Here is a 51373-nt window from a genome sequence, read left to right on the forward strand (position 1 = left end):
GGAATTCTTTCTTTTTAGGCTAACTAATATTTATGCCTAATTTTTATCGCTCCACAGGTTTTCGACTTGATCCATAAGCTATTTAAAACAGAACCTAATTACATTTCCCTGCTTTTAAATTTACTCCAAAAAAAAAGCCTCTCAAAATTGAGAGGCTTTTGTTGGTCTACAAGGACAAATATCTTATCACACCATTAAACCCCAAAACCTTTCAATTCCCTACAAAATATAGGACTAAGACAAACTATATTAAAAAATACATTTCATTTCACATCAATAAATTGCATATTATAACATACTTTTACCACGTGAATTGCCACGTAAATTATTAAGCTTATTTTTTAGCCCATGACCAATCCAAAGCACACTTTTACTCTAGAATCTACACCAAATAAAAATGGCGAACATCTAATCTATTTCAATATGTCCTACGGACTAAGAGAAGATAATTTAAAAAACGGAAAATATAAATATCTGCCATTGAAACTATCAACTGGTTTTTCCATCGAAAAAAAATACTGGGACAATGATGATTATTGCAGTAACGCAACGTATGTGAGAAAAAAAGGATTAGCCTTAAATAATGCACTCGACAAAATTAAAAACACTAGCACTAAACAGTTAGAGATTTTCGAAAATGAGCATGACAGATTACCAACTAATAGCGAATTAAAAGACATTATTCAAGCTAAACTTGGTATGAAAAAAAATACGTCGAAAGACATTAGTATCGCCAAATATATTGCGGAAACTGTTACAACAAGAACTTCAGCTGAAATTACATCTACAGAAAGATGGTCAGAAGCCACAGGAAAACAGTATACAAATCTGGAAAACCAAATTAAAAAGTACGAAACAAAATCAAATCCAATAACAATACTATCATTTGCTAAATTAACTGGTGAAATTTTCGAAGATTTCTTCAAAACAATTAACGACCTTAAAAAGGTCGAAACTGGCGAATACTATGCTCATAATACAATCGCCAAAGCAAACAAACATTTCAGAGCAATTCTCGCTGCTGCGAATCAAGACAATATCAAAATTGGATTTAATCATAGCCACAAAAAATATGAAATAAAGAAAAGAGAAATAAGAAATGAAATAGTTTTAACGATCGAGCAACTCACAACTATTATCGAAACAGATGTAAGTTCCTCAAAAGAATTTACCCATGCCAGAAATTATATCATACAGTCTTGCTTTACTGGATTAAGGATTGGCGACATGGTGTTTTTATATCAGTTAGAACCGACAAACCTGAAACATAACTCCAAAAACTATTTCTGCATCACAACACAAATTAGAAAAAACAAAGAAAACAAAGATGACCTCACTACCGTCATTCCTATACTCGCCCCACTTAAAGATTTCCTGCAGAAGAATGAAAACGTTTTTTCTAAATTTCCGGCGCAGGTAAACATTAGGAAAGACATCACAAAGTATCTTAAATACTTAAAATTTGAAAACCTTGTAGATGTTAAAAAATATTACTACACAATTAAAAAAGCTGTTGTAACCAAAGAAAGGCTATGCGATGTATTCACCCCACATAATTGTCGAAGTACATTTGTCACCAATCTAAAAGAGCTTGGTGTTCTTGATACTGATATAGAACCAATTACACATCCAAAGAATAAGTCCACATCAATCGTTCAAACGTATGATAAGACAACAATGCTGAGTAAAGCAGTTAACTTAATTAACGTGCTAGATACTAAAGACTGTGCTTTATATAAATATTAGTACCTTTTACTTAAACTTATTTGAAGTACTGATCCAATTTACCTTAATAACAACCTGAAGCGATACAACTTTAAATCCTCAAATATGTCATTTCACAAGCTTTACATTTCCGTCTGGTTTGATCTATATCCGCAACGCTAAATCTATTTTCTGATTTTTCAAAAATATCTAATCCTCTACCTAGTGTGATTTTCCAACCGTTATCAGCCATTATATTTCTGTCGTGAATATTTTCAAAACGATACGTTAGATGTATCCCTATTTCTTGAACACTTTCTTGAATTTCTTCTAAATAAGTGGTGCTATCATCCATGTATTCTTCTGAATTCCAGGTGATAATTTCAAGATCAATTTCCTGCTCTATTTCCTTGTTATTACTCAACATCACGCAAAATTCTAATAAATTCTTAAACTGGTACGGCAAGCGGATATAAGGATCTTGAATGATAATTTTCATGGCACCTTTTAGGTAAGAAGCAAATAAACTTTTGTATGAAATTCCAGTTTGATTATCTTTTATTATGTACTGGTGGGGCGTTAATTTTAATTTTTCTTCAACAATATTTTTTTTAACAATATCTGAACTTTCAACCATTGATTCCTCATTAACTTCTAGTTGTTTAGTCTCAATTTCTGTTTGATAGTTTAATTTTTCTAGTGTTTCTGGACTAACCTTTACACCGTTTGATTTAATAGTATACTCAAAACTAACCGGTTCTGTTCGGAACGTTTCATCAATAATATATAGCTGATCTTTTACTCTTTTACGCCCTTCAACAGCAAAGTCTAGTAATTCCAGTAATTCTGTTTCAGTGATTTCTTTATTAGGATAAATCAACTTCATCAATCCTGAAAAAGTTTTGCGAATTGATGTCTTGTCTCTTTGTGATAACGAACCATCCAAATCAACATATTGATCAAGAATACCACTATAATCAGACTTACGCAATTCCTTTAGAATCTCTGCCATGTAATCAACTATGAACCCAAATTCAGTTGAAAACACCGAGTTCTTTAATATTCTAACTTCCCATCCTGGGATATATATGTGCATACGATCTAAAAATGCACCTTTAATGTATCCGTCTGGAATGGACTCAAATAAATGCGTGTTTTTCAACATGTATGGAACAGTATGCTTTGTGTTACCAACATAAGCTAGTGAAGCTGTTGCTTGATACGTCTCTTTTCCTCGATTAAACGACTGATTCGCCATGTAATTTTGAAGGATTTTCACCAAATCACCATCCACTTTTTTCGAACCTTTGTCTTGTTCGAATTCATCTAACGCAATAACATCCCAATACCCTACAAGTCCTATTTTATTACCTGTATTGTTCACAAATAATCTTGCCTTTGACACATCACCACCCGAAACCAAAACACCATGAGGGGAAAGTTCTGAAAAAATATGACTCTTACCTGTTCCTTTTGGTCCTAGCTCAATGAAATTGTAATTATTTTCGGTATGGGTTATTAACCTAGATAATTGAATTAATTTACCTCTTCGGTTAAAGAATTCTGGATTTAACCCAATACTGTGCATCAACAAATCTATCCACTCTTCGCTGCTGAAATTAGATCTTGCATCCATGTACTCCGGAACACTAATGTTCGACACTTGAATTGGCTTTAAATCTTCGATTTGCCATCGCACTTTAATGTCCTCTTCGTGTGAATATCCCATATTAATTATGCACCAGACACCACCACCACTCAATAATTTCTGGTTTTGCATCACCAAATTATCCGAAATCGGTACATTTCGAATTCCAAGATTGGCTAATTCTGCTTCATAGATGTTCGCTCGATCGTTTAGGGATACATTTACCTTATCAATGATTTTATAATTCTGCTTATCACGAATATTAGCCTTGACCACCTCTGCTTCACTTCTATGAACATAATTATTCTTAATAATGTCTTTGACTTTTTCTATTCCATCCTCAATAATAGCCTGATCATCAACCGCACAGTATTGCCCTAGTAAATACTCTAAAACATAGGTTGGCACCACTGCATTCCCTTTAATTTTTGAAGTAAGATCTTTTCGAACTACTTTGCCTTCGAAGTATTGTAAAATTTTATTCTTTAATTCCATCTTCATATTAGTTTAGAAATCCATCCCCATCAAAGTGCTGATTGTAATTAAGTCATTTACAATTGGATTCAGTTTGTTTTTATCTTTATTTTCAAAAACTTTCAGGTAACAAAATGTCGCTTTCGATCCTTGAGTCGTAAGCGTTAAAATTGTTTCATAAACACGCTCTTTTGGATTAGTGGCAATTGAATTTAGATTCAAAGGAACTTCCAGTGAAAGTAATTCACCCTTATCGTTATACAACCCTACAGTAACTTCTGAACCTTTTATCTCATTTGATACTGGTTCATTTTGTAATAGAATTATTTTGATGCTACCACTGGTGATTTTACTTATATTATCAATCCTCTTGTAGGTTACTGTTTGATTCGCATCTTTCTTTTTTTGACGGTACAGCTTCAGAACCGGTGTTATCAATTCCTGAATACTTGCCCCACCATGTACAAATTGAATACCTATATTACCTTGTTTACGGTATCTATTAATCGCTCTAGGAATCGCAATTTTTAAATCCGTATCAATGTTAGTGGTGTTTTTCATGTCAAAAACATAACCATCGGTTTTACCTTCAAAATTATCAGCTATCACAAAACGAGAATTGTCTTTTGTATATCCTTTTGCTTTCGGTAGTGCTTCTCTGTCACTTTCTTTTAAAGCGTTATGGTTGTAGAGGAATCCATGATCAGAAGTCACTAAAATGTGGGATACATCCCAACTGCCACTAATCTTCTTGATCAATCTTTTTATTTGGTCAATAGCTTTGTGTGTTTCTTCTAGTGTCTCATGTTCAGTTCGTCTTTTATCCCCAATTGCATCCATCCAATCGTGGTAAACGTATACCAACTTATTCTTAACAAATAAATCTTTACCTGACTCTGTGTTTAATTTTATAATTTCAGCATAGTCAATTGTACAGCTCTCTGGAACCACTTCTTGTAAAATAGATTGGCGAGACTGGCTAGCTGTTGGCTTACCATTTATTTTAAAAATTAAATCTTGTTCCCCTTTTTCCACCGTAATCCCTTTGTTTGGCAATAAGTTAGACATTCCCAAATTCGTATAGGATGGAATCGAAGCCAAACAAGGTTGGATTGATAAATTGTTCTTACTATCTGCAAGTAAATCATTATACAGTTCTTGACCTAGCTCATAACGAAAAGCATCAGAAATAATCACTGCCATTTTGTAATCGGCTTGATCGATGTTGTCTTGATAAAAATTGAACTGTTTATTGCAATTTATTTTATGAAAATCGAATTTATTTTCGTGTAACAGCTTTTGCCACTCACTATTATACTCAATCAAAAATCGGTCGTACTTATTATTCAGTGTTTCGTAAACGGGCAACACAATTGCTTCAAATTGATCCAATTGATCTCTCATGGAATCAAAGGCAATAACCGCTTTTCGATAGTTAAAATCTACTTTGTACAGCTCTACAGTGTATTCTTTGATATAATCATCAGCAGTATTGAAACGAAATGACTTATAATTCTCAAGAATGCTGTACATCGAAGCCACATAGTATAGAAATCCAATTTGATTTTTGCTCAATGCCGAAATGTTCTCTTCCTTTTTCCAGCGGATGCACTCCTCTTTTGTCTTTAAAGCATTTGTAACCACTTCTGAATATAACAGTTCCAACACTTTATTAATCATTTCTTCCGAATAGTAACCGTATTCCGAATCGATACCGTACCATTTCAATATTGAAAGTGTATTAATATCGCTTCCTAATGTACTAAAGATCACATCGATTGATTTATTTACCACTAGATTTTCCTGCCAGGATTCATAAAACTTGACTAACTTATAATTGATCGCTGCGGTGGTAATTCTTAATTCACTGTAGGTATCTAAAGCATTCGTTCGAGTAATATTACCTATTAATACGTTGTATTTTAACTTGGTAACCCAATTGGTAGCTGATTCAACAGACAAAGCCACTTCTTTAGTATCCAATAAAGTATTAAACCATTTCAACACCATATTATCTAGATCTAATGCTCTAAATTGATCATTGATTTTGTTGAATTTACTTTCATCCGATACAAATGTTAACCATTTGTACATGCACACAGACTTATCTTCAACGGTGTTAAACTCTAGTACAATCGATATTAAGCCTTTCTTCAAAGGGTCAACATCAAAATATTCGGGATCTAATATTCCAGCTAATTTTTTCTGATTTGCTTTTGTTTTTAACAACTTAAAATATTTGCTTACTAAACCAGAATGGTATTCTTTTAAGTTATAATCCGCTAAGAATTCTGAAACTTCATCCAGTTTCAGTTCCAAATTGGCTTGAAGTAAATCCAGTAATGGATATTTTTTTACCTTATTGCCCTCTGGCTTCGCAAAAGAATGGTATAGGAATATCTTTTCAGATTTCCATTCCATTTCCAGCTTATATTTCAGTTCAAAGTAATTTTGATTAACTTCTACAACTCTTATTCCTGCAACTTCAATAGCAGCCAATTCCTCTTTCTTTGAACCATCGGTATCAAAATAAAAGAGTTTGTCCTTACCACTTTCTGTAAATTTCTGAATTACTTTATCTGCGAACATTACTGTTGTTTTATAGAATTAAATGTGCCTTACCAATTTGCTCTTTAATGCTTTTTTCCACATTAACTTCTTCTGCAAATTCATACCATTTTTTTACTGTCTCACTAATCTGATTCACTATCACGGTAGCCTTCTTAATATTCATTGCCTTGGCTACTGCTAATAAATCGTCCAAAGTGATGTCCTTTCTTTTACCGTTAATACTCAAGTTGTGTTGACTTACCCACTCACTATCCGGACGGTATGCAAAACAAATATCATAAGCTGGTGTTAGTTCCCAACGTTCATTTTGAATTAATCTAAAAGCAAAGTTTTTGGTGTGATCATCACAATTTCTGGCTATTACATTAAACACCATCCTTCTGTATAACTGCTCTGCTTGCGGATAAGGCAATTGCAATAAACGCATGGTTTGAAATAGTTGCTCGTAACTATAACTTGTGATTTGCTTAAAATCATAATGTTGCATGGCACACAAGGTCTGAATATGATGTTTAACATCTCCATCCTCCCTATCGAATCGTTTGGTCATAAAATGAGCTCTGCCATTTTCTTCCATCAAGCGGCATTCCATCATATCAATTCCGCAAGCTTTCGCCATCAGGTAATAGCTCATTTCGACTCTTCCATAACCCGTACTTTCACCAAACTGTTTGTCGCTCACCGTATCCAGCTTAATCAGCCAATGCTCAAAGCCTTTTGGTGCCGTTGTTTGTCCAGACTTCACTTGACCCGTCTTTTCGTTGTAAGCAATGATCGCTTTAGGTCGAGCACCACCTGCTGATGTTCCTACTTTTAGAATATCCAGCATTGCTTGCTCCTCGTCTTCGTTCAAATTGGCTTCAAAACCTTCCCGTTTATTGAGGATCTTTTGAGATATACCAATTAAACTATCAATTTCAATATCAAATGCTTTTTTAGAAGCTTTCAATTGTGTTGGTTCAAACTCTAAAGCACCCATTCCACGTGTTCCAATAAAACAAAGTAGCTCTACGGGATTCATACTATTTTCTGGACGACCTTTTTTCGCTAACCAACTATTTATTAATTGATTACCATAGTCATCAGGTAATACATCGGCAAGTAAACCAGGTAAACCTCTAAAAGTCTGTACTGTTCTAAGCTCAGGAAATGAAAAAATACGTTTATTACTAGTAGCAATTGGCATTTTAATTGGTGCCAAATCCCAGTTTTTAGCTATAAACTTAGGCTCATACTCAAAACTGGCTAACTCTGTATCTGAATTCCATGCTACTGCACCCACGGTTTCGCCCCATAATTTTACAAATGCTGTTTTGATCATTTACCAGTCTGATTTACTTGTGTCGTCGTTATTTTTAGTGCTGGCGCGTTGCCTTTTTTGTTGATCCATTTTTGCTAATTCTAACGGACTAACTTCATGAGTCACTTTAAAAGTTTCGAAAAGGTGCAAAATACCTAATACCCTCATGATCTGAATAAGGGAAAGCATCGAAATAGCTTCACCATTCTCTATTTGACTCAAAGTCGACCTGTTTACACCCGCTTCTTCTGCTATTTGCGATTGCGTTTTATTATTCTGCAAACGTTGCTCTTTTATAAAAGCACCAATTTGAGCAACAATTGCTTTATCACTCATAGCGATCCATTCCATGTTGTTATTTTCCATCATTATTGGCATAAATTACAGTCAGTGCGGGTATTTCCCAACAAATATACTTAAAAAAACAACACTACATTGTGTTTGTTGTAAAAATCCATCACTAACCGCTTTTAAACGTGTTAATGATGTATTTTACCAACAAAATAGAGATTGCTATCCCTTTTTACAAGAGTATTATCCCTTAAATCTTCGCTACTGCCCCTTCAAACTTTTCATAGTTCACCGTTACACCATCATCTAGATCAAATGTAATTTCGTTCAGTGCCAATGCTTTCAAGGTTTCGTTGTAATCTCTACATTCTAGCTCCCAAATACGTAATTTATCTAGGCGTTTTAGGTCTGATTTGGACAAACTACTTTCGTTCGCGACAGCATTTTCAATTTCTTGTTTGATCCACTCCTGGTGTGAGTGCAAATAGTTACGTTGTATTTTACTGATAGTGTATTTATCCATGCGGTGCATGTACACTAAAACTTTAAAAGCTGACGCTTGTGGCTTCTTTGGGTTAGAACAAAACAACCAATAAATAGGTTTCTTTTTGTACATACTCGTGTGATACCCCCACAACTTTTCCGTCAACCATTTGTCTAAATCTGTACCTAAACATTCATTGATGAAGTTTAAATTTTCAGTGAGTGTTGCTTCGCCCCACAAATCGTGTACCAATTCTTTGATACGCACAAAAGCATCATCTGGGAAAGCACATTCGCTCCCCATTAAAGGTACAATAGCATCTTCATCAATAGTAACGGTGCGTTTTACACCTTGCAATACTACTTCATAAGAACCTAATTCATCCTCGGTTGGTTGGGGGTGTGCAATGTGTAAACCGGGTTTATCTAGGCGGTAACGCCCCATAAAAACACCAATGGCAAAACTTATAAACTGACTGATTACTTCGTCTTTTTTTATTGGCAACACCACTGCATTTTTACCTTCTGACCTAAAAACTGACTCTAATTGCTCTAAATCTTTACCATTTAGTTCTTCTTGTAAGATGGTAATATCTTTTAAAGACACTTCTGGCGATAACTCATCCTGCAAACCATAAATTTCTATAAAAATACGATTGAGTTCTTCTTCATTTTCATGTAATTGAAAGAATTCATTAGTTACATCATCTTGCCATTTTTGGTAAGCATCTTTTAAAAAACCTCTTTCGTTTAGTAGTGGTGATTGTTCAAAATCCCATGAATTTTCTCTAGCGTCCCAATCTTTTTTTGAAATATTTGAACAATGTATACTTATTTTTTTGAAATCATCATTGAAGCCTATTTGCTTTATGTAAGGTATATTTCTAAAGTTTCCTGATTGAAAATGTAAGGTCGGATTTAGTAGTCTAGCTATATCATTTGCAAATTTTGTATTTAATATTCCTAATACTGAAAATAAAGAAATTTCATTTTTTGGAAAAGAAGAAGGACCAGAAGCATCGAATAAAAATCCTTCATTATAATATCTAGCTCCTAATTGACCCGAAGTTACGTCAGACCAGCTAACACATTCCTTAAAATAGAATTCCTCTCCTCTGGTACAAGAATTTTTTTCTAATCTAATAAGTTGTCCATTATTTTCCCAATTTATCACGCAATTATTATTTCCATACCACTTTCTAAATGAACCGCCTTTTATATATGGTTTCCATTTATCTTTTTTGGCGATTTCAATTTCATGCCATAATCTAACATATATTTCATTTTTTCCTGTTTGAACACCATTACTAGAATTGAATTCATCACCAACTTTTCTCTCTTTATCAAACAAGTTAACGATTTTATCACTTACCCAATACCCTATTGGACTACCAGGAATTTTTTCAAAATTATCTTGTGCTATACTAGGATAAAAAAGCCTTTGTCCATTTTCTGTACCTTCCTTTGGTATTTCAGTTATACCATCATCACCACGATATAAATTGAAATCGTATTTATAATTTACATTACCATTTGCATATAAAAACAGCTTTTCAATATCTTCAAAATGGATATGCTGGAAATTACGTTCGTGCAATCTGAAATAATTACCGAAAGTATTTTCCTTTTGTTCTTTTTTCATGGTAAATGCTACTGATCCAAAGTCAATACCAAAAATACCACGTCCCATATGTAACAAACTTTCAAAATGGTAGTTACCAATATAGCTTACTCTTAGCTTTTCAAAAGAAGAAAGAAACAACCATGAGGGTAAATTTATTAAGGCAAAACGAGAATTATCAAGTGTCATATATGGTATGATTTCCATAAACACTGTCATTAAATCTGACTTAGTTTCAGGATATTCCTTACTAATATAATCTTTCAATTGAGAATTCATATTTACCTGAGTCATATATGGTGGGTTTGCAACTACTGCTGTGTACTTTTTAGTAACCACCAACAACACTGCGACAAATGGTTTTAAGTTGTTCCACAAATCTAGTTGCAAAATATCCAAAGTTCCAGCTTGGTATTGGTCATTCCAGCTTGTATATTGATCCGTAATAAAAGTATAAGCCTCTGATGATAAATCAAATTTTAATGCTACTCCAATATTTTTCCCTTCATTAAGCAGTAGTAAGGCATCTTTTAGTTCTGCCACAAAAGCAGCACCTTGGGTGGTTAAAAAGTTTTGTAATTCTTCAATTTGAAAGTGGTGTGCTTCGGGAAAACTATAAATGTGTGGCAATAACAATATTCCGTTTTCGGTGATATTCAGCACTTCGGGATAAAACTCAGCAGCTTTTAGCAATACCGCAAAACGAGCCAATTGCATCGCTCGATCATCTATGTCCAAACCGTAAATATTGTTTTGTAAAATGCTTATAACAGCGTTTTTAGCAGTATAACCTTGCTCACGGTACATCTTGAACAACAAATCAAATCCAGTTACCAAAATATGTCCACTTCCTGCGGCTGGATCCACTATTGTTAACTCTTCCAACGAGGATAAAATGTAGCTTGCAGTTTGTTCTTCTGCTGTATTTTCATTCTCTACAAAATACTTCATTTCTGATTTTAAAGCAGAATTAGTATCATAATCCAAGTATATTTTTCCCACGGTATTTTCAACCATATATTTAACAATCCATTTGGGTGTAAATATTTGGGTTGCCGCTGGAATATCTTCTAACCTAGCTTTGATATTAGATTTGAATCCTTTATAAACTTCATCTTTTTTATCAGCAATATAGAATTGGTACAACCATCCAATCAATTCAGCTTCTTTATATTCCGTAGCGGTAATAACATCACTGTTCAGTAAATCTATAAATCCATTGCGCTGTAATAAATTAGTAGGAAGCAAGATTTCAGTATAATCATCAATTCGTCCAAACACGTCGTGTAATAGCACATTATTGTTACACAAACGTGTTAATAACAAGCCTAAAGCTTGCTCTTCTTGTTCGTCCATCAAATACTGCTGCAACAAGCTGATGTATTTTTGTTGTTTCAGTTGGTGGTTTCCACGTTTGGCATTTTGAACAATATGTGGCGTTTTAATTCCATCGACATGCGCTAATGTAGCCGGAACATACCCTCTTTTTTCTAAAATGTTGATAGCCATCAACCTATTGAACCACGTATAAGCAGCTTCTTCAATAGTATCTTGAACGCTTTGCTTGTCCGTTAGTTTACTTTTCAGCTTTTGCCATTTGGCGGGAACACTATCATCATTAAAAACTTCAGTACGAAAAATATATCCACCGGTGGTAGATTCTAGATTTTCAGTGCAATTTCCTTGATCATCAAAACCCCAATACAAAAGGCGTTGTTTAACGCCTTCCATTAATAGTAATCGTGCTTGTTTGGCAAACGATTTTATGTTATTTGTATTCATATCTTATTTAGTTCAAGAATATTTTTTGATTTTTAGCTAGTTTCACCATTAAGCGCTCTCTCAGCTTTTTGATATAATCTTCCAATTGCTCGGCGTTTTCAATAGTTGTGGGTGGCATTTCATTTGCCACACTAATAGTAACACTCTGCTGATAGGTTGCACCAGTTTTTTTAGCTTCTGATTTTGCTTTAAAATCTTCTAAAACCTTAAAGTTTTCCGATCTAAAGTCATTGATTTTAAGGATATAAATTTCCAATTGATTCAAACTTTTCTCTTTATGAATTCTATTGATATAGCTATCGTCAGTCGTTAAATTAGACTCTGTAACCCCTAGATTATGTTTATGGTTGCTGATTTCAGAAAATACCGTCTCATACATTTTAACAGCTTGTGTACGTAACTCTTTAATTTTAGAATCTAAAGCGTCATGAATCTCTTTGTATGCTTTTTTCATTTGGGGCAAACTTTCCCAGGGTTCCATGTCTGACTGCACGTACTCAATCAATTTTTGAGCAGACACTTGTTGCACTTCATCCAACGAATTGAAATTGGACTTGTTATTACCAATGAATTCTTTGATTTGCTCATAGGTTTTGAAGTTATGCTGCGTAAATTCCACAACATCCGTGTACAAATCACGATCTGCTTTCAGCATCGTTTTATTTTGACCTACCAATGCCAAAACTTGTTCTTGATCACGAGCAGTGAATAATTCCGTTAATCCCTTGTGGAATTTTTTAATATGTGTACCAAAAGGATAAATTTCATATTCTTCCTTTATCTTATTTACTTCAAGTAATTTGGTACCTAATTTTAGCCTTAATTGATCCACAGCTTCTTTCAAATCAGAAGATGTGACAATTATAGTTTCTGCAAATATTTCATGGTTTACCGCGTGAATAAATCCGTTAATTTCTTCTTGTGAATGTGCTTTCTGATTGAGAATTAAAATAGAATCTCGTTCACGGCTATTCAGACCTTTATCAATAAATTGAACCAAATCAATACTATCGTTTTTCCACTCAAATCGTTTTACCCCTTTTTGAGCAATCTTTAATAATATATCTAAAATAGCCAGGTCTTTCCAACCGTATGGTGTTCTTTCAAAGTGTTTAATTACATCATCAACACTTGGATTCTCGCCCATTAAAGCCATTTTATTCACCAACTCTTCTTCTGCAATATCTAAGCCTGTATTAGCCTTTATTTGCTTTGATTTAGCGTTAGCAATCAGCGTGGCGTTTGAAGTAGCATAGGCATTACTCAGGTCGTGCTTGCTATAAGTCACTTCTAAATGTCTTATTATCATTGCTTCCAAACGAGCCGCAATGGTAGCACCTTTCAGTTCATCCGCTGTAACCACTTGTTGGTTTGATATGATGCTTGTGTTCAAAAACTTTTGCTCAAATCGAAACTTAATTTCATTTAAAACTATAACATTTGTATTTCTGAAATTGTTTAGTGTTTCCACGCGTGTACCCGTAGCATTCGCTGAGTTATTAGCAATGAATTTTTGCGTGCGTGCATATTCCAAAAACTTACTTTTCAGCTCATTATCCCTATTGAACCAATCACCAATGGCAATCACCAAATCATTTGCAGGACTGTTGATTGCTAATTGTTGTAAATCAGCAACATCAAACACTGAAAATCTAATTTTAAAATCACCATTTCTGATAATTTCCTTGTCATCAATACCCAACGCAGCTTTAAAGTTTCTGTTTCCAAAAAAGTTAATATCAGGCTTTGGCTTAATGATTTTATCTATAATGTCTTTGTAGAAGTAATCAAAACGATCTTCGCTATTGATGCTAGTCGATTTAATCAATTGTGCAACATCAATCTCATCATCTTTTAAGAAGCGGTACTTACCTTCACTAACCTGAATGATGTTTTTCTGAACTAATAATTCCAGTATAGCAGTAACATCCTTCTGAACTTCTAGCTTTGGTGTATCTACTGCTTTCATCAGTAATAAAGCTAAATTTTCAACATTAGCCGGAAAATTCACTCGATGACTTTCACCTAAATTGGAAATCATGAATAAAACATTCACAACACGACGGGCAAATTCGTTATCTTTCACTTCATTGATGTGGTAGGCACGATCCAAGATACTTCGCGCTACAAAAGTCAGGTTTTTATCAAATTGGTCATTGAAGAACAGATCAAAAGGAACAAAATATCCTACTTCCTCATCCTTACATTTCTCTGCTGTAAAGTGGGTGATGCCTAAGATGGAACGTTCGGTGTTCTTCACCCCCTGTCCCACGTAACCTACATTACTAAAGGATTCGAATACATCCGAAATTAGACGAAATTGGTAAGGAACGAATGGATATGTCAGCGTAAAATCTTCTTTGTCTTTGTAATTTTCATATAAGTCATGATCAAATACAAATTGATTGTCCACCGCACCCTTGTTCTTTTTATAATACTCAGAAAGCGTACCGATACCATCAGCTTTCTTTTCTAATACTCTCTTTTTGGTGATGTACGTGGCATCTTGACTTTCCAGAGAAATAATCGTTTCAAATCGACCAAGAATTTTACCGAAATCACCCGTTTTAGTATCTGTGTTGTCGATCAAATTGGATAGATCCTGCTGTGCCGTGCAAACTATCCATATTTTCGTTCCGATATTAGTACCTATTTCTTCTACTATGGTCTGTAAATTGAGTAAAAGTGCTGTATTAGACCCAATGTACTGAGATACTTCGTCCAACAGGAAGATCATTCGGTAGTTATCAGGTTTCTCTTTTAGGAAATCTTGAAACTCTTCGATTAAGAAATCTATAGTATAGTCTTGTTCCTTGTCTTTAATAGCATTTTTTAATGATTCTACGTCAAATTCGGGATTACAACCACAGGCAATATCAAGCACTTTAGTCAGTGATGATTTGACGAATCTTTGAATGTTAATACCTGACCATTCTTCGTTAAACTGTTCTTTAATTTTTTGTTTAAATATCTCAAAGCACCCTTTTTTGTCCAGTAATTTTTCCAAATACAAGGCTAGTGCGATGTTGGAACTGTTATAACCTCTAAAATGATTCAGTTGGTTCAACAGTACTCTGGTGATGCGATCTTTAGCATCCTTATTCCCTGATACTGCATCTATATTAAACATTATTTCTTCAATCTCTAATGCGTTCAATTTCTTCTGCAATAGTGATAGCAGATTAGGATTTGGTTCCTCTAAAGCACCTAGATTTTTGGCACCTTCAATGAAATTAACAAATGCTTTTTCTCTGTATTTTTTATTTAGACAATAAAACAAATACTTAATAAAGTGAGACTTTCCACTACCGTAGTATCCACTGATCCATACACCCGTTTTACCTTCTTTCTTATTGGCAACGGAATCCAGGAATTTGTAGACATTTTTAGTAATACCAGGGGTAAAGACATATTCTTCAATCTCTTGATTGATGAAATAGTCTTCCATTTCACTCACCACAACAGCAGGATTAATTCTTCGTGTAATTTCTTTGTCGTAAAGTTCTTTAATTGCTATCATAGTACTATTCTGTTGCTAAGTATTTGTTTAAGTGATTCGCTCGGTATAAATTATCGTCATTTAGTAACCCGAACATATTGTAATTGTTGTGTTCGTAATTCCCCGGATAAAAGATGATTATCTTAAATTCTTTGATTAGTTGTTCTGTGTTTTTTAGGAAGTCGGAAACTCGTAAATAGGGGTATGCACTACCAAAACCATGTAAAACGAGGTATACCTTTTTGTTATCATCATTGTTGGCGAAGTGCGCTTTTACCTTGTTTTCAAAATTGGTGTAAAAATTACCATCATTAATTTCTTCAAGAATCCAATCCAAAGCTTCATCCGAATCTTCTTTTTCTTTTTCCAAAATTAAATCAAAAAGTGTACTCCCGGAAAATACTTCACCTTTCAAGAAATGAATCATTTCTTCATACATGTTGATCACAAGGCAATTCAGATAATTGTTTGGTCGTTCCAATTTTTCAATTAGAAAGGCAATTTCCTTCCTCATCTCATATTCCAATTCGGGCTTATACGTATAGATGTAAGCAGGGAAAAACAAGTTACCGGTCCGTGGTGCCTGAAAACCACGGTCAGCCATTAAATCATACAATTTATTGCTATCAAACATCATTATATCTCTTGTTTTTCTATGTCATTAAGTAGTGCCACATCCATAAACCAATAATCACCCACTAGGTTACATTCTTTTAGAATCGTAGTGTCAACATCTATTTTTTGTAACTTATTTTTAATGACCATTCCTAAATCAATTAGCATTTTGATCACCACTTGTCCACATTTGTAAATTGATTTTTCAGTAATCTTTTCCAGTTCAGGATGGTGGTCCATCTTACGATGCAAGAAGTTAGTAAAGTCAGAGACAGCTAAATCAGTATCCAAATTTTGCCATTTATTCAAAACTACTTCCAACATAAAATGTTTGATTATTGGATACGTCTTACATATTGCATAAAATAAGATCACGTTTTTAGTGAATTTGTTTGCTGTTGTAAAGCGATCAATTAGTGTAGGGTTATTTAGAGCACGTAACCTCTTTTCTATTTCACTTTTCAATCGTTTCTTGGAACTCTCAGCATTCACGGGAATGACGGTGTAGTTAACCGTTTCTTTTCCCACTATGAAATCTTCAATATTGATTATAGAACCAATTATTGCTTCTGTTTCGCGAGTAAGTAGTGCACCAGCGGTAAAAGCTGTACTGTATTTAATTTTATCGTCGATCATATTAGTTAATAATGCTATTATTTTCCACCAATAGATCTTTCGCCTCTACTCGCAATAGTATTGCGATTTTATATAACTGTTCAATAGTAGGTTGTCTTCTATTCTGTGCGTACGAGTTAACCATATTGTAACTTTTGCCTAAATTTTCGGCTAACCAAGTCTGGGTCAGTCCTTTTTTCTCTAACTCTACCTTTATTCTATTCATTTGAAAAATTTATGGTTTAAAAGTAGAATTTTATACTGTATATAACAAAATATGAGATAGTCTTTTTTGATTAATTATTCATTTAGCTTAACCGCTCCGGTCACCATTTGTCACCTTCTATTATTAATGATCATTAAAATTTAACGTTTCAATTCTAAACTTTTACACCCTTTCTGTCTATAAGCTGTATAAAATTAGCTTATGAAACTACATTTAAACACAAATATCAATTATAGTATTAGAAGTGTTAAAGATCAATTAGAATTAACAAACCAGAATAGAAAGACCGTCAACGATGATCAAGTATTAGATCAGATTAAATTAAATTATAATTTAAATAATACATATAACCTCATTTATGATGTATTATTAAATAGAACTAGTTACACATGTAAAACACCATGTACAGCGGGCATTAAGTGTCAAAACAGCAGCACTATACCAACAGCAATATGTGCTCAAAATACGCTGTTTTTCAACCAATCGAGTCATATTTATATTCCAAATAAAGTTTTACATGTCCTACAAAAATATGTTTCCAAATTTCAATTGAGAAAAGTAGATGCCGATTTAAACGTAGCTATTGAATATTGTTTGCTTTTTTTAATGCAATTAGATTCAACATCCTACACCAATGATAATCAAAACGACGATGTATGGAAATCACTCAATGCTGCATACCTGCGTGAATTCTTCACCACTGATCCACTATGCTATAAAAAGATAACAGATGTAATGTCAACACCCACTTCAAAAGGAACAATAATCGAATGTGATGGCATATATATTAGGGGAACAAAAAACTACCATTACAGATTAGCTGACAACTATAGAGGGAAAGGCTATTCATCTTATAAACTACAAACCACAAAGGCAAAAGTCCTTTTACAAAACTGCCATCAAAAAAAATGGCACAATACAAAAAACAATATCATTTGTCAAAACTTAATTAAGTTTTATCAATTAGTAACATTACCCACTTTAATTGAGATTGACGATGAAGCTGATAGACTAATTTCAATGAAATATAAAAACAAAAAAGGCAAAATTCTAAAAAGACTAAACAAGCATAGTAAATCATATTTTAAAGATTCAAGCAAATATTCTTTTGTCGAAGATGCAGTAAAAATATTTGAAAGACTGATTGTAAATGGTATTATGATTCCTATACCTGGTGGTGCAGCTAGTGGGGGACGAGTGGTCGATTGCTTTACGCTTATGCCCTCCTGGATTAGAAACTTGGTTAAAGTAAATGGTAAAAAAATAAGCGAGTGTGATTACAGTTGCTTACATCCCAATTTAGCAATATCAATATACGGCGGTAATTCTCAATATGTAACACATACGAAAATAGCTAATTCGATTGATATTGACGAACATAAAGTAAAAGTAGAACATTTAGCCTTCTTTAATATGGAAGTGTGGCAAATGAAACAATCACCATTATATAATTATTACAAAAGATTTGAAAACTGGATGTTGACTAATATTATTAACGAAAAACAAGCTGACAATCATAAACACAAAATAACCTCACACCGATTATTTAGACTAGAAGTTGACATCATGACAGAAGTCATTCGAATTTTGAACAGGGAATATATATATGTAGGATACGTTTATGATGCCATATTTTTCGATCCCACACATGCCGAGAGAGTAAAAGAAGTAATGGATACCGTTGTCATCAAACTAGGTGTGTATACCACTGCAAAACTATCAAAATAGCAAAACCCCTTTCAGACAACAAAGAACAACCCCTTAGCCCCTATAAAGATATTTTCAAAATATTACTGGTACAGATACGCATTGCGGCGTACCTTAGCCCTTCATTATAAGGCATATGAAGAAAAGAAAGATCATAACAAAAGAACAAGTGCGGTATATCATTAAAAGATATCGCATACTCATAGATAATTTTACGATAAATGACGATGGCCTAATCGACGTAAAAGGTAACGTCAAGATTTGCGACGGTAAATTGCAAAAACTTCCGTTAAGATTTAGAAATGTGAGCGGCAATTTTCATTGTAATTCTAACTGTCTAAAGACCCTAATAGGCTCACCCCAATGGGTCGGCGGTAGTTTCAATTGCAGTGATAACGACCTTTATACTTTAAAACATGGTCCAGTAATAGTAAGAGGAACCTACCGTTGTAGCGAAAACAACCTTATCACACTAAAAGGGTGTGCGATAGAAGTAGGTCGTGACTTATTATGCAATAATAATAATCTAGTAAATTTAGTAGGAAGTCCAGATAAAATACATGGATATTTCAACTGTAAGCTGAATAAATTAAGGTCATTGGAAGGTTCCCCAAAAGAGATGTTTGGGCGATTTCATGTTTCTTATAATCGCCTCAATGATTTTTCAGGCGCACCGCAGAATATGCGTTGCGAAATATACGCCACATCTAATTTTTTAAACAATTTAAAAGGTTTACCGATCGATTATGAAGGGCAGCTATTTATCGACGCTAGTACAAAATCCCTGAACACCGGAGAGATAGATTATAACAAAATGAAAGTGCAGCTGAGAATAATAAACAAATTTGGACACAATTTTATACCAAAGCAAATATTGGATAACTACGCCCATATAAATTTGATTATGAAGTACCAACGCTACTATGATATATGGACAATTGATGACGCGCTTGATGAGCCCAATTTCGATATGTTCATCGAAGATATAGAAGACGGGTTGTTATAAAAAGCAGTTAAGATTATTCCATTTAAAAATATTAATAAACTTCATCTTATCATAGGTTTAGGACTACGATACGACGGGGAATCGCACACAATCTGGCATTTACTAAAATTTTAGGCAATTGTGTTTTTTTAAATAATATACAAAATTGTACGAATTTGATATAAAATGTATTACTTGGCTATCCGACCTTAAGAAAAATCAGTTACTATATAAGGAAAATAATGAAAGAGGCCATAGCCCCTTTAATTATTGTTAATATACATTCGGAAACTAACTTTTTACAATACTATCTATTAATTTCTTCCTCAATATCTGTGTTTCATTCAATAGTGTATGTACAGCCTTTACAATTGAAATTTTATTGTAAGCGGCAGAACTCGTCCCAAAATAATTATTGTCCCAATCAAAGGTATCATCATCGTCAACGTAATTATCTTGATAATAATTAGCCAACGAACTTACCATAAAGCACTCTGGCGACACATATATCTCGACAACAATATAATTTTCCATATCTAACTTCGTTTCATTATCGTCGTTGTGATCACTATAAACATCAGTAAATAAAACACAGGTATTATTTAATTGGTCCAGGTAGTACATGTAACGCAAATCACAATGTATACCATCTTCCAGCGGGACGCTATTTGCATAACAATTTAGAACATACTTAGACATACTTTTTTTAGATACAACCACACCGTCAGTGAACAGCGTATCGTAAAAATCCACCTTATCTTTCTCTAGTTTCTTAACCTGCAAATCAATATTGACCTTCCTAACACTTAATGCCTGCTTCTTTTTGATCGTATGACCAATTCCATTTGTTTTCATATTTTTTACGTTTATTTATATGTTATATAAAAAAGTTTATAAAAAGTTTTAAATTATTTAAAAAAAAATCCAAATTGTCTTTAAAACCAACGATAACAATATGATTTATAGCAAACTTATCTAATAATTTAAAAATAAAGCTAAAAAAAAATAAACTTTACAATCACGAAATGATATAAGTAATGTAACAGCATTAAAGTTGATTGCATTAAAAAAACAATTATGGAATACGGTGAATATGTTAGTAGGAAGGAAGCAATGTTAATACTTGGAATAAAAAGTGAAACCACAATGATTAAATATGAGAAAAAAGGTAAAATTAAAGCTCACAGACCGTTAAGTAACAGAACCAGATACAAAGTTTGCGATCTACTAAAATTACAAAACAAGGGATAGCACTATGAGCTATCCCTTTTGCTTCCATTACCAAATTCAAAATATCAAAAATGTATATAATTAGGGCATACCTCAAAATGATATATATTATCAAGCATAATACATCGGTTTTTCATGTATGTTTTTGCCAGTCTAAAAACATACACTATATTAGCAGAAAATAGACAAGATTATGGCAAAAGTTAAGTACAACAGAATTTCAGGTGAAGAACAAAATAGCAGCCGCCAAGAAATGAATGCAAAAGATTTTGCAAAACTGTATCTTGATAAAATTTCTGGCTCAACCAAATTTAGGGAACGCAAAGAAGCCAAAAAGCTTTTACATGATATCGAAATTGGTTTCGCATCCGAGATTCATATTACATCAATAGATCGTCTCGGTCGCGACATAATTGATATACTTACAATGGTTGAATTCTTCAATGAAAAATCAATTAATTTATTTGTAGAGAACATAGGTATGTTTTCACTAATCGAAAATAAGCCGAATCCAAGCTTTAAAATGATAATAAGTGTTCTAGGGAACGTTGCGGAAATGGAGCGTTTAAATATGCTCGAAAGGCAGAGAAACGGCATTCAAGCAAGAAAAGCACTAGGGCTATACTCAGGTAGACTTTATGGTACTTCTATGACTAATGAAGAAATTTTGAAAAAATATAAAACAGTGGTAAAAGAACTGAAAAATGGAGAATCCCTAAGAAGAGCTGCTAAGATTGGTGGCTGTAGTCTGGGGACAGCGCAAAAGGTTCAAAAGTTAATCAGCAACTGATATTTAAATAGTAAAAAAAGAAGGCGAAATTTAATGATTTCACCTTCTTTTAGCAAGCACTCAAACCTGCATTTATTTGTGTTATTAGGACAGCCTGACAATTCTCTTAATCATCATCGTCATTGATTATATTACCGTCAGGTGTGATCCAATCACCACCCATTAAATAAACTGCACAATCACAGTTTAAACTATATCTATCATTATAAAATGCTAAAAATACATCATCACAATCTTCTTCCAGCCATAATTTCCCTCTGTAATCAATCGGAAATAGCTCGTCATACTTTTTTTGTTCGTTTTTTGTCATAAGTGTTAAATTAAAAATTTATATTTTTAGTTGCTCGACTATCAATGCCGAGCTCCTAACACTTATATAAAAGATTGACGTATTAGTTTAGTATTTTTTAAAATTTATTGTAGTTCCGGTATTTTATGAAGGTTAAAATCCGATGAAATCAAAAAAGCAAAAGAAAAATATTTAACCAAAACAATCCTATATGCCGAGATTTAGAAGATGATAACAACGTACCACAAAATAAGCACTTGCAGATTATGAATTCCTTAGTAAATTCTGTATCAACTTTCATAAAATATCAGGATAAGTACCAAATCGAAAAAATCTAATTCTATATATAAAAAAAGTCCCCAAAAAAATATTTTGAGGACTCTTGTAAAGAGGCTTAATTAATTACTGCATTTTCAATATTATAAATTTTTTCTGGATAACTACTCATACTACTAAAACCAGTAAAAGTTCCTTTTATATTAACTAAATCAATAAATCCCATCCTATACTCAGGCTCTAGACCGCCCCCATCTACTTTGTATTCAAAAACTCGAGACGATTCGTTAGCTAAATACATTTTTAGTTTTTTGACAGATTTTGGATCTGCTAAAGTAATGTTCAGTCCCACTGAATAAGTTCTTTTATAATCTTCATTATAGTTAATTTCAAGTTTATCATAATATTGTGTGACAAAAGCCCCGCCACCTGGTGGACGGTTATTATATGGGATTGCCATATTTTTTTGTTTATCATAACAAACACCACTTATACTAACCTCATTACCTGAAATAAAATAAGATACTATACCAATGTCTTTCAGTTCGATTACTTTATCAAGATTTTCGGATTCAAAAAAATTGTCGCCTTTTAACTTTTCAGCAAAAGAATAGGAATCATAAATTAAATTAGAGTCTGAATCTACATTTTCTTCAACAATGTTAGTTACGCTATTTGTAACTTCTAATTCTGGGTGTTTTTCGGCTTCCCCATTTTCACTTTTTTTGTTTTCGCAGTTAGTTAGCGACATTACCACTATTGCAGAAAAAATCAAATTTGATGTAATTCTTTTCATATTTTAATAATTTTAATTGTTCAAACCAAAACTATGCACTTTAATAATGAATAGTTTACGGCTTTCCACAATTTGATCAAAAAACTCTTAAAATATTTATTCTAATTCATCACTTTAGTTTTAAAAGACTGTCGGTATAATATTTTACCGATAGTTATATATAATCACAAAGCTTAAAGTACAGCACATACTTAAATACTGCGCCCTATTTTAATGTGCAAAAATTAAGCAAAAAAAATCCCTGTCTTTTTCAACAGGGACTTTTTTGATATACTGATTGAATATAAGAGGTAGATTATTTAAATTAGATTTAAAACGTGACTATACAAGGAAACATGTCTACCATTTCATATCATTTCATATCACAAAATTACTACGTGAATTACTACGCTAAAATAAAAAAACCCCGTAAACATTGCGTTTAGGGGGTTTTTTGTTGGTCTACAAGGACTCGAACCTTGAACGACTGCACCAAAAACAGTTGTGTTACCATTACACCATAGACCATCGTTGCTGCTAAGCGAGTGCAAATTTATAATAAAATTCAGCTTGCGCAAACTTTTTTGAACTTTTTATTAAAAAAAAATGCAAAAAAAATTGACCAGCATCTTTGTCATCTTCAAAATTACTAAAAACCAACATGTTACCAAAAAAAATAGTTTGACAGAAATTTTCGATAATCTTTCCTACCTTAAATAAAAAAACATTTTCTTTGTAACTTAAATATAACTAAATTTCAATACATGAATAAGGCGCCATTCAATTTCAATAAATGGAATACGATTATAGGTTGGTTTACATTTGTAATCGCATTAATAACTTATACCCTTACAGTTGAACCCACCATGAGTTTTTGGGATTGCGGAGAATATATTGCTACTGCAGCAAAACTTCAAGTTGGCCACCCGCCCGGAGCACCTTTGTTTCAAATGATTGGTGCGTTCTTTGCCATGTTTGCGTCAGATAACGAACATATCGCCTTAATGGTTAATATGACTTCTGTTGTCTCTAGCGCCTTCACTATATTATTTTTGTTTTGGTCTTCATCGATGATTTTGAAAAAATTAATTTCAAGAATAGAAGAGCCAAATCAAAAAGAGAACGAAACAACTCAATTAAACACAAGTAATGCTATTGTAATTTTAGGCGGCTCTTTTGTTGGAGCTCTATCCTATACTTTTTCTGATAGCTTTTGGTTCAATGCGGTAGAAGCCGAAGTTTACGCTATGGCTTCCTTGTTTATTTCCCTTCTTTTTTGGTTAGGTTTACGCTGGGAACAAGACATGGATTCACCTAGAGGAAATCGATGGTTATTGATTATTTCACTAGTAATTGGGTTGTCATTTGGAGTTCACTTTATGGCTCTGTTAACGATCCCTTCAATTGGACTACTGTACTTCTTTAAGCATTACAAAACAGTAACCGTTAAAAACTTCATCGTTGCTAATGTTGTCGTTATCTCAATACTGCTATTTATTTTCAAATTACTACTACCGCTAACCATGTCTTTCTTTGCAGGAACAGAAGTTTTCACAGTTAATTCACTTGGAATGCCTTTTGACTCTGGAACCATTCTAGTTACTGTCATTCTTACAGCGGCATTTTATTTTGGTTTAAAATACACTAAAAACAAAGGCCTTGTTACTTACAACACTTTAATCCTTTGTATATTATTTGTTTTAATTGGGTTTTCAACCTGGACAATGTTACCTGTTCGTGCTAATGCCAACGTAAACATTAATGAAAACAAACCTTCTGATGCGCGCGAGGTACTCGCTTATTACAATAGAGAGCAATATGGCTCTAACCCCTTGTTCTACGGCCCTCAGTACACTGAAGCTTTTGCTGGTTTAGATAAGAACAACCCGTATCTTGATAAGGCTCCTAACTATGAGAGAAACTATAAAACTGGAAAATATGAGATTGTAAATAATTTCAAAAATGCCGTGCAAAATCTTAACGACGAGCACAAAACTATTTTACCTCGAATGTGGAGCACAGATCATATAGCTAATTATATGAACTTTACAGACGCTCCCAAATTCGAATTAAACCCTAATTATCCTTATGAAGATGATTTAGCTAAATACGGAGTTGACGCAAGCCAATTATCCGAAGAAGATTACAATAGAGCTATTGGACAGTTAAAAAATGAAATTCGAAAAACAGTTTCCGAATTTAGAACTGCTTACGCACAAAAACAGATTGACAATGATGGTTATGTGAAATTCCTGAAAAGCTACGGTGATTACTTAATCATAGAGAAACCATCCACGGTAGACAATTTAAGTTTTATGTTTGAATATCAGTTTGGATACATGTACGTAAGATACTTGATGTGGAACTTTGTAGGACGTCAAAATGATATCCAGGGAAGATACGACAGTCAAGATGGAAACTGGATTAGTGGAATAAAATTCATGGATGAATTACACTTGGGTTCACAAGATAATTTACCAGAGGATGTCCTTAACAATAAAGGACGTAACACCTATTATTTCCTTCCATTTCTTCTAGGACTTATAGGACTTATGTATCATGCTACTAAGGATCGAAAAAGTTTCTATGTATTATTGACTTTATTCTTATTCACAGGTATTGCCTTAAAAATTTACCTGAATGAAAGACCGTTTGAACCAAGAGAGCGTGATTATGCCTTAGTGGGATCTTTTTATGTTTTTGCAATTTGGATCGGGTTTGGAGTTTACGCATTGTACGAAAGCGCCCAAAAATACCTAGCTCCAAAAATAGCAGGTCCAATAATTATTGCAGCCAGCATATTAGCAGCTCCAGTTCTTATGGCATCTCAAAACTGGGATGACCATGACCGCTCCGGCAAGTACACTGCAACTGCAATGGCAAAAGCCTATCTGAACTCATGTGACCCTAACGCTATTCTATTTACCATAGGTGACAACGACACTTTCCCGTTGTGGTACGCACAAGAAATAGAGCATGTAAGGACTGATATTAAGATTGTAAATACTAGTCTTTTCATGACCGATTGGTATATCGACCAAATGAAAACAAAAACATACGAAGCTGAGCCATTACCAATCTCTTTTACACACGATCAGTATGTAGGAGACAAATTGGATTATGTAGCATACATTCCAAAAACAGAAAGCAGATGGGAGATAAAAGACTTAATGACTTTTATTAAAAATCCAAAATCCACCGTTGGTTTGCAAAACGGACAAACAATTCATTTTTACCCAACGAATAAAATTAGAATCCCTGTCGACAAAAATGCTATCATAGAAAACAAGGTTGTTTCACCTAAATACTATGATTCTATTGTTCCTTACATTGATATTGACATCAAAGGGAACGCCTTGTATAAAAACCGACTAATGATGCTTGACATTGTAGCCAATAATAATTGGAAAAGACCTATTTTCTTCAGCCCTGGTGCTTTTGATGATGAAGACTATCTTTGGATGAAAGACTTCCTTCAACTTGATGGAATGGTCTATAAATTAGTTCCCGTAAAAACTGCAATATCGAAAGATGGCAGTCCATTAGACATGGGACAAATTGATTCTGAAAAGATGTATGCCAATGTAATGAAATGGGATTGGGGTAATAGCGACAGCAACAAAATATACCACGATCCTGAAACTAGAAGAGAAAGCATCACTTACAGAACAAATCTTGCACGATTGATGGATCAATTGATTACTGAAAAAAAATTAGATAAGGCAAAAAACATTATCAATTTAGCTTTGACAAAAATGCCTTTGGATAAATTTGGGTATTATTCTTTAGTGGAGCCTTTTACAAAAGGATACTACCAAGTAGGTGAAAAAGCCAAAGCACAAGATCTATTAGAGAAATTGATTGCAAAATACAAAGACAATCTTAATTACTACAGTAAATTAAAGTCATCAGAACAATCGAGTTTAGCTATTGATATCATCACAGATCTTGAACGTTACAGAAGTTTACTACAGGTTATGGAAGAAAATGGAGATATGAATTTCTATAATAAAAATAGAACTGTCTTTAACACCTATATCGAAATGTTTGAACGTTTTGGGCGAGAAAAAGAATAAACGAATACGATAAATATCTTTAAAAAATGCAGCGAAATTTATAACTTTTGCTGCATTTTTTTTTAATTTTGATATAAACAAATACCACAATGAGCTTTTATTGGATTAAAACACATTTGCTTATCAAGAAGCTATTTTCTCAATATATATGGGACTTGCCAAATAATGAAAAGAAAGTTTATCTAACATTCGATGATGGTCCTACTCCAGAAATTACAGAATGGGTTTTAAAACAATTGGAACTGCACAATGCCAAAGCTACTTTTTTTTGCCTTGGGAAAAACATTGAAGCCCACCCCTCTATTTTCGGAAAATTAATACAGAAGAAACATACAATAGGAAATCACACTTTCAACCACTTAAACGGCTGGAAAACCAGCGATGAAGACTATACTAAAAACATTTTACTTTGTGAGAATTCTATTAAAAATCACAAAATTGAAATTAATCATTCAGAACCTAAACTCTTCCGCCCTCCCTACGGAAAAATCAAATCCGTACAAGCAAAAAAATTAAAGAATGAAGGATACAAAATTATTATGTGGGATGTTCTAAGTGCTGATTTTGATCAGACAATTACAGAAGAAAAATGTTTGAAAAATGTAGTTTCAAATATAAAACCGGGAAGTATAGTTGTGTTCCATGACAGCGTAAAAGCATTCAAGAATCTAGAATACACACTGCCAAAAGTCTTGGAATATTTAGATAAAAACAACTTCCAATGCGAAGCTATTTAACTAACGAAGTTGATTTAAATTATTACAACTGCTCTTGTACAATACCAATAAGAGTGTTAGCGTCTAACTCGCCAGATTGTCTCCAGATCATTTGCCCCTCTTTATAAATCATTAAGGTAGGAAGCCCTTTAATTCTTAAAGCATCGGCCAATTCTTGGTTTTTATCCACATCAATCTTAATGACCTTTGCTTTATCGCCAAGTGCTGCTGCCACATCCCTAATTACAGGATGCATAGAAACAGATGACTCATTCCAATCTGTGTAAAAATCTATCAACACAGGCACTCGTGCGCTTATAAGTTCTCCAAATTTTGACATAAAATCTACGAATTTAATTTTTTAAATCTACTTAAAAAAAACAGACATTAATCTACAAATGTAGCATTTTTAACTAATTATGCGACATTCTTACCTTTTTTTAGTTCAATGACCGTAATTTCAGGCATTATTCCAACTCTACCAGGGTATGCGTGATAGCCAAATCCTCTATTTACATAGACATATCTTCCTAGGTTTTCGTATAAACCAGCCCATTGTGCATAAACGTATTGAGCTAAACTCCACTTAAAATAACCCGGAATTTCTATACCAAATTGCATACCATGCGTATGTCCAGACAAGGTTAAGTGAAAATTCTTTTCATGATTTTTGATTTCATAATCCCAATGACTAGGATCATGACTCATCAAGATTTTAAAATCGTCTTGATTAACCCCTAGTGAAGCTTTGTTAATATCACCTGCTTTTTTGAAATTTTGCCCCCAGTTTTCTACACCAATTAATGCAATTTTGTCGCCCCCTTTTTCTATATAAGTGTGCTCATTCAACAATAGCTTAAAGTCAATTTCTCCGTAAAGATTCTTTATAGCCTGAAAGTTATCTTCTTTATCTTTTTCTGTAGGCCAAGTAACATACTCTCCATAATCGTGGTTCCCAAGAACAGAATATTTGCCATACTCGTGTTTCTTTATCCTATTGAAAGTTTCTATCCAAGGATGCATTTCTTTAGCATCTGTATTCACGATATCTCCGGTAAACAGAATCATATCTGAATTTTGCTCGTTTACCAAATCGATTGCATAATCAATCTTCTCTGGGTTATCAAAGCTCCCACTATGTACATCTGATATTTGTGTAATTGTAAAACCATCAAAAGCATCTGGTAAATCTGGAAAAAAGATACGCTGTTTAATTACTTTGTAGTTGTACCTCCCTATGGTTATTCCATAGATCAAAGACATAAATGGAATTGCCGCTAAACCTAGTCCTACCTGACTTACAAATTTTCTTCTCGAGGCAAAAAAGGCTGTATTATCATTGTTTTCTATAAAATAACTGATCGACCCAGCACCTAATCTAAATAGATCTTCCCCAAGTAAAATAAGAGTTAATACCATTTTAGGAACATACACCAGAAGCACTAGACCCATTGTAAACATAGTTTGTTTAGTTTGTCCAACAGAACGGTCAAACTGCATAAAAGAATAAACAATAAATATAAAAAGCAGTACACTAAGGATTTGATAAGAAACCAAAACCCATTTTAACTTTATTAATGTTTTTAATGCTTGAAATGCATAAAGCTCAATTATGATAAGAAAAAGGCTTAAAAATACGATACGGAAAATCATTATAATTATTTTTATTGACAAAATAACAAATTAAGAAAACACTATGTGTAGTTATTAATCAATATTTAACTAAAACCGTATCAAATATTTTGCTTTCATATTTTTTAAAACAAGAAAAGGCTGGTAAATTAATTATTTCGCTTTATCTAATCTAATAATTACATATTCAAAATAACCATACAACCTTCGATGGCAAATCAAAATTTTTAAATTATGACATAGGTAGTTTCGACATTTCTTTAATAAAAACAAACAATACTGCTGACCTAATATAGTGGTCTAATTTAAAACAATCTTTAGAATAGCAATCTTTAGAAATATTGAAATCCGTTCCGACTTTATCTTTTAAGTTTTGTACTTTTGAAATCTTTACAAAATCACAATCATGCCAGAACAAAAACGTCTCTTTTTACTCGATGCTTACGCTTTAATTTTTCGAGGATATTATGCCTTTATTAAAAACCCAAGAATAAATTCTAAAGGAATGGACACTTCGGCAATTATGGGATTCATGAATTCCTTAATGGATGTTATAAAAAGAGAAAAACCAGATCATTTAGCAGTTGCTTTTGACAATGGTGGAAGCCAATTAAGAAACGAAATTTACCCAGAATACAAAGCGCATCGCGATGCCACTCCCGAAGCTATTAAAATTGCTATCCCTTATATTCAGGATTTACTGAAGGCGATGCACATACCTATTATAGAAGTAAAAGGTTATGAAGCGGATGACTTAATAGGAACCATTGCAAAACAGGCCGAAAAAGAAAATTACAAAGTCTTCATGGTTACTCCTGATAAGGATTTTGCGCAATTGGTATCTGAAAACATTTTCATGTACAAACCAGCCCGAATGGGAAATGGAATCGAAATTTGGGGTGTTCCAGAAGTATTGGAAAAATTTGAAATAGAAAGACCCGATCAAGTTATTGATTTTCTAGGAATGATGGGGGACGCCGCTGATAACATTCCTGGCCTTCCCGGAGTAGGTGCAGTTACAGCTAAGAAATTCCTAAAAGAATTTGGGACAATGGAAAACCTATTAGCTAATACAGACAAGCTAAAAGGAAAAATGAAGGAGAATGTTGAAGCAAACAAAGAGAAAGGACTTTTGTCGAAAACATTAGCCACCATACTTCTTGATTGCCCCGTAGTTTTTGACGAAAATGATTATGAATTATCAACTCCTGATGTTGAGAAAACAGACGCTCTTTTTAATGAGTTAGAGTTCCGTAGAATGGCAGAACAGTTTGATGCCATATTCAAAAAAGGCGGAACAGCAACAACTAACACCGCTACAGAAGAAGCTAAATTATATAAAAGTCCACAACCAAAAAGCGAAGAGCAATTTGACCTTTTTGCAAGTGCAATTCCTAACGAAGCTTCAGATGCTACGCACCACCAATATTACAACACCTTAGAAAACACAGAACATTCATATCAAATTATTCAAGGTGACTTGGGTATAAAATTGCTTTTGCAAAATTTACTTAAACAAGATTCCGTTTGTTTTGATACTGAAACTACAGGTTTAGACGCTCTGCATGCAGAACTTGTTGGTATTTCATTTTCATTCGAAAAAGGAAAAGGATTTTACGTTCCTTTTCCAGAAAATCAAGAAGAAGCGCAAGTTTTGATTGATAAGTTCATTCCTTTTTTCGAAAATGAATCCATTGAAAAAATTGGCCAAAACTTAAAATACGACTTAAAAATCCTCTCTAATTATAACATTAATGTAGAAGGTAAATTGTTTGATACTATGATTGCTCATTATCTGATCAATCCAGATATGCGTCATAACATGGACATACTTTCTGAAACCTATTTGAAATACTCTCCAAAGTCGATTGAGGCCTTAATTGGAAAAAAAGGAAAAAACCAAAAATCGATGCGTGATGTTGATTTAGAGGAAATCAAAGAATATGCAGCAGAAGATGCTGATGTCACTTTTCAGTTAAAGCAATTATTTTCTGTCGAATTAGAAAAAACCGAGACCAAAAAACTCTTTGAAGAGATTGAAATTCCTTTGGTAAAAGTCTTGGCAGACATGGAAAAAGAAGGAATCAGACTAGACACTGATTTTTTGAAGTCATTATCACATGATTTAGACACCGACATTAAAAAACTGGAAACCGCTATTTATGAGATTGCAGGAGAAGATTTTAATTTAGCATCACCAAAGCAACTCGGCGATGTTTTATTTGACAAATTAAAAATTGGCGGAGCCAAACAAAAGAAGACTAAAACGGGACAATATGCCACGGGCGAAGAAGTTTTAAGTTACTTAGCTAATGAAAATCCAATCGTAAAAGACATTCTTGACTGGCGCCAATTAGTGAAACTAAAAAACACTTATGTTGACGCTTTGCCAAATCAAGTAGACCCGGTAACCCTTAGAGTGCATACAGATTATATGCAAACTGTGGCTGCAACAGGTCGATTGAGCTCCAATAATCCTAACTTACAGAACATCCCTATTCGTACGGAACGAGGACGACAAATAAGAAAAGCATTTGTAGCAAGAGACGAGAATTACACCTTAGTTTCTGCCGATTACTCCCAAATAGAATTGCGAATCATTGCAGCACTGAGTGGTGAGGAAAACATGATAAAAGCGTTTTTAAATCACGAAGACATTCATAAATCTACTGCTTCAAAGGTATTTGATGTTCCACTGGAAGAAGTCACGAGAGAACAACGTAGCCATGCAAAAACAGTAAACTTTGGAATAATATATGGAGTTTCTGCATTTGGACTTTCAAATCAAACAGATTTATCCCGTTCTGAAAGTGCTGCTTTAATTGAAGCCTATTACAAAACCTATCCAAGATTGAAATCATACATTTCAGAGCAAATTGATTTTGCAAGAGAAAATGGATATGTACAAACAGTTTTAGGTCGTCGTCGTTATTTAAAGGACATCAACTCACAAAACGCAATAGTTCGTGGTGGAGCAGAACGTAATGCGGTTAACGCACCAATCCAGGGAAGTGCAGCCGACATTATCAAAATCGCGATGATTAACATTCATAAAAAACTGATTGCAGAAAACTATAAAAGTAAAATGCTACTTCAGGTTCATGATGAACTTGTGTTTGACATTCACAATTCAGAACTGGAAAAAATGAAGGAGATGATCAAATACGAAATGGAAAATGCATTCAAACTTGACGTTCCTTTAGATGTAGAATTAGGAGCTGGTAAAGATTGGCTGGAAGCGCATTAATATATAGAGCCCCCAAAAAAAAAATCCACTCCAATTAAATAAAGGAGTGGATTTTTTTTATATCCTGATTCTAATTATAATTACAACTTTCTAGAAGACTCTCTTTCTTTTAATTTTGTTTTAATAACCACTGTTTCATAAGGAATATTTTCTTCTTTAGATTCTAATCTGTCAATTAGTAATTTAGCCGCCACTTCTCCAATTTCGACTCCGTGTTGACTTATGGTGGTTAGACTTGGGGTCAATCTTCGGGATGCTAGAATACCATCAGCAAAACCTATAATCGAAAGTTCTTCGGGAATTTTATATCCTTTTTTTAATCCAATTTTTAAAGCCGCAACAGAATCATTTTCATCCAGAGCAAAAACACCATCAATGGTATTATTATCAAATACGCCTTCAATTTTACTTTTTAGATCTTCTTCTGAGTCCGTACGAAGAATTATATTTTCATTTATTGCAATATTATTATCCTTTAAAGCTTTCAAATATCCATCAGCTCTTAATTTCCCCACACTCAAATTATCGACAGAAGACAACAAAGCAATATTTTTACACCCCAGATCAATTAATCGCTGCGTTGAATTTAAGGCAGAGTCAAAGTCATCTACAACCACTTTGTCACACTCAACACCAGCTGCAATTCTATCAAACATAACTATAGGTGTACCATCATTAATTATTTCCTTAAAATGAGAATAATCCTGAAGTTTTTGAGCTTCTTCTGAAACTGACAAAATAAATCCGTCAATAGTACCATTACTCAACATTTCTAAAGTATGGGCTTCCTTGTCCATCGATTCATTAGAAATACACATAATAACATTATATCCTTTTTCATCTGCTACTTTTTCTATACCACTAAATACTTTGGCAAAAAAAGAATTAAGAATATTAGGTATAATAACCCCAATGGTCTTCGTTTTTCGATTTTTAAGATTTAAACCGATTACGTTAGGCTTATAATTTTTAAGCTTCGCGTATTCCTTAATTTTAATTTTTGTTTGATCACTAATTTCAGGACTATCGTTAAGTGCTTTAGAAACTGTAGAAACAGAAACGTTAAGTTCTTTTGCTATTTGTTTTAGAGTTGCTTTGACTTTCATAATTAAGTAGGTGTTGGCTTTATCAGCAATTTAAGAGAAATCCATCTTAATCTGCTAAGTATTAGTTTTCTTTTAACGCAAATAGCTCTTTTTTTAGCTAATGATCCTTTATTGCTAACTCGCAAGATAAAACTTTTATTTCGATAACAAAAGTAATATAAAAATAGAACGACGCCACAATGTACAATTGTAAAAGCGAACTAATCCACGGCGCAACAAATATACAATTGATAATCAGGGGTAAAACGACTAAAAATTATTCTTTTAAGGTATTTGTATTTAAAATAATAAATTGTACTTTTGCATCCCCTTTAATGGGGATGGAATGTTTAATTAAAAAAATATTATGGACGCATTAAGCTACAAGACTCAATCAGCAAGCAAAGCCACCGTTACAAAGGAGTGGATTGTTGTAGATGCAGATGGGCATAACTTAGGTCGTCTTGCATCAAAGGTCGCAATGATCCTTAGAGGTAAGTACAAACCAAGTTACACACCGCACGTTGACTGTGGAGATAACGTAATTGTTATCAACTCAGAAAAAATCAACCTTACAGGTAACAAAATGGACGAGAAAATTTACATGCGTCACACAGGTTACCCAGGAGGTCAAAGAACTTTAACTGCTAAAGTATTGCAATCTAAAAACCCTGCATTACTAGTAGAAAAAGCTGTAAAAGGAATGTTACCAAAAAACAAAATTGGTGCTGAACTTTTTAGAAATTTAAATGTTGTTGTAGGTTCAGAGCACAAACAAGGTGCACAAAAACCGAGAACAGTTAACCTTAACGATCTTAAGTAATGGGAGTTATTCACAAAATCGGTAGAAGAAAAACCGCTGTTGCACGTGTTTATGTTTCGGAAGGAACAGGAGTAATCACTGTAAACAAAAAAGAATTCGCAACTTATTTCCCTACTGCTACTTTACAGTACAAAGTAATGCAACCTATGTCTATGACAGAAAATGCAACTAACTTTGATGTAAAAGTAAATGTTTACGGAGGTGGTTCAACTGGACAAGCAGAAGCTGTAAGAATGGCATTAGCACGTGTTATGTGTGAAGTAAATGCTGAAAACAGACTAATCTTGAAACCAGAAGGTTTATTGACAAGAGATCCAAGAATGGTTGAACGTAAGAAATTCGGTCAGAAGAAAGCTCGTAAGAAATTTCAATTCTCGAAACGTTAATATTGCCTGTCTTGAATACATTTATTCAAGACTTATTGAATTTATTATTGAATTTAAAACAATGTTGTTGTTGCCTACCGAGGTAGGAATTAGTTTAGCATCTAAATGCATTTAGCCGAGAAATCGCCATTCATGCATTGCTAATCAACAGAACGTAAACTAGTACAAAAAATGTCAAACAAAGTAGAAGTAAAAGAATTACTAGAAGCAGGTGTTCACTTCGGACACATGACTAGAAAATGGGATCCAAACATGGCTCCTTACATTTATATGGAGCGTAATGGTATTCACATTATCAATCTATATAAAACTGCAGCAAAAATTGAAGAAGCTAATGAAGCTTTGAAAAAAATCGCTGCATCAGGTAGAAAAATATTATTTGTTGCTACCAAAAAGCAAGCAAAAGACATCGTTGCTGAAAAAGCAAAAGCTGCAAACATGCCTTACATCACTGAAAGATGGCCTGGTGGAATGCTAACTAACTTCGTAACTATCCGTAAAGCTGTTAAAAAAATGGCTACTATTGATAAAATGAAGAAAGATGGTACTTTCATGACCCTTTCTAAAAAAGAGCGTTTACAAGTTGATCGTCTTCGTGCTAAATTAGAGAAAAATTTAGGTTCAATTTCTGATATGTCAAGATTACCAGCTGCATTATTTGTAGTAGATATCAAAGCTGAACACATCGCAATAAAAGAAGCTCAAAAATTAAACATTCCAGTTTTTGCAATGGTTGATACTAACTCTGATCCTCGTGAAGTAGAGTTCGTTATTCCATCAAATGATGATGCTTCTAAATCAATCGATAAAATTTTATCTTTAGTAACAGCTGCAATTGTTGAAGGACTTTCTGATAGAGGTTCTGACAAAGAAACTGACGCAACTGAAAAAGCGGCTCCAGCAGCTGAAAAAGTAGCTCCAGTAGCAACTGAAACAGCAGCTCCAGCAGTAACTGAGACTGCAGCTCCGGCTGCTGACACAGCGGCTCCAGCAACTGAAGAATAAAACAATATTTAAATTCCAAATTTTAAATTCCAAATTCCCAAAAAAAGATTAGAAACAATAAGTTGATAATTTGATAAAATTGGAATTTGGGATTTAGGAATTGGAATTTTTACTTTTAACCTTATAAAAAAATACAACATGGCAACAATAACTGCTGCAGACGTAAATAAATTAAGAACAGCTACAGGTGCTGGAATGATGGATTGTAAAAAAGCATTAGTAGAAGCTGATGGTGATTTTGAATTAGCAATTGAAAACCTACGTAAAAAAGGACAAAAAGTAGCTGCAAACCGTTCAGACAGAGAATCTACTGAAGGTGCTGCAATTGCTGTTGTAAATACTGACAAAACTGCTGGTGTTGTTATCACATTAAACTGTGAGACTGACTTCGTAGGAATGAATGAAAGTTTTGTGAAAATGGCTACTGAAATGGCTAACCAAGCATTAAACTTTGATACTAAAGAAGCATTTTTAGCTTCAGATTTCAACGGAATTACTATTGCTGATAAATTGATCGAGCAAACTGGAGTTATCGGTGAAAAATTAGAAATCAGAACTTTCGAGAAATTAGAAGGTGCATTTGTAGGTTCTTACATCCACTCTGGAAACAAGATCGCTACTTTGGTAGCTTTATCTGCTGCTCCTGCTGGTGCTGAAGAAGTTTCAAGAAACGTTGCTATGCAAGCTGCTGCTATGTCTCCTATCGCGTTAAACGAAGAAGGTGTAGATGCTGCAGTTATCGAAAAAGAAATCGAAATCGCAAAAGATCTTTTGCGTCAAGAAGGTAAACCAGAAGCAATGTTAGACAATATCGCTAAAGGTAAATTGGCTCGTTTCTTTAAAGATAACACTTTAGTAAACCAAGATTATATTAAAGACAACAAATTAAGTGTTGCCAACTATGTAAAATCTTTAGATAAAGATCTTATCGTTACAGGTTTCAAAAGAGCTGCTTTAGGTTAATCCCTATTTCAACTTTAAATATATAAAAAGAGCGATTTGAAATTCAAACCGCTCTTTTTTTATGCCTTTTTTTTTACTTTATTCTGTTTTCTTTGAAACTGCAAAACCTCGCGACTTCATCAATGCATCGGTTTGAGGATCTCGCCCTCTAAACGCCTTGTACGCTTCTTCCTGATCAGTGGTGTTCCCAACACTAAATACGTTATCAAAAAGTCTTTTAGCTACCTTTTTATCATAAGGGCCATCTCCTTCCATAAAAGCTTCATACGCATCAGCACTAATAACATCAGACCATAAATAACTATAATACCCCGCGGCATAGCCATCACTTGCAAAAATATGACCAAATTGTGGAATACGATGGCGCATTACGATTTCCTCTGGCATATGTAATTTTGCCAAAGTCTCTCGCTCAAATGCAACTGGATCAATGATTGTATCTCCAGCCAAATGTAATTTCATATCGATCAGACTACTTGAAATAGTTTCTACGGTAGAAAAACCTGAATTAAATGTAGACGCCTTTTCTATTCGATCAACAAGAGCCATAGGTATTGGTTCGTTTGTCTTATAATGCAATGCAAATTTACTTAACACTTCTGGAGTTTCCAGCCAACGTTCTAATATCTGAGAAGGAAACTCAACATAATCTCTCGCTACAGCAGTACCTGCTAATGTTGGATACGTTACATTAGAACTTAAACCATGTAATGCATGTCCGAATTCATGGAATAAAGTTGTTGCATCCGTCCATGAAATCAATACTGGTTCGCCCTCTGCTCCTTTGATAAAATTACTATTATTAGATACTATTGTCAATACCTCACCGTCTAACTTCTGTTGATTTCTATAGGCATTCATCCACGCTCCAGAACGTTTCCCTTTACGAGCATAGGGATCAAAATACCACAAGCCAATTTGCTTACCAGACGTCATATTACTCACTTCCCACACACGTACATCTGGATGATAAACTGGAACATTATTAACTGGAGTAAACTTCATATCAAATAATTGCCCAGCAACCCAAAACATTCCTTCTCTTAGTTTCTCTAACTGAAGGTACTGTTTCACCTCATTTTGATCTAGATCATATTTTTCTTTTCGCACTTTTTCCGAATAATAACGGTAATCCCAAGGCGCAATTTTAAAACTAGCTCCTCCTTCAATCACAATATTTTGCATAGCAGCAACATCCTTTTTAACTTGTGCAACTGCAGGCTCCCACACCGCTTCCATTAATTCAAGAGTGCGTTCTGGTTTCTTAGCCATTCTGTTTGTCAGGTTCCAATGCGCAAAAGTTGGGAATCCCATTAACTTGGCTTTTTTGGCACGCAATTGCAATATTTCAACAAGCGTTGCTTTATTATCAAACTCATCGTTATTATCTCCTCTGTTGATAAACATTTTCCACACTTTTTCTCTCAGCTCTCTTTGGGTCGAAAAAGTTAAAAAAGGATCTACAAACGAACGTGTATTACCAATGCATCCCAGTACATCTAATTTTCTTTCTTTGGCCTGAGCCATAGCTGCTTTTTTCAATCCTTCTGGCAGGCCATCAAAATCTGCTTCTGTGCGCAATATCACATACTGATTGTTTTCTTCGGCTAATAAATTCTGACTAAAACGCGAAAAAAGACTCGCTAATTTGGTGTTTATTTCACTTACTTTTTCCTTGCTAGCTACATCTAAATTAGCTCCTTCCTTAACAAAATTTGTATAATTTAACCAAATAAGTCTTTGTTGCTCTTTTGTTAATTTAGATTTTTCCTGAGAATTATATAGCTTCTCAATTCTTTCAAACAATTTCTTGTTTTGGTAAATCTTATTTGAAAGCGATGCCAATATAGGCGCCATTTCAGTCACAATAGGTTCAAATTCAGTACTGTTCAGATTTGAAGAATAAATTCCATACACTGTCATGACGCGCTTAAAGTCCTTGCCGGCGCGTTCCATTTGAGCAATGGTATTTTCAAAAGTGGGCGCCTTCGAATTGTTGGCGATTGCTTCAATCTCTTTTAAACGTTCCTTGATGGCAACATCAAAAGCAGGTTTGATTTGGGAAATATTGTATTCATTAAAAGCGGGCACTCCACCGTATGGGCCTGTCCATTTTTTGAGCAATGGGTTGTCCGGATTCCCCTGCGCATTAACACTTAACATTGTTGATCCGATCATTAGAGCAGTTATTATTTTTTTCATATTAACGTGGTATTACGCTTGTTTTTTTTCCGCTGCTAAATTTACTTAAAAATCTTAAGCAACAACAGAATTTGACAAAATACTGATTGGTTCTACTATCCTTAAAAACACAAAACAATTTACGATGGACAACCCAATTAGATGCCGCTACTGCTTGTCCAGCGACTTATACAAAGAATACCACGACCAGGAATGAAGAACTCCCGTTTATAATGATGCCACTTTGTTTGAATTCCTTATTCTGGAAACATTCCAAGCCGAGCTCAGCTGGATTACCATCTGGAATAAAAGGGAGAATTTCAGGAAAGCGTTCGACAATTTCGATTATAAAAAAATAGCCCGATATTCAGAAGACGAGATCCAAACCCTTTTATTGGACGCGGGAATCATTCGTGACAAATTGAAATCGCTAAAGGTAAATTAGCTGATTTCTTTAAAGATAACACTTTGGTAAACCAAGATTATATTAAAGATAGCAAATTAAGCATTGCCAATTAAATGAAATCCTTAGATAAAAACCTTATTGTTAATGGCTGCAAAAGAGCGCAGCTGGGTTAATATAATGTATATCTTCAATCTTATTTAAAAACCTCGTTTTGTTCTAAAAAAAGATTTTTTTTAGAACAAAACTATAATGAATAATTAACTCCAAGCATAAGATATCCCGGCATAATTGACACCATAGATTCAGTAAAAAAACTTTGATTATATGAAGTTGATATAAGCCTATTATTATTTAGATTCAACATTTTGCTACCATTGAATATTAATTTTAAATCTTTGACAACTACGTACTGAACATTCGCATTAAGAAAAAATACGCTGTTAGTATTAAAACTAGAATCTTGATTATCAATAATAAAACCTAGATCCCATTTTAATTTGTTCTTGTTTTTACCGCGCAATGAAAAAGCAAGTTGATGATTTATTGTACTATTACTAAAATTATTACGCTCCTGTTCTATCCTTCTCTAAATATAATTATAATCAAAACCAAACTGAATATCCGAATTTTTAAAATTAGAAATCAGAACTTTCGAGAAATTAGAAGATGTATTTGTAGTTTCTTACATCCACTCTGGAAACAAGATCGCTACTTTGGTAGCTTTATCTGCTGCTCCTGCTGGTGCTGAAGAAGTTTCAAGAAACGTTGCTATGCAAGCTGCTGCTATGTCTCCTATCGCGTTAAACGAAGAAGGTGTAGATGCTGCAGTTATCGAAAAAGAAATCGAAATCGCAAAAGATCTTTTGCGTCAAGAAGGTAAACCAGAAGCAATGTTAGACAATATCGCTAAAGGTAAATTGGCTCGTTTCTTTAAAGATAACACTTTAGTAAACCAAGATTATATTAAAGACAACAAATTAAGTGTTGCCAACTATGTAAAATCTTTAGATAAAGATCTTATCGTTACAGGTTTCAAAAGAGCTGCTTTAGGTTAATCTTAAGCAAGTTTTAAAATACTAAACTCCATTTCAAAGCAATTTGAAATGGAGTTTTTTTATAAAATAAGAATGGCCAGCAGACCGTTTTCTACAAACGGAAATGAAAAACGAAATACTGTTAAAAAGAATAATTAGCACCTATCATCATATATCCTGGCATAATCGAAATGACCGATTCTGTAAAAAAACTTTGATTGTACGCTGTAGTTATTAGCTGACTATTTTTTAAGTTTAGCATATTATTACCATTAAATAACAACTTCAAATTTTTAGCGACTAAATACTGTACGTTTCCATTCAAGAAATAAAGCTGATTGGTATTAAAACTTGAATCTTGATTATCGATAACAAATCCCAAATCCCATTTTAATTTATTGGTGCTTTTACCACGTAATTTTAAACCAATTTGATGGTTGACCGTTACATTATTAAAAGCAAATAAGTTTTGTTCTAAGCGACGCCTACTAAACTTATAATCGACGGCCACTTGCACATTCGAGTTTTTAAAATTAGAATTTACATTAATTTTACCACTGAAATTATTCGACTTAAATTCATTGCCTACTCCACTATACTCAGAAAACCCTTTGGTCGCTAAATACACAAGGGTACTTTTAATCGAGAATGGCAATTTCTTAATTTTTAAATCGTAACTAAAAATCCCTCTTAGCGTACTGGAACCAGATACTAAAGTTGCTTGATTCTCGACGTAATCATCTTGATAAATTACATTATTTGAAACCGCTTGATGATCTTTACTATAGTTTAGAGATGAAAACAACACAGAATTAGTCTTAGCGTTGACATTATAGTAATTCAAAGAGAAACTGTCTTGAGGTAAAATTTTATTATACTCTACTAAACTCTCTTTATTAATTGTTTGAAAATCTTCAATGACATCATTATTTAATAGTTGCGAAAGCAGTGGCAGTCGATGACTCAAAGCGTATCCCAAGCTAACTTTGCTAAGAAAACCAAGATTATAGGATACATTCAAATTTGGCTCTATTCTAGAATAGGTAGTTTGCTCGCTGTTATAAGTGCTTCTAACATTGCTATTACTAAATCCTACAACAGACTGAATTTTTGAATTCCATTGTCGTGTCCAACTAATATTAGTCCGTAGCATATCGTTCTTTAGCTCTAATTCTGTTTCTGACAATGGTTCTTTATCAATGTCATTTTTGAATCGATCCCTTTGCGTCAGTAAATCCAACTTAACGCTGAAGATGTTCGACTTCTTAGATAGAGTGAAAGAGTTATAAAAATCCAAATTACTGTTCCTGTTTTTGCTTTTTTGCTGAAGCGACAGTACACCCAAATCAAATAATTCTTGATTCGCATTTAGACCTAATTTATCGCTATTTGAATTTAAAGCATGCCTAACAACCCCTGTATACTTGATACCCTTTAAAAACGAAGTTTGAACCTTAAAAACTTGTGAAAAGCTCAAGCCATTACTTTCATCTTTATATGTAGTGCGATCTAATTCGTTATCTAAATTTTGCTTCATGGCATCATCTGTTGGTGTAACAGTAGCAGAATAAGATATAAAGGTCGTTGCTGATTTATTAAATTCCCATTTTACAGCAGTGTTATTTAATAAGTAAGACGCTTTCTTTCGATCAAAATAAGAGAGATTATTGTTTTCCTCTCCCAAATTTGTTTGCGTTTTATAATTCTCTTCTAATAAATTTGCTGCATTAAAAGTGTTAGAAAGCGTGATTTTTGAACGGGGCGAGATAAGATTTGTATAAGTAAGCCCAATGAACTTATTGTTTTTTTCTTTATAAAAAGGTGTAGGATTTAAGAACGAGGGTAATTCTATATCATTTAATCGATTTGACTCAGGACTGTCGTCACCAGCAGCTTTCATTTGGCTGTAATCCTCCCTTGAAATAGGCACGTTACCAATGGTATTGTAATCAGAGATAATTGCTAAATTACCTTTTTTAAAAAACTTAAATGAATTAGAATGAAACCGCACTGCCTCTTTACCGCCATAACCTAGCTCGACATCAGATACCCATTTACTTTTATAAAAATCTTTAGTCTTTAAATTTAGCGCCACCCCTTTATCACCTCCAGATGCGATAGCAAAGCCTGAATAATTGGTATACAAATCAATCCCTTCGATCATATCAGCATTGATATTTTGAGTGGCCATTTGATGTTTGTTTCCAAAAAACTCATTACCATCAATCAATACATTATTAATCTTCTCTCCTTTATAGAAAACTTTACCATCAGCATCGACCTCTAGACCAGGAAGCTTATTTATCACATCTTCGATTTTATTTTCGGTTCCATCAACAACAGCTTTTAGGTTGTACGAAATACTATCTCCTTTAATCCGCATTATTTTAGGTCTTGCCTTAATAATAACATCTTCGAGCTGGTTTAGTTCGGGAAGCATCTCAAAAGTTAATAAGGCATCTTTCTCTATTATAATTTGCTCCACAACAGCGCTGAAACCTAATTTTTTAAGCGTTATTGTATAGGTACCGGAAGGCAGGCTTTTAATAAATACACCATCAGTATTGGTAGAACCAAAAGCAACTTGTTGTTCTTCTTGTGATACAAGTACAATAACTCTAGAAACAGGCTCTTTTTTTTGATTCAAAATTGTAATACCCAATTTATTTTGCGAAAATAAGAGCACTGGGAATAGTAGAAAGAGGAGTTGTTTTAAATTCAAATTAATAGGTTTATAAAAATTTAGTAATCAATGGCTGATTCCTCTCCACTTTAATTGCTTTACCAAAGACATGTCCGTACTGATATTCTAAAATAACGCCATTTACAAAAGGAAGTTTATCGGGACTAGCCACTCCTCGCAAAGCCTTTGTAAAGTATACTGTCAACTGCTGGTTTTTATAAACACCAACGGCTTCTACACAAGAATACCCCAAAATTATTTTTTTATTATTGGTATACTTCCAAGAGATTCTTGGCAGTTTCTCAGTAGTCACTATATTATTAACGGTTTCTTTATAGCTATTTGTTTTATAATCTTTTATTATTTTTAACGGACTATGGCTAGTTGAAATAGACATATTACTGACAAATTGCACCTTGCTTTTTGGATCATCTACTTTAGTAATTCCTTTACTAACTTCTTCTTTCTCTTGTGCTATAATTTCATAATAAACTTCGTTCCCCTGAATAGTCATAGTCGATTCTTGCTTGTTATTCTGGACCAATTTTAAAGCACGTTCTCTAATATATTCTGGCAAACCTTTCACTGCATCTTCTTTCAAAATCGTTTGCTTTTCGAATACAACTTTAATACCCGATTGGGCATTACTTTGTAGAAAAAACAAACTACATACAATAGCTAACCCTACTCTTTTATATGTATCTTTCATCTTAATTATCATTTCTTATATGTACTGAATAGCTTTCAATTTTAGCTCCTGCTTCATCAACATACGATTTTGGCTCCAAATCTTTTGCTTGTAAAATATCCAATTCCTTCTTACTGATAAAAATGGCATCATTAGGTACAGTGGCAATGGGCAGTTTATAATCAAAAAATTCTATTTTAGTTGCGTAAACCACTTTTTTATTAGATTCTATGCTCAGCACTAATCCAGGTATATCAATTGGTGTTATTGGACCGTCTATTACAGCTATGTCCTGCGTATACCAGTACTGAATGGTATCCTTATTTGATTTTAATGCATATGCCGATAAACAATTATATCCATCGATAATTTTGGTTTTACTATCGTAATGTAACTCCTCTTTTTCAAATGGTGCTTCTACAAAGTACTCTTTGTCACTAACCGATGTACTATTAGTACTAATTTCCCTTTTAAAATCTTTTAAATACCAGACTTTAAAGGGTTTCAATATCATACCTAAATTTTGATCCGTTGGTGTACTTTTCTCTTTTGAGGCAATAACTTTTTCTTTAGTATTGACACTTTCGTATAAAGAAAGATCTCCGTTGTTAGTCAATTCAAAATAGGTGGGTGCGGTCATAAAGTTTTTTAACTCTTCCCTACTGTCCTCTGGTAATTGATTAAAAAAACTATCATTGTAGATAAACTTCTGCTCATAAGAGACTTTGATTGTCTTTTGGGCTACAGACAGAATAGGAATGATTAAAGAAAGAAATAATAAATATGGTTTCATGGTAAGATATTTTAATAAGGAGTGGTAAACCACTCCCTAATATATGAATTTCAATATTAATCTACAATAGCTGCAAAACCATCATCGCATGTAACTAAAGTTGCATGATGAAATTTCAGAACCATTCCTCCGTGACCATCACTTTCTCCACTTGCCCATCTAATAGTACTAGTTTCACAACCTTCTACAATTTGACCTTCTACTATATTTGAATCAGCTAATGTGGAAAGACTTGAAGATGTCTCAAAATCTATAGCTGTTTCAGATATGTTTTTTTCCGTTGCAAAGGAAGTTAGAGAAAAGGCAACTAATAAAGTTGCACTCAGTAAAAATTTTTTCCTAATATATAATATTTTGGTTATTGTCTTGTTAAACTATTTAACAACTGGTTTTGGACGTCCGAGAACAAAGCAAAAAAAAACAATAAAACCTAATTATTATACTACAAATAAATTTATTTTTTTTACAATTTAACTTACAAGTTAATAAGTACACGGACTTACAAAGCAATGAATTTCTATTAGTTACAAAATACGAGTTTAAAAAAAAAGAATAAAACATAACATCAGGATAATATTACTAATGACTTCCAGACAGTACCAATAAAGATCAAATTCTAAAAGCGATACTCCATTTTAAGCAATATATACCTAGGAACTAATTGATACTCTGTTTGTGAAATACTGATATCCGAGACACTGTAGTTTTTGAACGTTTTGGTATTAAAAAGGTTGTTTCCAGAAAGGAAAAAAGTAAGCTTATTGGGGTTTACCACATACCGAGCTTCGGCATCCAAAAAATAATATTTATTGTTATCCTTGCCTAAATTTCCAAAATAATAGCGCTCGCCTTGAACTTGTACATTAAATTTATCATTGAACTGCATCGACAAGTCTACAAAGCTAATATTATCAGTAAAATCGTTTCTTACAGTGGTTTGTACTTGATTGTAATTCCACTTCGAACCCAAGTGATAATTAAAAAAACCTTTGAATCCAGACCGCAGTTCAAAACCATAATCAACAACTAGATTAGTGACTTCTCTTAAGTTTGTATTGTTTACACTATTCTTAAAGTTGCTTTGGTTTGCTCCCAGCGTTAGCTTTAAGTTAGATTGTATCGTTTTAAAGTACCTATCAATATTTGAGGACAAAGAGACAAATTCTCTATCCTTGATGATGATTTTTTCGGACTGCGAATAATTTTGAGTTATGATCGAATTAGTACTGTAAAAATCATTATTTTTACAGTATAACAGAAAGGTATTAGCAAAAAACTTGTCACCCCAACTACCATTAGTGTAATTTAAAATTGCAGAAGAGGAATTTAATTGATTAAAATCATTAAGCCCTTTTGAAAGCGAGCGAAAACCGGTTTGCACAAAGCCCGAATACAGATCCAAAACAGCTGCGTTGGTCCTATTGAAGGAGTAGCTCGTCATGATCTTATTCTTTTCATTTATCTTCCAGTCTAAACCTATTTTTGGAGTGATAAAAAACGGACTTTCAGTACTACTAACGTCAAAATTTTCTATCCAATTAAATAATTGGTGGAAATCGGATTGCATTAGTAGTGAGAAATTATTGAGCTTAAAACGGTACTTAACCGCTGCATATAGATCTGTAGCGCCGTATTTTAAATTATTTTGATAGCCATCAGGAGTTGCTACATTATCTTGGCTATCAACTAATTCAAAACGAGTATTTAAATGGTCTAATCTAAACTGACTACCGCCCTTTAATTCCAGTAAATCTCCATTTTCTTTTTTATCTAACAAATGCCCTTCTACTCCTGCAAACTGCATACTATTCTCTGAAAATTGCTTTGTCATATTTGCGTTATCTGAAAATAAATCTTGAAAAAGAAACTGGTTAGCCGAATAATTCTGAGGTGTTTTCTCATTGATATACCTACCTGAAAGCACAAAAACATTTTTGTCTTTAAACTTATTCGTAAAAACTATTTTTTGGTCAAAAAGCTTATTGTTAGTATTTAATCGCTCGTTTAACAAGTCAGTATTAAAAAGTAAATCGCTTCTGTTTTTCTCCTTAGTAGTATTGAATTTCCCTGTGTATTCCAGTGTTTTAGTTTTAGAAATATCGTAGGTTAAATCTAGTTTTCCAAATCCTGTGATCTTGGTTTTTCTACCCACAAAATCTTCTGTGTTCTGGAAACTAGTTGCTGCAACTGCGAAGGTTTCAAAGCTATTTCTAAAAAAATCATTTTCATCCGTATTTAAAAACCCCAATGCTTTTATTTTCACTTTATCTGAAAGTGTAAAAATGCTATTTAGTGAAAGCGTCTCGGCATTGTTAAAATTAACTCTCTTCTGTTTCAAGTTAGGTAAGTCAGCAGCCAGCCCTAATAAACGAGTCGCGCTTTGGTTATCACCAATACTGCCCGGCTCATCAAACCGGAGAGGTCGCACCAACATATTTATATCTCCTACGGCATCAACACCTACATTATTAAAATTAGTCAAAAAATAATGTTTCGCTTTTTTACCAAAGTTCATTAAATTGGCTCTAAAATCATATCTGTTTTCTGAAACTAAGCCATAGCCCCCAACAGCATTTCCAAACCAAATTCGCTTGGCATCTTCTTTTAAAGTGAGGTTCAATGCCACTTTATTACTGTTTTCAATACCTTTTAAATGCTTATTATTTGAATAGCTTTGATAAAGCTCTACCTTCTCAATTGGACTTACGGGCATGTTTTTAGTAAGCAATTTATATCCTTTTTCAAAAAAATCATCTCCATCAATCATGACTTTTTCAATTTCCTGGTTGCCCATTTTTATAGTTCCTTTGGCATCAATATTTAACCCAGGTATCTTTTTTAATAAATCTTCTACTACTTGCTCGTTTCCTTGCAAAAACGATTTTGCATCAAAAACAATAGTGTCTTTTTTGATAAATATTGGCTTTTTTATATCAAGTACTATTTCTTTAAGTTCTATTGGCTTCGTTTGTAGTATGAGCCCATCAAGTTCAATTAAATTTGTTTTATTGTTAATTAATTCAATCTTGTTTTCTTCATAGCCGATTGCCCTAAAAACTAAAAATTTTCTAGTATTATCATAAACTTCAAATGAAAAAGATCCATTTTTATTTGTAGAAGTATAGTAAAGCAAATCCTCGTTTTCGTTGATTAACAAAACGCTTACATTTTGCAAACTTACATTTTCGCTAGTTTTGACACTACCTTTGATTAAAGTTTGAGAAAAAACTGTGCTGCTCAGTATAAGAAAGAAAATAGTAGAGTACACTGTTTTACTTTTGGTAAGCAATTTTTTAAGATTTTGTTTATTATGACTACTACTAAAAAAAATAAAGCGCATAATTTTAATTAAATTGCATTTCTGTACGATACTCATTTACAGGCTCTTTGTCGAACTCAAAAGTAGTCGTCATTCCAAATTGAGCACCTCTACCACCACTTCTTGACTTAATAGTTTGAATTTTATCTTGAACTTTTTTAACTTTTTTAGCATCAAAATCTTTAAATGATATATCCTCAAACCTAGGGTCATTTTGAGCTTTAATAAGAATTTCTTTTTCGGAAACATTACTATTATATGAAACCGTTTTCGCCTGCCATTTATAAATTTCTTTTAGGTCATCAACTTCTAGAATAAGACCCGGAAGGCCATTAAATTTCCACGGACCAAGCGAAACAGGAATTTCCATAGTATACCAAGCGTAATATGTTCTACCTCTAAATTCAACAGAAGCTTTTTTACAGTCGTATTCTCCTATTTTTTTTCCTTCATTTAATAATTTCCAGTTCATTTTTGGCAGAGGTTCTTGAACAGCAAAATAACCATCTACATACAGATTTTCAAAAACTCTTTCAGTTAATAAATTATTTGCTCTGTCAATAATAATTTCTGGTAATAATTCTTTCTTAACACTACCTTTGGTGAACATTAAAGCGCTTTCATTAGAGACTAAATTATCTGTTATTTTATTTTGCACCACTGAATTGTAATAAGAGGTGTTTTTTGAAACAAGTAATGTTCCTAAATCTAAATTTATATAACCCTGAGTATATATCCGATATTCGTTGTATTCGACTTTTAAAATTGCATCGTTAGCATTTTGGCTAAAACAAAATTGTGACAATAAAATCACTCCAATAATCAATTTTTTCATTTTTTTATCTTTACTAAAGGCAGTCTTATGACTGCCTTGTATTTTTAAACAATATTTATTTTTATTGATTTATATAAGCACTTACATCTTCCATAAGTTTTGAATCGTTACACGGTAACATTCCAGGCACATCAGTCACCGTGATCTCACCAATATTTTGAAAAGTCCTAGCATCTATAACATCATAAGTACAAGATTTAACAATAAGACCATCTAACTTTACAAATGATGTCTTAACAAGATTTAATTTTTCTGATTTTTCTAAAACTTTATTTAAGTCTGTAGAGTTTGCAAAAGCAAGTGTTCCGGTTAGCATAAATGCTAAAGATAATACGATTTTTTTCGTAATATTAAAATAATTTGGTTATTAACCTGTTAAAATATTTAACAAGTGGTTTTGGATGTCCGAGAACAAAGCAAAAAAAAAAAAAACAATAAAACCTAATGTTTATACTACAAATAATAAAAAAAAGACAAGATTAATCGTACAGTACCGAAAACACTGGGACTACAACTCATTTAAAAATAACGACTTATAATTCTACGACTTAAAAATGACAAGATCACACCCAAAAGGTTAATTACACTAAAAAAACCATCACTAAATCAATGTCAGCTTCGTTATTTTAAAAAAACAAAAGAATAAATTTGAGTTCTACTATCTTTGAAAACACAAAACAATTTACAATGGACGATCCAATTAGATGCGGCTGGTGCTTGTCCAGCGACTTATACAAAGAATACCACGACCAGGAATGGGGAACTCCTGTTTATGATGATGCCACTTTGTTTGAATTCCTTATTTTAGAGACATTCCAAGCCGGACTCAGCTGGATTACCATCTTGAATAAAAGGGAGAATTTCAGGAAAGCATTCGACAATTTCGACTATAAAAAAATAGCCCGATATTCAGAAGAAAAAATTCAGGAACTACTTCAAGACACAGGTATCATTCGTAACAAACTCAAAGTACGATCTGCCGTTTCAAATGCAACTGCTTTTATGAAAGTCCAGGAAGAATTTGGAAGTTTTTCAAAATACATTTGGGCTTTCACAGATGGTAAACCTATTATCAACAATCCAAAAACACTTCAAGACGTTCCTGCCACTACTCCACTTTCTGATGCAATAAGTAAAGATTTAAAAAAACGTGGTTTCAAATTTGTTGGCTCCACAGTTATCTATGCAAACATGCAAGCCACCGGAATGGTCAACGACCACGTGACCGACTGCTGGACAAGAAAACATTAAATAGTGTTCACTCTCCGTTTGCAATTGCGGTATTTTGTCGCCATTTCTAAAGTATAGCTTTATACTAAGTAAAAAAATAATGGAACTAAAAATCTAAATCAAGCAATTTGAAGCAGATGTCTGAAGCAATCAAAACCTAGCCGATATTTAATTTCCTAAATTACAATTCGCTGTTGTAGAAGCAATCAATATTATCGTTATTTCATTACCCAACTAAAACGACCACCACCTATCCCAATCTGACGAAAGTTTACTCATTTCAGCAATCCATTCTGATCAATACCGTTACTCAAACGGAAATTCAATTGCTATCCCAAGAAGAACAAAAAGAGAATAAAAGCGAGGCACAAGAAAAAGTGTCTATAAATCCACCACAGCGTTTAAGCGAATCCAATTCATATGCGATCCTTCACAAAAACCAAACAACTTTAAAATACTAGAATTCGATAAAAAAAATATAAAATATAAAGAATCCCATTCGTCAAAATGAATGGGATTTTTTTACACCTAATAGTGACATTAACCATATCTCATAAAATCAAAAGTGATAAAAAAAAGGGTCAAAAAACCCTGATAAAAATCCAAATTATGCACTTAAACTGAATTATTAAACACTTAAACAAGTAAATTTTAAAATGAAATAACATTGAGTAATTTTACTCTCAGATAACTTAAAAACATAACATCATGGCAAGATTCTTACTACTATTCGGAATAGTTTTAATCGCATTAACTATTGCGAGCAACACTAAAAAAGAAAACAAGAACAATAAGAAAGTTGTTACTTTTATCGAAACTCAAACTAATCCTGTAATTGCTAGCAATATCGATTTTAGCGTTAAAGAATTACAAGCTAACTAAGACGCTGTAATCGCACAGAGATTTTTTACACAATAAAAAATAACATAATCTAGATATAAAATTTCCTTCAAAAGAGATTATTAACATTATAATTAATAGCAACTCTTTTTATTTCATTCTAGCATGTATTTTAAAAACCAATGCATTTGCCCCATGCAGTGGTATATTTATCAAATCACTTGTTTTTAAAAGTAAACTTATTTAGGTTAATTACAACTTCAGGCTTAAATACTTACATTACCTAATAAACACTCAAGAATTACTCACTCCTTCCCTTTATCTTTTTTTAGTATATAAATATTAAAAACTACGATACAATTGGTATGTACCGCCTGACAATTACACTAAGAATACTATGATCAAGAATGGGACAAAACCTATTTATGATCACCTTTCTTTATTTGACTTTTTAATTCTGCACACTTTTTATGGGATCAAGCGCAAAAGTTGGGGATTATCCAAAAAGGTTAGATAATCTGAACAAGAAAAAGTCGATTTTCCGAACCCC

The 51373-nt window shown here is 33.3% G+C and carries 37 protein-coding genes, 1 tRNA gene and 3 pseudogenes; 18 read left to right on the forward strand and 23 right to left on the reverse strand.

All coding sequences use genetic code 11. The features are described from left to right. Window positions 1–348: 348 nt before the first annotated feature. Window positions 349–1746 carry a hypothetical protein gene (locus QO200_RS17080; RefSeq protein WP_371542587.1) on the forward strand — a complete coding sequence of 466 codons (1398 nt, stop codon included), beginning with the start codon at window positions 349–351 and terminating at the stop codon, window positions 1744–1746. 70 nt (window positions 1747–1816) lie between these two features. Here the strand turns inward: QO200_RS17080 and brxL are convergent, their stop codons facing one another. The 9 genes from brxL to QO200_RS17125 form a co-directional block, all read right to left on the reverse strand. Next, window positions 1817–3847 carry a BREX system Lon protease-like protein BrxL gene (brxL, locus tag QO200_RS17085; protein ID WP_371542591.1) on the reverse strand — a complete coding sequence of 677 codons (2031 nt, stop codon included), beginning with the start codon at window positions 3845–3847 and terminating at the stop codon, window positions 1817–1819. A gap of 12 nt (window positions 3848–3859) precedes the next feature. Beyond that, complete coding sequence (gene pglZ / locus QO200_RS17090; protein WP_371542593.1) at window positions 3860–6415, reverse strand: BREX-1 system phosphatase PglZ type A; 2556 nt, start codon at window positions 6413–6415, stop codon at window positions 3860–3862. A 10-nt stretch (window positions 6416–6425) separates the two neighbouring features. Continuing rightward, entirely contained in the window at window positions 6426–7718 is a 1293-nt protein-coding gene (locus QO200_RS17095) for a type II toxin-antitoxin system HipA family toxin (RefSeq protein WP_371542596.1), read from the reverse strand. Further along, window positions 7719–8066, reverse strand: a complete 348-nt coding sequence (locus QO200_RS17100) for a helix-turn-helix domain-containing protein (RefSeq protein WP_371542599.1) — start codon at window positions 8064–8066, stop codon at window positions 7719–7721. 172 nt (window positions 8067–8238) lie between these two features. Further along, window positions 8239–11874 carry a BREX-1 system adenine-specific DNA-methyltransferase PglX gene (pglX, locus tag QO200_RS17105; RefSeq protein ID WP_371542601.1) on the reverse strand — a complete coding sequence of 1212 codons (3636 nt, stop codon included), beginning with the start codon at window positions 11872–11874 and terminating at the stop codon, window positions 8239–8241. A gap of 7 nt (window positions 11875–11881) precedes the next feature. Continuing rightward, a complete protein-coding gene (brxC, locus tag QO200_RS17110; protein WP_371542604.1) occupies window positions 11882–15394 on the reverse strand; it encodes a BREX system P-loop protein BrxC in 3513 nt (1170 codons plus the stop codon). Between the two features lie 4 nt (window positions 15395–15398). After that, window positions 15399–16010 (reverse strand): BREX protein BrxB domain-containing protein, encoded by a 612-nt coding sequence (locus QO200_RS17115; protein ID WP_371542607.1) that lies wholly within the window; start codon window positions 16008–16010, stop codon window positions 15399–15401. Continuing rightward, window positions 16010–16624 carry a BrxA family protein gene (locus QO200_RS17120; protein ID WP_371542610.1) on the reverse strand — a complete coding sequence of 205 codons (615 nt, stop codon included), beginning with the start codon at window positions 16622–16624 and terminating at the stop codon, window positions 16010–16012. Before QO200_RS17120 ends, QO200_RS17115 begins: the two co-directional genes overlap by 1 nt. Before the next feature lies 1 nt (window position 16625). Continuing rightward, window positions 16626–16829, reverse strand: a complete 204-nt coding sequence (locus QO200_RS17125; RefSeq protein ID WP_371542613.1) for a helix-turn-helix domain-containing protein — start codon at window positions 16827–16829, stop codon at window positions 16626–16628. A 201-nt stretch (window positions 16830–17030) separates the two neighbouring features. On the opposite strand from QO200_RS17125, the gene QO200_RS17130 reads away from it, so the two are divergent. Further along, the gene (locus QO200_RS17130) at window positions 17031–18557 is read left to right on the forward strand and encodes a hypothetical protein (protein ID WP_371542615.1); all 1527 of its coding nucleotides are present in this window, start codon (window positions 17031–17033) and stop codon (window positions 18555–18557) included. Window positions 18558–18705: 148 nt separating this feature from the next. Next, window positions 18706–19542, forward strand: coding sequence for a hypothetical protein (locus QO200_RS17135; protein ID WP_371542617.1), 837 nt, complete (start codon window positions 18706–18708; stop codon window positions 19540–19542). 270 nt (window positions 19543–19812) lie between these two features. On the opposite strand, the gene QO200_RS17140 is transcribed toward QO200_RS17135, so the two are convergent. Continuing rightward, entirely contained in the window at window positions 19813–20376 is a 564-nt protein-coding gene (locus tag QO200_RS17140; protein WP_371542619.1) for a hypothetical protein, read from the reverse strand. A gap of 222 nt (window positions 20377–20598) precedes the next feature. On the opposite strand from QO200_RS17140, the gene QO200_RS17145 reads away from it, so the two are divergent. Beyond that, window positions 20599–20772, forward strand: coding sequence for a hypothetical protein (locus QO200_RS17145; RefSeq protein WP_371542621.1), 174 nt, complete (start codon window positions 20599–20601; stop codon window positions 20770–20772). 172 nt (window positions 20773–20944) lie between these two features. Further along, on the forward strand, window positions 20945–21541 hold the full coding sequence (locus tag QO200_RS17150) for a recombinase family protein (protein WP_371542624.1): 597 nt from the start codon (window positions 20945–20947) through the stop codon (window positions 21539–21541). 106 nt (window positions 21542–21647) lie between these two features. Here QO200_RS17150 and QO200_RS17155 read toward each other — a convergent pair whose 3' ends face one another. The 3 genes from QO200_RS17155 to QO200_RS17165 form a co-directional block, all read right to left on the reverse strand. Continuing rightward, window positions 21648–21851, reverse strand: a complete 204-nt coding sequence (locus tag QO200_RS17155; protein WP_371542626.1) for a hypothetical protein — start codon at window positions 21849–21851, stop codon at window positions 21648–21650. Between the two features lie 373 nt (window positions 21852–22224). Further along, window positions 22225–22902 (reverse strand): hypothetical protein, encoded by a 678-nt coding sequence (locus QO200_RS17160; RefSeq protein WP_371542629.1) that lies wholly within the window; start codon window positions 22900–22902, stop codon window positions 22225–22227. 436 nt (window positions 22903–23338) lie between these two features. Next, window positions 23339–23409, reverse strand: a tRNA-Gln gene (locus QO200_RS17165). 236 nt (window positions 23410–23645) lie between these two features. Here QO200_RS17165 and QO200_RS17170 point away from each other — a divergent pair. Continuing rightward, the gene (locus QO200_RS17170) at window positions 23646–26957 is read left to right on the forward strand and encodes a DUF2723 domain-containing protein (RefSeq protein WP_371542632.1); all 3312 of its coding nucleotides are present in this window, start codon (window positions 23646–23648) and stop codon (window positions 26955–26957) included. Window positions 26958–27046: 89 nt separating this feature from the next. Continuing rightward, complete coding sequence (locus QO200_RS17175; RefSeq protein ID WP_371542635.1) at window positions 27047–27694, forward strand: polysaccharide deacetylase family protein; 648 nt, start codon at window positions 27047–27049, stop codon at window positions 27692–27694. Window positions 27695–27716: 22 nt separating this feature from the next. On the opposite strand, the gene QO200_RS17180 is transcribed toward QO200_RS17175, so the two are convergent. Together QO200_RS17180 and QO200_RS17185 are read right to left on the reverse strand one after the other, a co-directional pair. Continuing rightward, window positions 27717–28013: a thioredoxin family protein gene (locus tag QO200_RS17180; protein ID WP_339918973.1), complete on the reverse strand. Its 297-nt coding sequence runs from the start codon at window positions 28011–28013 to the stop codon at window positions 27717–27719. A gap of 77 nt (window positions 28014–28090) precedes the next feature. Further along, the gene (locus QO200_RS17185; RefSeq protein WP_371542638.1) at window positions 28091–29326 is read right to left on the reverse strand and encodes a metallophosphoesterase; all 1236 of its coding nucleotides are present in this window, start codon (window positions 29324–29326) and stop codon (window positions 28091–28093) included. Window positions 29327–29711: 385 nt separating this feature from the next. On the opposite strand from QO200_RS17185, the gene polA reads away from it, so the two are divergent. Further along, window positions 29712–32552 (forward strand): DNA polymerase I, encoded by a 2841-nt coding sequence (polA, locus tag QO200_RS17190; RefSeq protein ID WP_371542641.1) that lies wholly within the window; start codon window positions 29712–29714, stop codon window positions 32550–32552. 80 nt (window positions 32553–32632) lie between these two features. Here the strand turns inward: polA and QO200_RS17195 are convergent, their stop codons facing one another. Next, complete coding sequence (locus QO200_RS17195; protein WP_371542644.1) at window positions 32633–33658, reverse strand: LacI family DNA-binding transcriptional regulator; 1026 nt, start codon at window positions 33656–33658, stop codon at window positions 32633–32635. 346 nt (window positions 33659–34004) lie between these two features. Between QO200_RS17195 and rplM the strand changes: the two genes are divergently transcribed. The 4 genes from rplM (at window position 34005) to tsf (ending at window position 36814) form a co-directional block, all read left to right on the forward strand. Beyond that, entirely contained in the window at window positions 34005–34460 is a 456-nt protein-coding gene (rplM, locus tag QO200_RS17200) for a 50S ribosomal protein L13 (protein ID WP_007137451.1), read from the forward strand. Next, entirely contained in the window at window positions 34460–34846 is a 387-nt protein-coding gene (gene rpsI / locus QO200_RS17205) for a 30S ribosomal protein S9 (RefSeq protein WP_091083100.1), read from the forward strand. The genes rplM and rpsI overlap by 1 nt, the downstream gene beginning before the upstream one ends. Window positions 34847–35017: 171 nt before the next feature. After that, window positions 35018–35851, forward strand: coding sequence for a 30S ribosomal protein S2 (gene rpsB, locus QO200_RS17210; RefSeq protein WP_371542647.1), 834 nt, complete (start codon window positions 35018–35020; stop codon window positions 35849–35851). A 138-nt stretch (window positions 35852–35989) separates the two neighbouring features. After that, window positions 35990–36814, forward strand: coding sequence for a translation elongation factor Ts (gene tsf, locus QO200_RS17215; protein ID WP_371542649.1), 825 nt, complete (start codon window positions 35990–35992; stop codon window positions 36812–36814). A gap of 78 nt (window positions 36815–36892) precedes the next feature. Here the strand turns inward: tsf and QO200_RS17220 are convergent, their stop codons facing one another. Continuing rightward, entirely contained in the window at window positions 36893–39016 is a 2124-nt protein-coding gene (locus tag QO200_RS17220) for a M3 family metallopeptidase (protein ID WP_371542652.1), read from the reverse strand. A 124-nt stretch (window positions 39017–39140) separates the two neighbouring features. Between QO200_RS17220 and QO200_RS17225 the strand changes: the two are divergent. The 3 pseudogenes from QO200_RS17225 to QO200_RS17235 form a co-directional block, all read left to right on the forward strand. After that, window positions 39141–39422 (forward strand): annotated as a pseudogene (locus QO200_RS17225) (DNA-3-methyladenine glycosylase I); the annotation flags it as partial. Further along, a pseudogene (locus QO200_RS17230) lies at window positions 39422–39514 on the forward strand (elongation factor Ts); the annotation flags it as partial. The pseudogenes QO200_RS17225 and QO200_RS17230, both read left to right, overlap by 1 nt. A 519-nt stretch (window positions 39515–40033) precedes the next feature. Continuing rightward, a pseudogene (locus QO200_RS17235) lies at window positions 40034–40456 on the forward strand (elongation factor Ts); the annotation flags it as partial. 121 nt (window positions 40457–40577) lie between these two features. On the opposite strand, the gene QO200_RS17240 reads toward QO200_RS17235, so the two are convergent. The 3 genes from QO200_RS17240 to QO200_RS17250 form a co-directional block, all read right to left on the reverse strand. Then, window positions 40578–43097: a carboxypeptidase-like regulatory domain-containing protein gene (locus QO200_RS17240; protein WP_371542654.1), complete on the reverse strand. Its 2520-nt coding sequence runs from the start codon at window positions 43095–43097 to the stop codon at window positions 40578–40580. Window positions 43098–43167: 70 nt separating this feature from the next. Beyond that, entirely contained in the window at window positions 43168–43827 is a 660-nt protein-coding gene (locus QO200_RS17245; RefSeq protein ID WP_371542657.1) for a GLPGLI family protein, read from the reverse strand. A gap of 1 nt (window position 43828) precedes the next feature. Continuing rightward, window positions 43829–44599 (reverse strand): GLPGLI family protein, encoded by a 771-nt coding sequence (locus QO200_RS17250; RefSeq protein ID WP_371542660.1) that lies wholly within the window; start codon window positions 44597–44599, stop codon window positions 43829–43831. A gap of 222 nt (window positions 44600–44821) precedes the next feature. Between QO200_RS17250 and QO200_RS17255 the strand changes: the two genes are divergently transcribed. Then, window positions 44822–45073: a hypothetical protein gene (locus QO200_RS17255; RefSeq protein ID WP_371542663.1), complete on the forward strand. Its 252-nt coding sequence runs from the start codon at window positions 44822–44824 to the stop codon at window positions 45071–45073. A 142-nt stretch (window positions 45074–45215) separates the two neighbouring features. Here QO200_RS17255 and QO200_RS17260 read toward each other — a convergent pair whose 3' ends face one another. The 3 genes from QO200_RS17260 to QO200_RS17270 form a co-directional block, all read right to left on the reverse strand. Then, window positions 45216–47756 (reverse strand): TonB-dependent receptor, encoded by a 2541-nt coding sequence (locus tag QO200_RS17260; RefSeq protein WP_371542665.1) that lies wholly within the window; start codon window positions 47754–47756, stop codon window positions 45216–45218. A gap of 187 nt (window positions 47757–47943) precedes the next feature. After that, window positions 47944–48753, reverse strand: coding sequence for a GLPGLI family protein (locus QO200_RS17265; protein ID WP_371542667.1), 810 nt, complete (start codon window positions 48751–48753; stop codon window positions 47944–47946). Between the two features lie 61 nt (window positions 48754–48814). Beyond that, window positions 48815–49069, reverse strand: a complete 255-nt coding sequence (locus QO200_RS17270) for a hypothetical protein (RefSeq protein ID WP_371542669.1) — start codon at window positions 49067–49069, stop codon at window positions 48815–48817. Window positions 49070–49440: 371 nt separating this feature from the next. Here QO200_RS17270 and QO200_RS17275 point away from each other — a divergent pair, with 371 nt between their 5' ends. Both QO200_RS17275 and QO200_RS17280 read left to right on the forward strand, forming a co-directional pair. Beyond that, complete coding sequence (locus QO200_RS17275) at window positions 49441–50004, forward strand: DNA-3-methyladenine glycosylase I (RefSeq protein ID WP_371542670.1); 564 nt, start codon at window positions 49441–49443, stop codon at window positions 50002–50004. A gap of 687 nt (window positions 50005–50691) precedes the next feature. Beyond that, window positions 50692–50865: a hypothetical protein gene (locus tag QO200_RS17280; RefSeq protein ID WP_371542673.1), complete on the forward strand. Its 174-nt coding sequence runs from the start codon at window positions 50692–50694 to the stop codon at window positions 50863–50865. Window positions 50866–51373 lie beyond the last annotated feature (508 nt).

Source organism: Flavobacterium sp. Arc3 (assembly GCF_041431375.1).
Classification (GTDB): Bacteria; Bacteroidota; Bacteroidia; order Flavobacteriales; family Flavobacteriaceae; genus Flavobacterium.

What these genes read in the sequence shown, in the direction of transcription:
- QO200_RS17125 (WP_371542613.1), bottom strand. Translation starts at nt 16,829, where the DNA reads ATGAATAGAATAAAGGTAGAGTTAGAGAAAAAAGGACTGACCCAGACT.
- QO200_RS17250 (WP_371542660.1), bottom strand. Translation starts at nt 44,599, where the DNA reads ATGAAACCATATTTATTATTTCTTTCTTTAATCATTCCTATTCTGTCT.
- pglX (WP_371542601.1), bottom strand. Translation starts at nt 11,874, where the DNA reads ATGAATACAAATAACATAAAATCGTTTGCCAAACAAGCACGATTACTA.
- QO200_RS17080 (WP_371542587.1), top strand. Translation starts at nt 349, where the DNA reads ATGACCAATCCAAAGCACACTTTTACTCTAGAATCTACACCAAATAAA.
- QO200_RS17270 (WP_371542669.1), bottom strand. Translation starts at nt 49,069, where the DNA reads ATGCTAACCGGAACACTTGCTTTTGCAAACTCTACAGACTTAAATAAA.
- QO200_RS17095 (WP_371542596.1), bottom strand. Translation starts at nt 7,718, where the DNA reads ATGATCAAAACAGCATTTGTAAAATTATGGGGCGAAACCGTGGGTGCA.
- QO200_RS17150 (WP_371542624.1), top strand. Translation starts at nt 20,945, where the DNA reads ATGGCAAAAGTTAAGTACAACAGAATTTCAGGTGAAGAACAAAATAGC.
- QO200_RS17195 (WP_371542644.1), bottom strand. Translation starts at nt 33,658, where the DNA reads ATGAAAGTCAAAGCAACTCTAAAACAAATAGCAAAAGAACTTAACGTT.
- rpsB (WP_371542647.1), top strand. Translation starts at nt 35,018, where the DNA reads ATGTCAAACAAAGTAGAAGTAAAAGAATTACTAGAAGCAGGTGTTCAC.
- QO200_RS17220 (WP_371542652.1), bottom strand. Translation starts at nt 39,016, where the DNA reads ATGAAAAAAATAATAACTGCTCTAATGATCGGATCAACAATGTTAAGT.
- pglZ (WP_371542593.1), bottom strand. Translation starts at nt 6,415, where the DNA reads ATGTTCGCAGATAAAGTAATTCAGAAATTTACAGAAAGTGGTAAGGAC.
- QO200_RS17170 (WP_371542632.1), top strand. Translation starts at nt 23,646, where the DNA reads ATGAATAAGGCGCCATTCAATTTCAATAAATGGAATACGATTATAGGT.
- QO200_RS17245 (WP_371542657.1), bottom strand. Translation starts at nt 43,827, where the DNA reads ATGAAAGATACATATAAAAGAGTAGGGTTAGCTATTGTATGTAGTTTG.
- QO200_RS17160 (WP_371542629.1), bottom strand. Translation starts at nt 22,902, where the DNA reads ATGAAAAGAATTACATCAAATTTGATTTTTTCTGCAATAGTGGTAATG.
- QO200_RS17100 (WP_371542599.1), bottom strand. Translation starts at nt 8,066, where the DNA reads ATGATGGAAAATAACAACATGGAATGGATCGCTATGAGTGATAAAGCA.
- QO200_RS17115 (WP_371542607.1), bottom strand. Translation starts at nt 16,010, where the DNA reads ATGATGTTTGATAGCAATAAATTGTATGATTTAATGGCTGACCGTGGT.
- brxC (WP_371542604.1), bottom strand. Translation starts at nt 15,394, where the DNA reads ATGATAGCAATTAAAGAACTTTACGACAAAGAAATTACACGAAGAATT.
- QO200_RS17280 (WP_371542673.1), top strand. Translation starts at nt 50,692, where the DNA reads ATGGCAAGATTCTTACTACTATTCGGAATAGTTTTAATCGCATTAACT.
- QO200_RS17180 (WP_339918973.1), bottom strand. Translation starts at nt 28,013, where the DNA reads ATGTCAAAATTTGGAGAACTTATAAGCGCACGAGTGCCTGTGTTGATA.
- QO200_RS17155 (WP_371542626.1), bottom strand. Translation starts at nt 21,851, where the DNA reads ATGACAAAAAACGAACAAAAAAAGTATGACGAGCTATTTCCGATTGAT.
- QO200_RS17145 (WP_371542621.1), top strand. Translation starts at nt 20,599, where the DNA reads ATGGAATACGGTGAATATGTTAGTAGGAAGGAAGCAATGTTAATACTT.
- QO200_RS17130 (WP_371542615.1), top strand. Translation starts at nt 17,031, where the DNA reads ATGAAACTACATTTAAACACAAATATCAATTATAGTATTAGAAGTGTT.
- polA (WP_371542641.1), top strand. Translation starts at nt 29,712, where the DNA reads ATGCCAGAACAAAAACGTCTCTTTTTACTCGATGCTTACGCTTTAATT.
- QO200_RS17185 (WP_371542638.1), bottom strand. Translation starts at nt 29,326, where the DNA reads ATGATTTTCCGTATCGTATTTTTAAGCCTTTTTCTTATCATAATTGAG.
- QO200_RS17175 (WP_371542635.1), top strand. Translation starts at nt 27,047, where the DNA reads ATGAGCTTTTATTGGATTAAAACACATTTGCTTATCAAGAAGCTATTT.
- QO200_RS17265 (WP_371542667.1), bottom strand. Translation starts at nt 48,753, where the DNA reads ATGAAAAAATTGATTATTGGAGTGATTTTATTGTCACAATTTTGTTTT.
- QO200_RS17140 (WP_371542619.1), bottom strand. Translation starts at nt 20,376, where the DNA reads ATGAAAACAAATGGAATTGGTCATACGATCAAAAAGAAGCAGGCATTA.
- tsf (WP_371542649.1), top strand. Translation starts at nt 35,990, where the DNA reads ATGGCAACAATAACTGCTGCAGACGTAAATAAATTAAGAACAGCTACA.
- rpsI (WP_091083100.1), top strand. Translation starts at nt 34,460, where the DNA reads ATGGGAGTTATTCACAAAATCGGTAGAAGAAAAACCGCTGTTGCACGT.
- QO200_RS17275 (WP_371542670.1), top strand. Translation starts at nt 49,441, where the DNA reads ATGGACGATCCAATTAGATGCGGCTGGTGCTTGTCCAGCGACTTATAC.
- rplM (WP_007137451.1), top strand. Translation starts at nt 34,005, where the DNA reads ATGGACGCATTAAGCTACAAGACTCAATCAGCAAGCAAAGCCACCGTT.
- brxL (WP_371542591.1), bottom strand. Translation starts at nt 3,847, where the DNA reads ATGGAATTAAAGAATAAAATTTTACAATACTTCGAAGGCAAAGTAGTT.
- QO200_RS17120 (WP_371542610.1), bottom strand. Translation starts at nt 16,624, where the DNA reads ATGATCGACGATAAAATTAAATACAGTACAGCTTTTACCGCTGGTGCA.